The sequence below is a fragment of the Nocardia sp. NPDC057455 genome, from assembly GCF_042802775.1.
Taxonomy (GTDB): Bacteria; Actinomycetota; Actinomycetes; order Mycobacteriales; family Mycobacteriaceae; genus Nocardia.
In genome coordinates this window covers 1-57671 of the sequence record NZ_JBHVDM010000027.1, presented here as the reverse complement: position 1 = coordinate 57671, position 57671 = coordinate 1, and the positions used below count along the sequence as shown (strand labels likewise).

Annotated in this window: 41 protein-coding genes (1 of these 41 running past the window's edge); 21 read left to right on the top strand and 20 right to left on the bottom strand. The window is 68.9% G+C overall.

Annotated elements, in window-relative coordinates; genetic code table 11:
• The 3 genes from ACFU5M_RS13880 to ACFU5M_RS13870 form a co-directional block, all read right to left on the bottom strand.
• The coding region annotated (locus ACFU5M_RS13880) for a non-ribosomal peptide synthase/polyketide synthase (RefSeq protein WP_379048760.1) crosses the window boundary (this coding region is incomplete at its 3' end): on the bottom strand, nucleotides 1–11063 show 11063 of its 35549 nt. The annotated region extends 24486 nt beyond the left edge of the window.
• Nucleotides 11064–11668: 605 nt separating this feature from the next.
• Nucleotides 11669–12436 (bottom strand): precorrin-4 C(11)-methyltransferase, encoded by a 768-nt coding sequence (gene cobM, locus ACFU5M_RS13875; RefSeq protein ID WP_379048758.1) that lies wholly within the window; start codon nucleotides 12434–12436, stop codon nucleotides 11669–11671.
• 560 nt (nucleotides 12437–12996) lie between these two features.
• Nucleotides 12997–13422, bottom strand: a complete 426-nt coding sequence (locus ACFU5M_RS13870; protein WP_280239761.1) for a PPOX class F420-dependent oxidoreductase — start codon at nucleotides 13420–13422, stop codon at nucleotides 12997–12999.
• Between the two features lie 76 nt (nucleotides 13423–13498).
• Between ACFU5M_RS13870 and ACFU5M_RS13865 the strand changes: the two genes are divergently transcribed.
• On the top strand, nucleotides 13499–13975 hold the full coding sequence (locus ACFU5M_RS13865) for a hypothetical protein (RefSeq protein ID WP_379048755.1): 477 nt from the start codon (nucleotides 13499–13501) through the stop codon (nucleotides 13973–13975).
• Nucleotides 13976–14542: 567 nt separating this feature from the next.
• Here the strand turns inward: ACFU5M_RS13865 and ACFU5M_RS13860 are convergent.
• From ACFU5M_RS13860 to ACFU5M_RS13850, 3 genes are all read right to left on the bottom strand, one after another.
• Nucleotides 14543–15733 (bottom strand): FAD-dependent oxidoreductase, encoded by a 1191-nt coding sequence (locus tag ACFU5M_RS13860; protein WP_379048767.1) that lies wholly within the window; start codon nucleotides 15731–15733, stop codon nucleotides 14543–14545.
• Between the two features lies 1 nt (nucleotide 15734).
• Nucleotides 15735–16337: a TetR/AcrR family transcriptional regulator gene (locus tag ACFU5M_RS13855; RefSeq protein WP_379048753.1), complete on the bottom strand. Its 603-nt coding sequence runs from the start codon at nucleotides 16335–16337 to the stop codon at nucleotides 15735–15737.
• An 82-nt stretch (nucleotides 16338–16419) separates the two neighbouring features.
• Complete coding sequence (locus ACFU5M_RS13850; protein WP_379048751.1) at nucleotides 16420–16776, bottom strand: hypothetical protein; 357 nt, start codon at nucleotides 16774–16776, stop codon at nucleotides 16420–16422.
• 171 nt (nucleotides 16777–16947) lie between these two features.
• Here ACFU5M_RS13850 and ACFU5M_RS13845 point away from each other — a divergent pair, with 171 nt between their 5' ends.
• On the top strand, nucleotides 16948–18363 hold the full coding sequence (locus tag ACFU5M_RS13845; RefSeq protein WP_379048749.1) for a helix-turn-helix domain-containing protein: 1416 nt from the start codon (nucleotides 16948–16950) through the stop codon (nucleotides 18361–18363).
• A gap of 114 nt (nucleotides 18364–18477) precedes the next feature.
• Here the strand turns inward: ACFU5M_RS13845 and ACFU5M_RS13840 are convergent, their stop codons facing one another.
• Nucleotides 18478–19404 carry a LysR family transcriptional regulator gene (locus ACFU5M_RS13840; RefSeq protein ID WP_379048747.1) on the bottom strand — a complete coding sequence of 309 codons (927 nt, stop codon included), beginning with the start codon at nucleotides 19402–19404 and terminating at the stop codon, nucleotides 18478–18480.
• A gap of 433 nt (nucleotides 19405–19837) precedes the next feature.
• On the opposite strand from ACFU5M_RS13840, the gene ACFU5M_RS13835 reads away from it, so the two are divergent.
• The 3 genes from ACFU5M_RS13835 (at nucleotide 19838) to ACFU5M_RS13825 (ending at nucleotide 23711) form a co-directional block, all read left to right on the top strand.
• A complete protein-coding gene (locus ACFU5M_RS13835) occupies nucleotides 19838–21322 on the top strand; it encodes a purine-cytosine permease family protein (RefSeq protein WP_379048745.1) in 1485 nt (494 codons plus the stop codon).
• A 260-nt stretch (nucleotides 21323–21582) separates the two neighbouring features.
• Entirely contained in the window at nucleotides 21583–22968 is a 1386-nt protein-coding gene (locus ACFU5M_RS13830) for an MFS transporter (RefSeq protein ID WP_379048743.1), read from the top strand.
• Nucleotides 22965–23711: a 3-hydroxybutyrate dehydrogenase gene (locus ACFU5M_RS13825; RefSeq protein WP_379048741.1), complete on the top strand. Its 747-nt coding sequence runs from the start codon at nucleotides 22965–22967 to the stop codon at nucleotides 23709–23711. The genes ACFU5M_RS13830 and ACFU5M_RS13825 overlap by 4 nt, the downstream gene beginning before the upstream one ends.
• 8 nt (nucleotides 23712–23719) lie before the next feature.
• Here ACFU5M_RS13825 and ACFU5M_RS13820 read toward each other — a convergent pair whose 3' ends face one another.
• Nucleotides 23720–24313 carry a TetR/AcrR family transcriptional regulator gene (locus ACFU5M_RS13820; RefSeq protein ID WP_379048739.1) on the bottom strand — a complete coding sequence of 198 codons (594 nt, stop codon included), beginning with the start codon at nucleotides 24311–24313 and terminating at the stop codon, nucleotides 23720–23722.
• Between the two features lie 93 nt (nucleotides 24314–24406).
• On the opposite strand from ACFU5M_RS13820, the gene ACFU5M_RS13815 reads away from it, so the two are divergent.
• The 7 genes from ACFU5M_RS13815 (at nucleotide 24407) to ACFU5M_RS13785 (ending at nucleotide 32712) form a co-directional block, all read left to right on the top strand.
• Nucleotides 24407–26005: a carboxyl transferase domain-containing protein gene (locus ACFU5M_RS13815; protein WP_379048737.1), complete on the top strand. Its 1599-nt coding sequence runs from the start codon at nucleotides 24407–24409 to the stop codon at nucleotides 26003–26005.
• A 5-nt stretch (nucleotides 26006–26010) separates the two neighbouring features.
• Nucleotides 26011–28056 (top strand): acetyl/propionyl/methylcrotonyl-CoA carboxylase subunit alpha, encoded by a 2046-nt coding sequence (locus ACFU5M_RS13810; protein ID WP_379048765.1) that lies wholly within the window; start codon nucleotides 26011–26013, stop codon nucleotides 28054–28056.
• Nucleotides 28053–29213, top strand: a complete 1161-nt coding sequence (locus ACFU5M_RS13805) for an acyl-CoA dehydrogenase family protein (RefSeq protein ID WP_379048735.1) — start codon at nucleotides 28053–28055, stop codon at nucleotides 29211–29213. The genes ACFU5M_RS13810 and ACFU5M_RS13805 overlap by 4 nt, the downstream gene beginning before the upstream one ends.
• Complete coding sequence (locus ACFU5M_RS13800) at nucleotides 29210–29695, top strand: MaoC family dehydratase (RefSeq protein WP_379048733.1); 486 nt, start codon at nucleotides 29210–29212, stop codon at nucleotides 29693–29695. Before ACFU5M_RS13805 ends, ACFU5M_RS13800 begins: the two co-directional genes overlap by 4 nt.
• A 65-nt stretch (nucleotides 29696–29760) precedes the next feature.
• Nucleotides 29761–29922 (top strand): hypothetical protein, encoded by a 162-nt coding sequence (locus tag ACFU5M_RS13795; protein WP_379048731.1) that lies wholly within the window; start codon nucleotides 29761–29763, stop codon nucleotides 29920–29922.
• Complete coding sequence (locus ACFU5M_RS13790; protein WP_379048730.1) at nucleotides 29919–30731, top strand: HpcH/HpaI aldolase/citrate lyase family protein; 813 nt, start codon at nucleotides 29919–29921, stop codon at nucleotides 30729–30731. Before ACFU5M_RS13795 ends, ACFU5M_RS13790 begins: the two co-directional genes overlap by 4 nt.
• Nucleotides 30732–30762: 31 nt before the next feature.
• Nucleotides 30763–32712, top strand: a complete 1950-nt coding sequence (locus ACFU5M_RS13785; RefSeq protein WP_379048728.1) for an acetoacetate--CoA ligase — start codon at nucleotides 30763–30765, stop codon at nucleotides 32710–32712.
• 304 nt (nucleotides 32713–33016) lie between these two features.
• Here the strand turns inward: ACFU5M_RS13785 and ACFU5M_RS13780 are convergent, their stop codons facing one another.
• Nucleotides 33017–33199, bottom strand: a complete 183-nt coding sequence (locus ACFU5M_RS13780; RefSeq protein ID WP_379048726.1) for a hypothetical protein — start codon at nucleotides 33197–33199, stop codon at nucleotides 33017–33019.
• A gap of 245 nt (nucleotides 33200–33444) precedes the next feature.
• Here ACFU5M_RS13780 and ACFU5M_RS13775 point away from each other — a divergent pair, with 245 nt between their 5' ends.
• From ACFU5M_RS13775 to ACFU5M_RS13760, 4 genes are all read left to right on the top strand, one after another.
• Entirely contained in the window at nucleotides 33445–34782 is a 1338-nt protein-coding gene (locus tag ACFU5M_RS13775) for a cytochrome P450 (protein WP_379048724.1), read from the top strand.
• A 289-nt stretch (nucleotides 34783–35071) separates the two neighbouring features.
• Entirely contained in the window at nucleotides 35072–36313 is a 1242-nt protein-coding gene (locus ACFU5M_RS13770) for a TetR/AcrR family transcriptional regulator (RefSeq protein WP_379048722.1), read from the top strand.
• A 150-nt stretch (nucleotides 36314–36463) separates the two neighbouring features.
• Entirely contained in the window at nucleotides 36464–37705 is a 1242-nt protein-coding gene (locus ACFU5M_RS13765; protein ID WP_379048720.1) for a TetR/AcrR family transcriptional regulator, read from the top strand.
• A 433-nt stretch (nucleotides 37706–38138) separates the two neighbouring features.
• Nucleotides 38139–39011, top strand: a complete 873-nt coding sequence (locus tag ACFU5M_RS13760) for an aldo/keto reductase (RefSeq protein ID WP_379048718.1) — start codon at nucleotides 38139–38141, stop codon at nucleotides 39009–39011.
• A 292-nt stretch (nucleotides 39012–39303) separates the two neighbouring features.
• On the opposite strand, the gene ACFU5M_RS13755 is transcribed toward ACFU5M_RS13760, so the two are convergent.
• Nucleotides 39304–39699 carry a RidA family protein gene (locus ACFU5M_RS13755; RefSeq protein ID WP_379048763.1) on the bottom strand — a complete coding sequence of 132 codons (396 nt, stop codon included), beginning with the start codon at nucleotides 39697–39699 and terminating at the stop codon, nucleotides 39304–39306.
• 100 nt (nucleotides 39700–39799) lie between these two features.
• Between ACFU5M_RS13755 and ACFU5M_RS13750 the strand changes: the two genes are divergently transcribed.
• Complete coding sequence (locus tag ACFU5M_RS13750) at nucleotides 39800–40774, top strand: helix-turn-helix transcriptional regulator (protein WP_379048716.1); 975 nt, start codon at nucleotides 39800–39802, stop codon at nucleotides 40772–40774.
• Between the two features lie 359 nt (nucleotides 40775–41133).
• On the opposite strand, the gene ACFU5M_RS13745 is transcribed toward ACFU5M_RS13750, so the two are convergent.
• Nucleotides 41134–41400, bottom strand: a complete 267-nt coding sequence (locus ACFU5M_RS13745; protein ID WP_379048714.1) for a hypothetical protein — start codon at nucleotides 41398–41400, stop codon at nucleotides 41134–41136.
• 501 nt (nucleotides 41401–41901) lie between these two features.
• On the opposite strand from ACFU5M_RS13745, the gene ACFU5M_RS13740 reads away from it, so the two are divergent.
• Nucleotides 41902–43197, top strand: a complete 1296-nt coding sequence (locus tag ACFU5M_RS13740; protein ID WP_379048712.1) for a helix-turn-helix domain-containing protein — start codon at nucleotides 41902–41904, stop codon at nucleotides 43195–43197.
• A gap of 71 nt (nucleotides 43198–43268) precedes the next feature.
• On the opposite strand, the gene ACFU5M_RS13735 is transcribed toward ACFU5M_RS13740, so the two are convergent.
• The 6 genes from ACFU5M_RS13735 to mftA all read right to left on the bottom strand — a co-directional run bounded on the left by ACFU5M_RS13735 (nucleotide 43269) and on the right by mftA (nucleotide 51586).
• The gene (locus ACFU5M_RS13735) at nucleotides 43269–43487 is read right to left on the bottom strand and encodes an MbtH family protein (RefSeq protein ID WP_379048710.1); all 219 of its coding nucleotides are present in this window, start codon (nucleotides 43485–43487) and stop codon (nucleotides 43269–43271) included.
• 41 nt (nucleotides 43488–43528) lie between these two features.
• Entirely contained in the window at nucleotides 43529–46117 is a 2589-nt protein-coding gene (locus tag ACFU5M_RS13730; protein ID WP_379048708.1) for an amino acid adenylation domain-containing protein, read from the bottom strand.
• A 621-nt stretch (nucleotides 46118–46738) separates the two neighbouring features.
• Nucleotides 46739–48205 (bottom strand): mycofactocin system GMC family oxidoreductase MftG, encoded by a 1467-nt coding sequence (mftG, locus tag ACFU5M_RS13725; RefSeq protein ID WP_379048706.1) that lies wholly within the window; start codon nucleotides 48203–48205, stop codon nucleotides 46739–46741.
• A 98-nt stretch (nucleotides 48206–48303) separates the two neighbouring features.
• Entirely contained in the window at nucleotides 48304–49704 is a 1401-nt protein-coding gene (gene mftF, locus ACFU5M_RS13720; protein ID WP_379048704.1) for a mycofactocin biosynthesis glycosyltransferase MftF, read from the bottom strand.
• A 231-nt stretch (nucleotides 49705–49935) separates the two neighbouring features.
• Nucleotides 49936–51471 (bottom strand): mycofactocin radical SAM maturase, encoded by a 1536-nt coding sequence (gene mftC / locus ACFU5M_RS13715; protein ID WP_379048702.1) that lies wholly within the window; start codon nucleotides 51469–51471, stop codon nucleotides 49936–49938.
• A 16-nt stretch (nucleotides 51472–51487) separates the two neighbouring features.
• Nucleotides 51488–51586, bottom strand: a complete 99-nt coding sequence (gene mftA / locus ACFU5M_RS13710; protein WP_157107015.1) for a mycofactocin precursor MftA — start codon at nucleotides 51584–51586, stop codon at nucleotides 51488–51490.
• Nucleotides 51587–51986: 400 nt separating this feature from the next.
• Between mftA and mftR2 the strand changes: the two genes are divergently transcribed.
• Both mftR2 and ACFU5M_RS13700 read left to right on the top strand, forming a co-directional pair.
• Nucleotides 51987–52625, top strand: coding sequence for a mycofactocin system transcriptional regulator MftR2 (gene mftR2 / locus ACFU5M_RS13705; protein WP_379048700.1), 639 nt, complete (start codon nucleotides 51987–51989; stop codon nucleotides 52623–52625).
• A gap of 61 nt (nucleotides 52626–52686) precedes the next feature.
• Nucleotides 52687–53742 (top strand): 2Fe-2S iron-sulfur cluster-binding protein, encoded by a 1056-nt coding sequence (locus ACFU5M_RS13700; RefSeq protein WP_379048698.1) that lies wholly within the window; start codon nucleotides 52687–52689, stop codon nucleotides 53740–53742.
• A 70-nt stretch (nucleotides 53743–53812) separates the two neighbouring features.
• On the opposite strand, the gene ACFU5M_RS13695 is transcribed toward ACFU5M_RS13700, so the two are convergent.
• From ACFU5M_RS13695 to ACFU5M_RS13685, 3 genes are all read right to left on the bottom strand, one after another.
• Nucleotides 53813–54550 carry a DNA alkylation repair protein gene (locus ACFU5M_RS13695; protein WP_379048696.1) on the bottom strand — a complete coding sequence of 246 codons (738 nt, stop codon included), beginning with the start codon at nucleotides 54548–54550 and terminating at the stop codon, nucleotides 53813–53815.
• Between the two features lie 95 nt (nucleotides 54551–54645).
• A complete protein-coding gene (locus tag ACFU5M_RS13690; RefSeq protein WP_379048694.1) occupies nucleotides 54646–55407 on the bottom strand; it encodes a glutamate racemase in 762 nt (253 codons plus the stop codon).
• 386 nt (nucleotides 55408–55793) lie between these two features.
• A complete protein-coding gene (locus ACFU5M_RS13685; RefSeq protein ID WP_379048692.1) occupies nucleotides 55794–56990 on the bottom strand; it encodes an NAD(P)/FAD-dependent oxidoreductase in 1197 nt (398 codons plus the stop codon).
• A gap of 216 nt (nucleotides 56991–57206) precedes the next feature.
• Here ACFU5M_RS13685 and ACFU5M_RS13680 point away from each other — a divergent pair, with 216 nt between their 5' ends.
• On the top strand, nucleotides 57207–57563 hold the full coding sequence (locus ACFU5M_RS13680; protein ID WP_040870186.1) for an SPW repeat protein: 357 nt from the start codon (nucleotides 57207–57209) through the stop codon (nucleotides 57561–57563).
• Nucleotides 57564–57671 lie beyond the last annotated feature (108 nt).

The window sequence follows — 57671 nt, the reverse complement described above, 5'->3', positions numbered from 1 at the left end:
ACCCCGCGCAGCACGCGCACGAAACGCTCGGCGAACGTACCGGCGAACAGGCCGTCGAACAGATCGGTGGCGTAGACGAGTTCGGCGTCCATCGCCGCCTCGCCGCCGGGGACCTCGCTGAGCGTGAGCTGGAGGTCGAACTTCGCCGTCGGCTGGTCGATGCCCAGTTCGGAGACGGTGAGTCCGGGCAGCTCCAGCGCGGTGCGGCCGAGGTTCTGGAACGACAGCATCACCTGGAACAGCGGGTGGCGCGCCTGCGAGCGGGCCGGGTTGAGCACCTCCACCAACCGCTCGAACGGCACGTCGGCGTGGGCGAACGCCTGTAGGTCGCGCTCGCGGACCCGGCTGAGCAGGTCGGCGAACGACTCGGCGGTGTCCACCTGAGCGCGCAGCACCAGGGTGTTGACGAACATGCCGACCAGATCGTCGAGCGCCTGCTCACCGCGACCGGCGACCGGGATGCCGACGGCGATGTCGTCGGAGCCGCTCAACCGCGCGAGCAGGGCGGCGAAGGCGCTGTGCACCACCATGAACAGCGTGCTGCCGTGCGTCTGCGCGACCCGGTTCAGGTCCTCGATCAACTCGCCGGGCACACGGAACCGGTAGGTGCCCGCGCCGTAGGAGGCGACAGCGGGCCGCGGGCGGCCGGCCAGGCGCAGTTCGTCGGGCAGACCGGCCAGCGCGTCGCGCCAGTAGTCGAGCTGCTCGGAGATCAGCGACGTCGGGTCGTCCTCGGAGCCGAGCGTGTCGCGCTGCCACAGCGCGAAGTCCACGTACTGGACGGCCAGCGGCGGCCAGCCCGGCTGGGCCGCGGAGGTACGCGCCACGTAGGCGGTCATCAGGTCGCGCACCAGCGGCCGCATGGAGAAGCCGTCGGCCGCGATGTGGTGCACCACGACGACGAGCACGTAGTCGTCCGGACCGAGCCGGTAGGCGCGCAGGCGCACCGGCGCCTGGCTGGTCACGTCGAAGCCACGCTCGACGAATTCGTAGAGAACGCCGAGCAATCGGCCCTCGGCCACCTCGACCACGTCCAGCTCGGGAATGGCCCTGGCGGCGTTCAGCACTCGCTGATAGGCGACGCCGTCACGCGACGGGTAGATCGTGCGCAGCGATTCGTGCCGCGCGACCACGTCGGCGATCGCACCGCGCAGCGCGTCCAGATCGAGCGCGCCTTCCAGCCGCACCGCGGCCGGGATGTTGTAGGTGGCGGAGGCTGCGCCCGATGTGGTCGCTGCGCTCCCGATGTCGAAGCGGTTGAGGAACCACATGCGCTGCTGCGCGAGCGACAGCGGCGGGTGCTCGGGACGCACCTGTGCCGTGAGCGCCTGGCGGGCACCGCTTCCGGCGTGCGACTCGACCCGTGCGGCCAGCGTGGCCACGGTCGGGGCCTCGAACAGCACGCGCACGCCGACCTCGGTGTTCAGCGCCGCGCTCAGACGGGCGACCACCTGCGTGGCCACCAGCGAGTTGCCGCCGAGCTCGAAGAAGTCGTCGTCCACGCCGACGCGCGGCACGCCGAGCAGGTCGGCGAAGATCTCCGCCACGATCTCCTCGATCGGCGTCGAGGGCGCGCGGAAGACCCTGGCCTCGAACACCGGCGCGGGCAGCGCCCTGCGATCCAGCTTGCCGGAGGCGTTGACCGGGAACGCGTCCAGCACGACCAGCGCGGCCGGGATCATGTAGCCCGGCAGTGCCGTGGCGAGCGCGGCCTTCACCTCGTCGATGTCGACGGCCACATACGGTTCGCAGACCAGGTAGCCCACCAGCTGATCGCCGGCGTGCGCGTCGGAGCGCAGCACGACCACCGACTGCGCGATCCCCGGCTGCGCCAGCAGCGCGGCCTCGATCTCGCCCAGCTCGATGCGCAGGCCGCGCAGCTTCACCTGGAAGTCGGTGCGGCCCAGATAGTCCAGCTCGCCGCCGGGAGTCCAGGCCACCAAGTCGCCGGTGCGGTACATCCGGTCGCCCGGGGCGCCGTAGGGGTTGGCCACGAACCGGTCGGCGGTCAGGTCGGAGCGACCGAGGTAGCCGAGCGCCAACTGCTCGCCCGCGAGATACAGCTCACCCGCGACACCCGGCGCGACCGGGTGCAGGCGGCTGTCGAGCACGAAGACGCGGGTGTTCCACACCGGGCGTCCGATCGGCACCGACACCGTGTCGGCTTCGGTCGCCTCGTGGTAGGTCACGTCGACGGCGGCCTCGGTCGGGCCGTACAGGTTGTGCAGCCGGGCTCCGGTCAGCTCGCGCAAACGCTGTGCCGTCTGCGCGGGCAGCGCCTCACCGGAGGCGAAGACCTGCCGCAGCCGCGGCACGGGCAGCCCGTCGCCGTTCTCGTTGCCCAGCGTGGAGACGAAGACCGAGAGCATGGACGGCACGAAATGCGCCGTGGTGATCTGCTTGTCGGCGATGATCCGGGACAGGTACACCGGGTCGCGGTGCCCGTCCGGCTTCGCGACCACCAGCCTGGCCCCGGTCTGCAACGGCCAGAAGAACTCCCACACCGACACGTCGAAGGTGGCGGGCGTCTTCTGCAGCACCGCGTCCTCGCGGCCGATCGGGTACTCGTGCTGCATCCACAGCAGCCGGTTGACGATCGCGGCGTGGCTGACCGCCACACCCTTCGGGCGACCGGTGGAACCCGAGGTGAAGATCACGTACGCGATGCTCTCCGGCCGCAGCGGGCGCGTGCGCTCGGCATCGGTGATCGGTGCGCCGCTGGTCGCGGCGAACCCGGGCACGCCCTCGATGCCCTCCACCGACAGCGCGGTCACCTCCGGCTGCGGTTCGAGGCCGAAACCGTCCGCCGACCGGTAGAGGATCATCCGCGGACGCGCCGTCTCGATGATGTAGTTGACCCGGTCGGCGGGCTGATCCGGATCCAGCGGCACATAGGCCGCGCCGGTCTGCACCACCGCGTACATCGCGACGACCAGCTCGGTCGAACGCCGCAGCGCCAGCGCCACCAGCGATCCCGGGCCCACGCCCGCGCCGATGAGCTGCCGGGCGATCCGGTTGGCCCGCTCCTGCAACTGACGGTAGGTCAGCCGCTCGCCTTCGAAGTCCAGCGCGATGGCGTCGGGCGTGGCCGCCGCCTGCGCGTCGAACAGCGAGACCAGCGTCGCGTGCTGGTCCACCGGGTGCCCGGTGTCGTTCCAGTCCACCAGCACCCGCGCGCGTTCCTCGGACGCGAGCAGATCGATATCGCCGACCCGCACATCCGGGTCGGCGGTCACGGCCGCGAGGATGCGGTCCAGACGGCGGGCGAACGCCGCGACGGTCGGCTCGTCGAAAAGATCCAGCGCGTAGGAGAACTCGGCCGACATGCCCGCCGACTCGCCCTGTTCGTCCTGGGTCTCCGAGAGGGTCAGCTGCAGGTCGAATTTGGCCAGCCGGGCGTCGTAGTCGATGCCGTTGACCGAGAGACCGGGCAGCTCCAAGCTCGCCTGCCGGGTGTTCTGGAAGGTCAGCATCACCTGGAACAGCGGGTGCCGCGCCTGCGAACGGGCCGGGTTGAGCACCTCGACCAGCCGCTCGAACGGCACGTCGGCGTGCGCGAACGCGTGCAGGTCGGTTTCGCGGGCGTGGGCGAGCAGGTCGGCGAAGCTCGTCGCGCCGTCCACCTCGGTGCGCAGCACGAGGGTGTTGACGAACATGCCGATCAGGTCGTCCAGCGCGGCCTCGCCGCGACCGGCGACCGGGGTGCCGATCGCGATGTCGCCGGTGCCGCTGGCCCGAGCCAGCAACACCGCCAGGGCGCTGTGCAGCACCATGAACAACGACGCGTTGTGCCTGCGGCCCAGCTCGATCAGGGCGCGCTGGGTCTCGCCGGAGATCACGAACGGATAGGTGCCGCCGCGGTAGGAGGCGACGGCCGGGCGCGGCCGATCCGAGGGCAGCACCAATTCGTCGGGCAGATCGGCCAGTTCGCGCGTCCAGTAGCGAATCTGGTTGGAGATCAGCGAACTGGGGTCGTCCTCGGCGCCGAGCACCTCGCGCTGCCACAGCGCGTAGTCGGCGTACTGCACCGGCAGCGCCGACCACGCGGGCGCCTCCCACGACGTGCGGGCGGCGTAGGCCACCATGACGTCGCGGGCCAGCGGGCCCATCGACCAGCCGTCGGCCGAGATGTGATGCACCACCATGCCGAGCACGTACTCGGTCTCGCTGATCTCGTACAGCCGGGCGTGCAACGGCACTTCGCTGGTCACGTCGAACGCCATCGAGGCCAGCTCGACCAGGTGATCGATCAGGTTGTGCTCGGTCACCGGCACCGGGGTCAGGTCCGGCACGATCTGCGCGGCGTCCAGCACCACCTGCACCGGACCGGTCTTGGTCTCCGGGAACACCGTCCGCAGCGACTCGTGCCGGTCGATCACGTCGATGACCGCGACCTGCAACGCGGCGATGTCCAGATCGCCGGACAACCGGATCGCGACCGGGATGTTGTTGACCGCCGAGGAGGTGTCGAACCGGTTCAAGAACCACATGCGCTGCTGCGCCAGCGACAACGGCACCTGCTCCGGACGCTGCCGGGCGACCAGCGCCTTACGCGCGCCGTCACCGGCGTGCGACTCCACCCGCGCGGCCAGCGCCGCGACGGTGGACGCCTCGAACAGCATGCGCACCGGCACCCTGGTGTCCAGCGCGATGCCCAGACGGGAGGCGACCTGGGTGGCGATCAGCGAGTTGCCGCCCAGTTCGAAGAAGTCGTCGTCCACGCCGACGCGGGAGATGCCGAGCACCTCACCGAAGATCTGCGCGACGATCTCCTCGATCGGCGTGGTCGGAGCGCGGAATTCGCGCACCTCGAACACCGGGGCGGGCAGCGCCTTGCGGTCCAGCTTGCCGGAAGCGTTCAGCGGGAACGCCTCGAGCACCATGATCGCCGAGGGCACCATGTACGCGGGCAGCGTGCGGTGCAGGGCGTTCTTGATGTTGTCGATGTCGACCGGGCCACCGGTGCTGACCACATAAGCGACCAACTGGTCGCCCGCGACGGTGTCCATCACCAGCACGACGGCCTGGTTGACGGCCGGGTGATCCAGCAGGGCGGTCTCGATCTCGCCGAGCTCGATGCGCTGGCCCCGGAACTTCACCTGGAAGTCGGTGCGGCCGATATATTCCAGCACGCCCGCGCTGCCCACCTCGGGATCACGCGGCTGCACCCAGCGCACCATGTCGCCGGTGCGATACAGGCGGGAGCCGGGCGCACCGAACGGGTCGGCGACGAAGCGTTCGGCGGACAGGTCGGGGCGGCCGTGGTAGCCGCGGGCGGTCTGCACGCCGCCGAGGTAAAGCTCGCCGGGCACGCCGACCGGGACCGGCGCGAGGCCGCCGTCCAGCACGTAGGTCTGCGCGTTCCACACCGGGCGGCCGATCGGCACCGTAGTGGGCGCGACCTCGTTGAGGTGCCAGGCGGTGGCGTGCACGGTGAACTCGGTCGGGCCGTACAGGTTGTGCAGCGCGGCGGTGGAGAACTGCCGGAACGCGGTGACGGTCGTGGGCGGCAGCGCCTCACCGGCGACGAGAACCGCGCGCAGCGAAGCGCATTCGGCCGTGGAGGCGGCCCCGGCGAACACCGAGAGCATGGACGGCACGAACGAGGTCATGGTGACCCGGTGGCGTCCGATGATCTCCGACAGGTAGATCGGATCGCGGTGGCCGTCGGGCGCGGCGATCAGCATGCGGGCGCCGACGGCCAGCGTGCCGAACAGCTCCCACACCGACACGTCGAACGTGACCGGCGTCTTCTGCAGGATCACGTCGGCGGGGCCGATCCGGTATTCGCCGGTGATCCAGGCGATCTGGTTGACCACCGACGCGTGGCTGACCGCGACGCCCTTGGGGCGGCCGGTGGAGCCGGAGGTGTAAAGCACGTACGCGGTATTGGTGGCGCGCAGCGGCGCGCGACGCTCGGCGTCGGTGACGGGTCCGTCACCGAATCCGCTCAGGTCCAGCGTGTCCAGCGTCAGCACCGGGATGTCGGCGGCGGTGACGTTGTCGGTCGTGGTGGTGAGCACGCACACCGGCGAAGAGCTGTCGAGCACGTATTCGGTGCGCTCGGCCGGGTGGTCGGGATCGATCGGCACGTAGCCGCCGCCCGCGGTCAGCGTGGCGTAGATCGCCACCAGCATGTCCACCGACCGGCGGATGCCGACCGCGACCAGTGTTTCCGGGCCGACCCCCGCGTCGATCAGCTTGCGTGCCAGGCGATTCACCCGGCCGGCGAACTCGGCGTAGGTCAGCTCGACCGGCGGGCCGAATTGCTCCGCGCCGCGTGAGCCGCCGTCGAACAGCACGGCGGGGTCGTCCGGCCTGCCCCGCACCTGCTCGGAGAACAGCTCGAGCACGGTGGCGGCGGGCACGTCGTGACCGGTGTGGTTCCACTCGGTCAGCACCCGGGCGCGCTCGGCGTCGTCGAGGATCTCGATATCGCGCACGGCGGTTTCCGGCGCGGCGACGGCGGCTTCCAGCACGCGCTGGTAGCGGCGGCCGAACTCGGCGACGGTGGACGCGTCGAACAGGTCGGTGGCGAAGGAGATGACCGCGCCCATGCCGGCGGGCTCGCCGTCCGCGCCGCGCTCCTCGGTGACCGTCCACTGCAGGTCGAACTTGGCGATGTCGACCTCGAGCTCATCGGCGGTGACCGAGAGACCGGGCAGTTCCAGAGTCGCGTGCGACATCTCCTGGAACGACAGCATCACCTGGAACAGCGGGTGGCGCGCCTGCGAGCGGGTCGGGTTGAGCACCTCCACCAGACGCTCGAACGGCACGTCCGCGAACGCGAACGCGGCCAGGTCGGTTTCCCTGGTGCGGCCGAGGAATTCGGCGAACGGCTCGCTGCCGTCCACCTCCGACCGCAGCACGAGGGTGTTGACGAACATGCCGATCAGGTCGTCGAGCGCCTGCTCGCCACGGCCGGCGACCGGCGTGCCGATCGCGATGTCACCGGTGCCGGACAACCGGGCCAGCAGCACGGCCAGCGAGGCGTGCATGACCATGAACAAGCTGACGCCCTGTGCGCGGGCCAGCGCGACCAGACGCCGGTGCAACTCGGCGTCGATGTCGAAGCTCACCCGGCTGCCATGGAAGCTCTGCACCGGCGGGCGCGGCCGGTCCGCGGGCAGGTCCAGCTGATCCGGTAGGCCCGCGAGAGCCCTGCGCCAGTAAGCGATCTCGCGTGCCGCCATGGACGCGGGGTCGGACTCCGCGCCGAGCAGTTCGCGCTGCCAGACGCTGAAGTCCTGGTACTGCACCGGAAGCGGCGCCCAGCTCGGGGCCTCGCCCGCGGTGCGCGAGAGGTAGGCGGCGCCCACGTCGCGGGCCAGCGGGCCGAAGGAGAAGCCGTCGGCTGCGATGTGGTGCACGACGAACGCCACCGCGTAGTCTGCGGCGCCGTTGCCACGGCCGCCGGTGACCGCGAACACCCGCACCCGGATCGGCAGCTCGCGCGAGACGTCGAAGCCGCGCGCGGCGAATTCGGCCAGCGCGCCGTGCAGTTCGGCCTCGTCGATCGGCTGCACCTCGATGCCGAGTTCGACCTCGTCGACCGGAAGCACCTGCTGGTAACCGCCGTCGCCGGACTCGGGGAAGATCGTGCGCAGCGACTGCTGCCGCTGCACCACGTCCAGCAGCGCCGACTGCAGCGCCGCCAGGTCCACCTGGCCGCGCAACCGCACCACGAACGGCAGGTTGTAGGTCGGCACGGTGGGGTCGAACTGGTTGATGAACCACATGCGCTGCTGCGCCAGCGACAAGGGCACCCGCTCGGGAAGCTGCTGGGCTACCAGCGGCGGACGCGATTCGCCCACGGGGGCGGCGTTCTCCGCGCGGGCGGCGATGCCTGCGACGGTCGGGGTCTCGAACAGCGCGCGCACCCCGATCTGGGTGCCGAACGCGGCGCCGATGCGCGCCACCACCTGGGTGGCGACCAGCGAGTTGCCGCCCAGATCGAAGAAGTTGTCGTCGATGCCGATGCGCTCCTGACTGAGCACGTCGGCGAAGATGCCCGCCACGATCTGCTCGGCCTGGGTGCGCGGCGCGCGGAAATCCCCGGCGTCGGCGCTGAACACCGGCTCCGGCAGGGCCTTGCGGTCCAACTTGCCGCTGGTGTTGAGCGGGAAGGCGTCCAGCACCATGATCGATGCGGGCACCATGTAGCTGGGCAGCTTCTCGGCGGCGAACCTGGTCAGCTCCACCGGCTCCACGGTGTGGCCGGGGGCCGGGACGACGTAGGCCACCAACTGCTGACCGGTGGCGGTGTCCACCACCAGCACCACGGCCTGGCTGACCGCGGGATGGGCGAGCAGATCGGTCTCGATCTCGCCCAGCTCGATGCGCTGGCCGCGGAACTTCACCTGGAAGTCGGTGCGCCCGATGTATTCCAGCGTGCCCGCTTCGTTCCAGCGCACCAGGTCACCGGTGCGGTACATCCGCTCACCCGTGCTCGACAACGGGTTGGCGACGAAGCGGTCCGACGTCAGGTCGGGCCTGCCGCGGTAGCCGCGGGCGAGCTGGCGCCCGCCCAAATACAGCTCACCCGGCGCGCCGATCGCGGCCGGACGCAGCCGCGAATCCAGCACGTAGACCTGGACGTTCCACTCCGGGATACCGATCGGCACGGTCACCGTGTCGGCGGCCGTGGCCTCCCAGTAGGTCACCGAGACCGCCGCCTCGGTCGGGCCGTACAGGTTGTGCAGCCCCGCGTCGGTGATCGCGCGGAAACCCGCGGCGGTCTCCGGCGGCAGGGCCTCGCCGATCACGAAAACCGCGCGCAGCGTGGCGCACTGGGCCCGCGTGGCGTGCGCGACGAACACCGTGAGCATGGACGGGACGAAGTCGGTCACGGTGACCCCGTGCCGGGAGATCATCTCCGCCACGTACAGCGGGTCGCGGTGCCCGTCCGGCGACGCGATGACCAGCTTCGCGCCCACCAGCAGCGGCAGGAAGTAGCCCCACAGTGACACGTCGAACGTGGTCGCGGTCTTCTGCAGGTACACATCCGCCGCGCTCAGCCGATACTCGTCGAGCATCCACAGCTGCTGGTTGACGATCGCGTGGTGGGTGACCGCCACGCCCTTGGGGCGACCGGTCGAACCCGAGGTGTAGATGACGTAGGCGGTGTTGTCCGGCCGCAGCGGCGCGAGGCGCTCGGCGTCGGTGACCGGTGCGGGCGAGTACGCCGAGGTGTCCAGGGTGTCGATCTCCACCCGGCGCACCGATTCCGGCAGCTCCAGCTCGTCGGCCGAGTGCGTCAGCACGCACACCGGCGCGGCGCTGTCGAGGATGTAGGCGGTGCGCTCGGCCGGATGATCCGGATCGATCGGCACGTACGCGCCACCGGCCTTCAGCACCGCGTGCATGCCGATCACCAGCTCCAGCGAGCGGCGCATGCCCAGCGCGACCAGCGACTCCGGGCCGACGCCGTCGGCGATCAGGAAGCGGGCCAGCCGGTTGACCCGCGCGTCGAACTCCCGATACGTCAGCGTCGCGGAGCGACTCGATGAGGGGTGGTGGTCGGGCGACGGGTGGGCCAGCGTCGCGCCCTCGAAGTCGAGCGCGATGTTGTCCGGGGTCAGCGCCATCTGCGCGTCCAGCAGCGCCGCGAGCGTGGTCTCCGGGACGTCCTGCTCGGAGTCGTTCCACTCCAGCAGCGTCCGCTCGCGTTCGTCGGCGGTGGCGACCGGAAGGCCCCACACCGTCTCGTCCACCTCGGCGGCGAGGAAGCGGTCGAAGAACTCCAGGAAGCGGCCGTGGTGGCGGCGCGCCTCGTCCTCGGAGTAGAGATTCGGGTTGGTCTCGAAGTCGATGTGCGAGCGGGTGCCCGCGACAGACTGGTAGAAGTTGACGCCCAGATCCTCGATGCTGCCGGTGGACAGCACGCTGAGCTGCCCGACCATCGGGCCCATCACCAGCTCGTCACCGAACAGCATGATGTTGACCCACGGCCCGAAGAACTCGGTGGTCACCACGCCGTCACCGGCCGCGTCACGGCGGATGTCCTCGTGCCGGTAGCGCTGGTGGCGCAGTGCGCCGGACACCTCGACCTGGACCTGCTTGAGCAGCTCCGACACCGTGGTGTCGTGACCCACGTGCAGTCGCAGCGGCACGATGTTCGACGACACACCACCCGAGCGGCGCATCGCCGCTGTGGTGCGCGCGGTCACCGGCAGGCTGAGGATGACGTCCTCGACGCCGTTCCACTGCGCCAGGTAGGCGGCGAAGCCCGCGAGCAGCAGACCGGCGGGCGAGGAATCGTGCCGGGCGACGGCCGCGTCCAGCAGGGTGTTCTGCTCGTCCGACAGCGCCGCGCTCACGATGCCGTTGATCGCGGCGGGCGGGGCGGACCGGCCGGTCAGGCTGGTGCCCTCTTCCAGGCCGGCCACCCGCTGCGCCCAGTACTCCTTGTCGGAGACGAAGCGGGAGCTTTCGCGATAGGCGATCTCCTGCTCGTAAAGGGTGTGCAGGTCGGTCGCCTTGGACGCGGCGGGTTCGGTTCCGCCGACGTAAGCGGTGTAGAGCTCGGCGATGCGATTCAGGTTGGTCATCGCGCCGAAGCCGTCGAGCGCGATGTGGTGGGCGCGGGAGTACCAGTACCAGTGGTCGTCGGCCAGTCGCAGCGCCGCGACCATGATCAGCCGGTCGCTGGTCAGGTCGAGCGGGCGGCTGTATTCGGCGCGCATCCACGCCATCGCCGCGGCGGCCGGATCGGCCTCGCCGCGCAGGTCGACGTAAACGACCTTGTCGTACTCGGCGATGGAGTGATCGATGAACTGCAACGGCTCGCCGTCGCGCTCGACAATCCGGAGGAAGCCCGAACCCAGCTCGTGCGAGGCGTCGATGCTGGCGCGCTCGAGCACATCGACATCCAGCTCACCGTGCAGGTCGACGTATTGCGCGATGGTGACCGGCACCTGCGGGTCCACGTGCTGCGCGTACCAGATGCCCAGCTGAGCGGGAGACAACGGGAACGCACCCGACAAGTCGGGTGCTACCCCAGACCCAGCGTGTGCCCGTTCGCTACCAGTTTCGCCGTTTCCGCCGAAATCCAGCCGGTCCAACCGTAACCTCGCTTCCGGAACACCACGCAAGCGCTCCCCGACCACACCCGGAGGGGGCGCGCACCTATCCGAGCGTGGCGCCTGCGTCTCCAGGTTGAGTTCTCACATCAAATCAGGCAAAAAATGTTCATTTGAACTATCTGTCCAACGTGCCGGGCTTGTTACATGGGCTCGACCGTGCCCAGAACCCACCGACCGGCTCCGCGGGGACCTTCTTTGCGAATCACCGGATCAATCTACCGTCGCCCCCCGCACCCGACCAACCATCGGACATAGCGAGCAAACATCACCGCAGGCAAGAGGGTTGCAGCGAGTTCGCGGGAGACTGTTGCCGTTCTCACACACGTCACTCCTGCGCCACTGGGACACTTACGCCCCGACGTATGGCAGGCGCCTACGGCACTCGCCCGCGATGGATCGTTTGCCGAGCGACCAAGTCAGCAGGCGGGCCGGACGAACGCCGAGCCGAGCGCGTCGCCGATCCGGAGGCACACCCGCCCCTCGACAATCAGACTGCGCACCCGGCCAGCCGCCCACAACGTCGGACCAATGAGCTGAGTCCGGCTGAAACATTCGCCGGTTCTGGAGGCGCACCCGCACCGTTGTCATCCGCGCCGCGCACCGGCGGACCCGCGGACCCGCGTCGGGTCGTAGAGATGGGATTGCGCGCACGACACCGCAGGCGTGAGCGCGCGGCCAACCAGGATCACCGCCGCCTGCCGCAGTCCGGCGGCCTCGACTCGGTCGGCGATGTCGGTGAGGGTGCCGCGCAGGACCAGCTGCTCGGGTTGACTGGCGCGGTAGACGACGGCGACCGGGCAGTCCGGGCCGTAGTCGGCGGCCAGTTCGGCGGCCAAGGCGCGGACGCGGGTAACGGCCAAGTGCAGCACCAGCGTGGCGCCGGTGGCGGCGAAGTTCGCCAGCGCTTCGGACTCGGGCATCGCGGTGGAGCGGGCATGGGTGCGGGTCAGCACGACCGACTGCACCAACTCCGGCACGGTCAGCTCCGTGCCGAGCACCGCCGCCGCCGCCGCGTAAGCGGGCACGCCCGGCGTGACATCCCACGGCACCCCGTGCGCGTCGAGCCTGCGGGTCTGCTCGGTCAGCGCCGAATACAGCGACGGGTCTCCCGAGCACAGGCGGGCCACGTCCTTGCCCTCCGAGGTGGCGCGCACCAGACGCTCGGTGATCTGGTCGAGGTCCAAGTGCTGGGTATCGACCAGCTCGGCGTCCGGCGCGCAGTACGCCAACACACCGGGATCCAGGTAGGTCCCCGCGTACAGGCACACCGGCGACGCGCGGAGCAACTCGACCGCGCGCACCGTCAACAGATCGGCCGCGCCCGGCCCGGCCCCGATGAAGTGCACGGTCATGCGCGTGAGTGTATTGACCGCCGTCCACTGCTTACCGGGCGACCGAGCGCCCCTGCTTGCGGCCCGATCACGGCAGGGCGACAGCGAACCAGCTCCGCACCTGCCGCGGTACAACGACACCCGGCGACCAGCCCCGAAACCTGCGGCCCGATCACAGCGAACCAGCCCGCGCACCAGTAGCCGCACAACGTCGACACCTGGCCGCCAAGCGAATGTGTGCGGCCGGATCGCACCGGCTCGACGGCGAACCGGCCCGAGCACCGGCACAGCGCGACCCTCGCGACTAGCGCCGAAGCCTGCGGCCGACCGCAGCAGGGCCTACGAACCGGCCCGAGCACCGGCAGAACAGCGGGACCCCCCGCGAGGAGCGCCAAGCCTGTGGCCCGAACGCGGCAGGGCCTACGGCGAGCAGCCAGCGCGCCGGTAGCGGTACAACGGCGACATCCGACGGCCGAGTGCCCGATCGTGGCAGGATCTGCGGCGAACCGGCTCGAGCATCAGTAGCGAATACACCTGCGACAACCGCTGCCTGCGAAATGCCCAGGCGGTGATTCGGCTGGTCAGGCGGTTGCGTCGAAGTGGGCGATCACCTTCGTGGGCCGCAGCCGGACCACCAGTTCGCCGGGGACACCGTTGCGCTTGCCGAATTCCTCGGCGCGATCCGCCCCCATGTAGCGGCCGCCGATCTCGGTGGCGGTGCGCAGCAGTTCGTCGGGGTCTTCCGAGAGCGTGACCGAGCCCTGCAACTGAACCGAGGCGTAGGGCGGTCCCTCCAGGTCCACGCACACCGCGATGCGCCCGTCGCGGGCGAACGCCTTGCCCTTCGCGGTCGACTTGCCGGTGTTGAAGACCAGTTCGTCCCCCTCGAGGACGAACCACACCGGACTCACCACCGGCCTGCCGTCGGCGGCGACGAACGCCACCTTGCCGGTACGGGTGCCGTGGGTGAGGAACTCGCGCACTTCGGGATCGGAAAGAGAGGCCATTCGCTCACCCTAAGGCGGTCGCCACAACTGACACCAGCGGTTGTGGATTCGATATGCACATGCATATCATCTACAAATGCGTACTAATTCTACAGACCAAAGACCCATCGACCCGCACGGCGCGGCAGGCGAACACCCGTTTTCCGAGGGCACCGTGCTCATGCCCTGGCAAGCCGGGCCCCGCCACGACAGCGCAGGCCCGGTGTTCGTCAGCGTGACCGACTTCCTGGCCGCCTCCGAAGAAGACGTTCAGGAGATCTACAAGACGGGAATGCGGTTGGGCCGGAACTGGCCCGTGATGCACGGAGCGGTCGGCCTGTGGCTGTGGGCACGGCCGTCGGAGTCGCGCGGCGGCTCGATCTCGGTGTGGGAGACCGAAAAGGACATGCGGCGGTTTGTGCGCTGGCCGGTGCACGCCGACATCATGCGGAAGTGGCGCGGGCGAGTCGGCCTCGCCACCGACTCGTGGCAGGCCGCCCGGTTCGACGCCCAGGAGGTGTGGGCACGGGCGCGTGACACGATCGATTTGCGCCCGCACCCCCAGGCCGGATGACCCATACGGCGGCCGTGTACCGGATCGGCGATCACGTCGAAGACGGGTCCGGGTGCAGGAGTACTCACGTCCCCACAGTCCTGCATACCCGGCACTCTCGACACTCCGGCTGAACAGGGACTTTCTCGCTCGATGCGTGCGTAGGCATTGTCCGGTGCGCTGTCCCACCGACGCTGCGACGTCCTCTACGCCATGCTGTAGACAAAGCAGCCCTACCGGATGCCAGAGACTGTCGCCGCTCGACGGAAGCCACCCGCCGCTGGTGCGCGGCTCGAGGTGGCATGCCGTCGAACTCGGCTATGGATCAGCGCTGCCAGGGCAGGCAGCCCGCGGCGCGCAGGCGAGTGGCCAGGCCGGAGCCGATAGTGGTGCTGGAACCGTTGCCCGCGGTGAGGGCCAGCAGCAGATCGAGGCCGAGTCCGGCGGTTCCTCCTTGCGCGCTGCTCGGCCAGTTCTCCCGCCGGGCAATCGATCTGATCTGTCACGGGCGTCGACCGGTCCGACCCCCGCTGCCAATTGTTGACCGATCGTGCGGAGCGGAAACCCCGGGCTCGTCTGCGCCGGCATTCAGGTGCGAATGTGTTCCGGCCGGACGCCGAGCCCGATGAATCGGCCCACCGCGTGCCGCAACGCGGGCAGCCGCCGGAAGATTCGGAAGATCGGCGGGACATGGGTGGCTGTGTCGTCGTGCAGATTCTTGGGGTAGAGGTCACGCAGAATGGCCAGCTGAAACAGCTGAGTCAGTTTGACGGGCAGTTGGCGGCGGGCTTGCACGCGGGGCGGATCGGCGTCGGTCAGGGTGTGGGCGAGCAGTTTCGGGCCGAGGATGTTCGCTGCCGCGACGGCGTCCTGGATGGCCAGATTGATGCCGACGCCACCCGCCGGTGACATGGCGTGCGCGGCATCACCTATGCAGAGCAGGCCTGGCCGATACCACTTGTCGAGCCGATCCACACGGACCGTGAGCTGATGAACGTCGTCCCAATCGGCGAGTTCGTGGACGCGATCCCGCAATACGGGGGCGAGCGCGGTGATTCTGTCGCGTAGCTCGCCGATGCCGAGCGCGCGCATTTCCTCGTAGGCGTTCGTGGGGATGGTGTACGCCACCTGCCAGTAGTTCCCGCGGTCGATGGCGACCATCGCCCCTTTACCGCCTTGGAAGAATTCGACCCGGTCCGTCGCTCGGCGCGACAGCCGAAACCACAGGACGTCCATCGGTGGCGAGTTCATTTCGGCCCGCAGACCGGCTGCGTCGCGCATCCGCGAGTGGCGGCCATCGGCGGCCACGACGAGATCGGCACGGACTTCGAAGCTTCCGGTGTCGGTGGTCGCCCGCACACCGAGGACTCGATCGTTCTCGATGAGCAGATCGATTGCTTCCGTGCGCTGTAGGAGTCGGAAGCCGGGAAAGGTCGCTGCCTTGGTCGCGAGGAAGTTCAAGAATTCCCATTGCGGCATGAACGCGATGTACGGGCTGCGGACCGGCAGTTTCCGGAAATCCGCGAAGGTCACGGGCGTGCCGCCCACAGCGACGGTGACCCGATCCATGGTGCTGTGCGGGAGGCGGTGGAATTCGTCCAGCCAGCCGAGTTCGTGGATGAGTTCCTGAGTGGACGGATGGATGGTGTCGCCCCGGAAGTCGCGTAGGAAGTCGGCGTGTTTTTCGAGCACGATCACCTCGACACCCTGCCGGGCCAGCAGCGTACCCAGCATCATTCCGGCGGGGCCGCCGCCGACCACGCAGCATTGCACGTTCATGTCATGCACCGGCGATCTCTCCTTCTTCTTCGGACGGTGTGCGTCGAACGAGTCCGTGGAGCACGAGCCCGACCAACTCGGCGACGTCGACCGGGATGCCGGTGCTGCGGCCGACAGCGAGAGTCGCGAACAGAGCGGTCGCTGTCGTATGCGCATCGTGGTCACGCAATTCGCCCGCGGCCACGCGTGAGCGCAGATACTCGGCCATCACGGCTTGTCCTTCCCCGACGAATTCCGCCAGCACCGCCCGCACGTTCTCGTGTGAATGCCCGGCGGCGAAGAACAGTCTGATCAGCTTGGCGTTGGCGGCCAGAACGCCGTCGAACTCGCGCATGACCCGCGGCAGGACCTCGGTCGCCGGCCTGTCTTCCGCTTGCTCCAGCGATTCGCGCAACTGCCGTGAGAACCCGCGCTCCCGCAGCAACGCGGTGACCAGCGCCTCTTTACCGGCGAAATAGTGATATAGCAGGCCCGGCGCCACCCCGGCGGCAGCCGCGATGTCCTTGATCGAAGCGCCGTCGATCCCCTTGACGGCGAACACGTCCAACGCCGCGTCCAGCAAGCGCTCGCGCCGCCACTCCGCCTGTTCTCGTCGACTTCCCACGAGCACTCCATTGATTGAACGATCATTCAACAAAGTGAACGTACCACGCGATCCACGAGAATCGAAGCTCTCCTGACGTCAGTCATCCCCCCGTTCGATCGCCCTTGCGAGGTCCGAGGGGCCATGGGGCGGCGAGGTGCCCCATACCCTGCGATGAAATGTGCCTCGAGTCGAGGGTGATCAGCCCGCACACCGACATGATCGCGTCCGCGCGGTCCTCCAGATGGTCCCGAGACGGGGTGATCACCGCGATCGCGCCGACCCGGCCGATCACGGCGAGCAGCGCCTCGACCGACGCGGGGGCGGTCGGGCCTGCGACCAGCGTTCGTGCCAGATCGAAATTGGACGCCTTCGCCAGCGCGCGAATTTCCATTTCGTGCCTACGCGTGCGGCGGCCGGAGATGTCGCGGCGCAGATATCCGACCACTTTCGGCTTCATGATCACCTCTCGTTCTCGATGGGTGCGCCCGCCGCCGGGGGCTTTCGCCCCCCTTCGCGGCTCACCGCGTCCGGAGTGCCGTGCCGACACGACATCACCCCGGCGGCGCGCGCCCTTCGAGCCTCGAGGAACGGACGGAGCATCGCGACGCTGTCAAGCGCGCGACAGTAGGTGCGCGATATCTGCGGTTGCCCCTCGCCGCCTTCGAATTTGTGCTTAAAGTTCGCGCATCACAGTGGATTTCGGGACAGGGGGCCGAATGTGATCGACAACGAAATGGACGGCGTGTGGACGACGCCGCAATTCCGCAAGTTGCTCGCCGAGGGGCGGCCCGGTCAAGCCCTCGCCCTCGTCCGCAAAGAAATGGGCCTGTCCCAAGCCGACTTCGGCGCACTCCTGCACTGGGATCGCACGCACGCGGGCCGGGTCGAGCGTGGAGAAGTGGGCACCATCTACGACGTCCGCGAATTGGCCCGCGCCGCCGACGTACTGGGTATTCCCCGCTCCGCGCTGCTGCCTCTCTTGCTCGCAACACCCGATCCGGGGACCATCGACTACGGGGGTGGCGAAGGAGTCGATGACGTGGACCGCAGACAATTCGGCCTGGCAGCGACGATAACGGCGGTGGCAGGTGTCGCCACGCCGCCGACCAGGGCGGTAGAACCTCTTCGGGTCGGTACGGGCCATATCACTTATATTCGTGCGCTGACGCAACGCCTGTGGGAGCACGACAACCGTCACGGAGGCGGCGGGGCATTCGACTACGCGACGCGGCAATACGTTTCGGTGCGGCGGCTACTCGACTCCAAGTCGTACGGCCACCGCACAGGTGCCGATTTGCTGAACGCAACGGGATGGCTGTCGAATACCGTCGCCTGGCTCGCTCGCGACAGTAATCGACTGGGCACTGCGCGACGACACTTGACGGAATCGGTCCTGCTCGCCGAACAGTGCGGGGACAACGCATTATTGGCCGCCGCCCTCGGAGACCTCGCGAATCTGGCCGCCTCTTCCCCTGCCTCGTTCGCCGAGCCCGTACGCCTGGCCCGGCGCTCGACCGAACTCGTCAGCAACATACCGTCGGCTCGCATGAACGCGCTGAAGGCCGCTGAAGAGGCAACGGCGTACGCGGCCATCGGCGACGAACAGGAATTCGACCGCGCGATGGCGCGAGTCTGGCGCGAAGCCGATCGCGGTCTGGACAACCCGAACGACCCGGCATGGTTGGAGCACGTCAACGAGGCCGAGCTGCGCGCCCACGAAGCCCGAGGACTCCGCATGCTCGGACACCATGGCCGAGCAGCCGATCTATGCCGCGATACCGTGTCCGACGCTGCCTGTTTCCCCCGCGATGAAGCGTCGTACCGCGCCTATTACGCCGCCGCCCTCACCGGCTTGGGCGACACCACCTCGGCGATCACCGAAGCACACACCGCCATGACCCTTCTGGAAGGCCCCGTCAACTCTCCCCGACTCCTGGCCGAACTACGCCCGGTCCGCGTAGCCGCTACCCGCACCCGCGGAGACGACGCAGAACACTTCCGCCACCGATTCGACGCCCTCGTCCGAAGCGGCCCGACCAGGTGATGACAGGCGCGATCCGCTCTGCGGCATTCGGTCGGGAGTAGATTGTGTGCCCTCGGTCGATCCAGGAGCGTGTGTGATCCGCAGCGTGGAGCGCCGATGTTCGCCCGGCGGAAATCAGCCCCGGTATCCGAGAAGGATGTCGCGCTGGTCGGCGACCATGGCGCGGATGGCGGTGACGACGGCGGCCACTTCCGGGCGGCGCAGGGTTTCGGTACGAGCGACCATCCAGTAGCCGAGGGTGACCGTCACCGAATCGGCGAGGACGCGAACGAGATCCGCGTGACGGTCGGCCATGAAGCAGGGCAGCAGGCCGAGACCCGCCGCGGCTCGCGTCGCCTCGACGTGCACGAAAACATTGGTGGACGTGACGGATTCGCGCATCGCGGGCGCGAAACTGGAGGCCAGGTCGAGGTCGTCGACTTGGAGCATGGAATCGATGAAGTACACCAGCGGGTGTTCGGTCAACTCGTCGATCGTCGCGGGCGTGCCGTGGTCGCGGAGATATTCGCGCGATGCGTAGAGGCCCAGGCAATAGTCGGCCAGGTGGGTGGCGGTGGCGCGGTGCACCTGCGGTTCGCCGACGACGATCTCGAGGTCGCGTCCCGAACGCTGCTGGGACGCACGCCGGGTGGTCGCCACGATCTCCACGGTGATCTTCGGGTGCCGCCGCTGCACTTCCGCGGCCGCGGGCGCGGCGATGTAGGCGCTGAAGCCGTCCGTCGCCGAGATACGGACCACCCCTTCCAGCGATCGGTTCCCGCCCGCGTCGCCCGCGAGGGACTTCACGGCCGACTCCACCGCCTCGGCGGCGGCGAGCGCCTCCCTGCCGAGGTCGGTCAACTCCCAGCCACCGGCTACTCGGGTGAGCACCCGGCCACCGAGGGTGTGTTCCAGCGCGGCGATACGACGGGAGATCGTCGTGTGATTGATGCCGAGTTCCTCGGCCGCCGTGACGAAGCGGCCGGACCGTCCGACCGCGAGCAGAACGAGGAGGTCATCGGCGCTGGGACGTCGGGCAGACCCCGCGGAAGCCGGGCTCATATCCGCATCTTTGCAGAACGGAACCGGCGTCCGCTCCGGCGACTACTCGACATGTGGTGCGGACACCGACTCGGGATCTCCACCGGTCGACGCGCACACGATCGTCGGCACTCTCGAATTGCGCGTCGCAGACAAATACGCCATCGAACAACGGATCGTTGACTAGGTCGCAACATGACCACGAGCCTCGCGCCCAGGCTCGAATCAAGGGGACTTGGCGCGCGAAAAGCCGCATTCCGCTGACTATGAACTGCCCAGTGCCCGGAACGCCGAGAGCCGATGCGTCTCAGTAGATGCCCCGTCAACAATGGTTCCGCTCAGCGATCTACCGTCATACAATGAGCCGTCAACTAACGGCACAATATTCAAGTATACGGAATGGTCGGGACCCAGTGCCCGCAGCGGTCGCGGCCCTCGTCGAATGGATCTGGGCATGGCAATGGCTTCAGCGAAAGCTTTCAAGTGGTCCTTCGAGCGAAAAGGCGCGGAATGGGTCGCCGATGACGAGCGCCGAGGTGCACCGCGCGCCCAGTTCTGGCCTTGGGCAGGCACCAGCTGCAACGTGCTGCTGGTGTCGTTCGGTCCGTACGTCATGGCGCTCGGCCTCGATTGGCACCTGGCGGCGCTGGCGGCGGCGGCTGGTGCGGTTCTGTCCTTCCTGCTGCTCGGCTTGGTGTCACTGGCCGGGCAGCGCGGCGGGGCGGCGACCATGGTGGCCGGCCGCGCGGCGTTCGGATTCCACGGCAACAAGATCCCGACCCTGATCAGTTATCTGGCGTTGGTGGGATGGGAGACCTTCTCGGCGGTCCTGGCGACCCTCGCGGCCCGCACCGTGGCCCATCGGCTCGACCCGGACATGGATACCAGGCCCTTCATGGCCGTCACCCTCTGCGTCGTCGTTCTGGCCAGTACCGTGGTCGGAATCTACGGCTGCCATGTGATCCTGCGGATTCAGAAGTGGTTCGCTTTGGTATTCACCGCCCTGTCGGTGGGCTATGTCGTGCTGACGCTGCCCGAGATCTCGTTCGCGACGCACGGCCGGGCCGGTGTGGGCGCGTTCATGGGCGGGATCATGTTGACCGCCAGCCTGCTCGGCCTGAGCTGGGTCAACTGCGCGGCCGACTACACCCGTTATCTGCCGCGCGAGACCGGCAAACGTGCGCTGGTGGGATGGATCACCTTCGGCGGCACCGCCCCCGCCATCGTGTTGATGGGATTCGGGACATTGCTGGCCACGGGCGACCCCGAGGTCGCGGCCATGGCCGCGACCGACCCGATCAGCGCCTTGTCGGCCCATCTGCCCACCTGGTTCCTGGTGCCGTATCTGATCCTGGCGCTGGTGGGTTTCGTGTCCGGCTCCATCATCGGCCTGTACTCCTCGGGCCTCGCGTTGCAGACCTTGGGCGTGCGGATGCCTCGGCACTACACCGTGCTCATCGACGCGGTCTTGATCGCGGGCGCGGGTGGCTATGTCGTCTTCGCCGCGCCGGGCTTCTTCGCTCCTTTCCAGGCATTCCTGACCACGACCGCGGTGGTGATGGCCGCCTGGTCCGGGATCTTCGTGGTCGACCTGTGGCAGCGACGCCACATCGGCTACGACCGGACGGCCCTGTTCAGCCCGGTCGGCGGCTACGGCAGGGTGAACCGCGCCGGGCTCGGCTGCCTGACCGTCGCGACCATCGTCGGGTTCGGCCTGATCACCTCCCCCGATCCGCACATCGGCCCACTGCTCGGATACCTGTTCACCCCCGCCGCCCGCGCCGGCGGGCTGGGCAGCAGCAACCTCGGCATATTCGTCGCGCTGGTCCTCGCGACCGCGGGCTACGCGGCCCTGCACCGCGTCCGTCCGCCCGCCCGGCCGAACATCACCGAACAGATCGAGAACCGTGAGACGAACCTGATCCAGGCCACGGCGTAAAGGTCTTCGCCGCCGAACCGACCGCCTTCGCCGAGGAGTCGAGCGCGAAGGCGCAGTTCGGATCCGTGCCCATGAACACGTGCCGTCCTCAGCCCGAATGCTGGTGCAGCGCAGCCCGTATCTGCATCTTTGCAGAGCGGAACTGCATTAATGGTCATTGCTAGGCCAATGGTCTGCACCAATACTCAGTGCAGCCAAGCATTGTGGGGGCCATCACATCGTCACTCGGTGTGTGACCCCGGGCACGAAGGAGAAGTGCGATGAGGGAGCACAGCGCCGCAGCGGCACCGGCGGAGGATCCGGGCGCGACGACCAGCGGTCTGCGCCGTGTGGTGGCCGCGTCCATGGCGGGCACGATCGTGGAGTGGTACGAGTTCTTCCTCTACGGCACCGCCGCCACGCTGGTGTTCAGCAAGGTGTTCTTCGCCAAGGACACCAGCGACCTGGACGCCATCCTGGCCGCCTTCGTGACCTACGCGGTCGGCTTCGCGGCGCGTCCACTCGGCGGCGTGGTCTTCGGGCACTTCGGCGACAAGTACGGGCGTAAGAAGCTGTTGCAATTCAGCCTGGTGCTGGTGGGCAGCGCGACGTTCCTGATGGGCTGTTTGCCGACCTTCGGACAGATCGGTTACTGGGCGCCGGCGCTGCTGGTCACCCTGCGTTTCATCCAGGGCTTCGCGGTCGGCGGGGAGTGGGGCGGCGCGGTGCTGCTGGTCGCCGAGCACAGCCCGAGCCGCAGCCGCGGATTCTGGGCGAGCTGGCCGCAGGCGGGCGTGCCCGCGGGCAATCTGCTGGCGACGGTGGTGCTGCTCGTGCTGACCTCCACGCTGTCGGACGAGGCGTTCCTCGGCTGGGGCTGGCGGGTGGCGTTCTGGCTGTCGGCGGTGGTGGTGCTGATCGGCTACTACATCCGCACGAAGATCACCGACGCGCCCATTTTCGTCGCGGCGCAGCGGGAAGCCGAGCAGACGAAGGCGACCTCGCTGAGTGTGGTCGAGGTGCTGCGGCGCTACCCGCGCGGCGTGTTCACCGCGATGGGGCTGCGTTTCGGCGAGAACGTCATGTACTACCTGGTGGTCACGTTCACGATCACCTATCTGAAGGTCGAGGTGCACGCCGACACCCAAGTGATCCTGTGGTGGCTGCTCGCCGCGCACGCGGTGCACTTCGTGGCGATCCCGCTGGTGGGCAACCTATCCGACCGCTTCGGCCGACGACCGGTCTATCTGGTCGGCGCGCTGGCCGCGGGGACCTGGGGCTTCTTCGCCTTCCCGATGATGGACAGCGGTCACAACGTGGTCATCATGTCCGCGATCATCATCGGCCTGATCTTCCACGCCTTCATGTACGCCGGGCAGCCCGCGATCATGGCCGAGATGTTCCCCACCCGGATGCGCTATTCCGGTGTGTCCCTCGGCTATCAGGTGACCTCGATCGTGGCCGGTTCGCTCGCGCCGATCATCGCCGTCCGGCTGCTGAACACCTATCACTCGGCGGTGCCGATCGCCTGGTACCTGGCGGGCGCCGCGGCGGTGAGCGCGATCGCCGTGCTCGCCGCACGCGAGACGAAGGGGCTGACCTTGGAAAGCATCGACCACGCCGACGCCGAGGCCCTCGGCGCGCGGACCGAGGTGACCCTGCGATGAGCGATCTGGCGGGGCGCAGCGCCCTGGTCACCGGCGGCGCGAGCGGCATCGGCGCTGCCTGCGCCCGCGCGCTCGCGGCGCGCGGCGCCACGGTCACGGTGGCCGACGTCGACGATGTCGGCGCGAAGGCGGTGGCCAGGGAACTGGGCGGCAAGTCGTGGGCGGTGGATCTGCTCGACGTCGCGTCGCTGGAAGAGCTGGAACTCGACACCGACATCCTGGTGAACAACGCCGGGGTGCAGCACGTCAGCCCGATCGAGGAGTTCGCGCCGCAGCGTTTCCGCGATCTGCTCACACTGATGGTCGAGGCGCCGTTCCTGCTGGTGCGCGCGGCGCTGCCGCACATGTACCGGCAGGGCTGGGGTCGAGTCGTCAACATCTCCTCGGTGCACGGCCTGCGCGCCTCCGAATACAAGGTCGCCTACGTGACGGCCAAACACGGGCTGGAGGGGCTGTCGAAGGTCACCGCCCTGGAGGGCGGCCCGCACGGCGTGACGAGCAACTGCGTCAACCCGGGCTATGTGCGAACACCGCTGGTGGACAGGCAGATCGCCGACCAGGCCAAGGCGCACGGCGTGCCCGAGCAGGAGGTGGTGGAGAAGATCCTGCTCACCGAGAGCGCGATCAAACGCCTCGTCGAGCCGGAGGAGGTCGCCTCGCTGGTGGGCTGGCTCGCCTCGCCGGAGGCGAGCATGGTCACCGGCGCGGCCTACACGATGGACGGCGGGTGGAGCGCGCGATGAGGGCGCGCTCAGCCGAGTGCGGTCAGCGCCATCCCCCGCAGCACCGGCCGGGCTCGGGCGGCGGTCGCCTCGCTCGCGCTGTGCGGGGTGGAGTTGATCAGCCCGAAGACGGCGTGGGCCTGCACCCGCGCCGTCTCCTCGGGTAGCTCCGGATGCAGTTCGCGCAGCACGCTCACCCAGATCTCCACGTACTGACGCTGGGTGCGGCGGATCTCCCGGCGGGCCGCAGCGGGCACGTTGTCCAAATCGCGGTCCTGGATGCGGATCAGCTCCGGTTCGCCGAGCGCGAAGTCCAGGTGGTGATCGACCAGTCCGGCGAGCGCCTGGTCGGCGGAGTTCGTGCCTGCCACCACCGCCTTGCCGCCGTCGAGCAGGCGCTGACTCACTCCGATCAGCAGCTCGACCAGCAGCGCCTCTTTGTTCGGGAAGTGCCGGTAAACCGCGGGACCGCTGATGCCAACGGCGGCGCCCAGGTCGTCCAGGCGCATGCCGAGGTAGCCGCGATCGGCGATCAACCGCGCTCCGGCTTCCAGCAGTTGCGCCCTGCGTTGCGCCTTCAGTTGCTCGCGACGGGTGGGCGCGACGGATTCGGCACTGGTCACACGCGTTCCTTTCCACCGACCTGGACATCTCGGTTAATCAACACTAACGTGAATTCCAGTTATCGTCGACTAACTGGACGACAGGATGGCGTGATGACCGTTACCGAAGAGGCCGTCGGAAACCGTGCCGCGCACGCGGCGCTGGTCGACGACCTGCGCGCACGGCTCGATGCCGCGGCGCTGGGCGGGCCCGCGAAGGCGCGTGATCGCCACGTCGCGCGGGGCAAATTGCTGCCCCGGCAGCGGGTGGACCAGCTGCTGGACCCGGGAAGCCCGTTCCTCGAGCTCTCCCCGCTGGCCGCGACCGGGATGTACGGCGACGACTCCCCCGGCGCCGGGATCATCACCGGGATCGGACGGGTGTCCGGCCGGGAATGCGTGATCGTGGCCAACGACGCGACGGTCAAGGGCGGCACCTACTACCCCATGACGGTGAAGAAACATCTGCGCGCGCAGGAGATCGCGTCGCAGAACCACTTGCCGTGTGTGTATCTGGTCGACTCCGGCGGCGCGTACCTGCCGCACCAGGACGAAGTGTTCCCCGACCGGGAGCATTTCGGGCGCATCTTCTACAACCAGGCGACCATGAGCGCCAAGGGAATTCCGCAGATCGCCGCGGTACTGGGCTCGTGCACCGCCGGTGGCGCCTACGTGCCCGCGATGAGCGACGAAGCCGTGATCGTGCGCAACCAGGGCACCATCTTCCTCGGCGGCCCACCGCTGGTGAAGGCCGCGACCGGCGAGGTGGTCACGGCCGAGGAACTCGGTGGCGGCGAGCTGCACTCGCGTACCTCCGGCGTCACCGATCACCTGGCCGAGGACGACCAGGACGCGCTGCGCATCGTGCGCCGCATCGTGGCCACCCTCGGACCGCGTACGCCGGTCCCGTGGGACATCCGGCCCGTCATCGCGCCCGCCGCGCCGGAATCCGAGCTCTACGACGTGGTGCCGGTCGATCTGCGCACCCCCTACGACGTGCGCGAGGTGATCCACCGCCTGGTCGACGGGACGTTCGAGGGCGACAGCGGCTTCCACGAGTTCAAGGCCGAATACGGCAAGACGCTGGTCACCGGGTTCGCGCGCATCCACGGGCATCCGGTGGGCATCGTCGCCAACAACGGCGTGCTGTTCGGCGAATCCGCCATGAAGGGCGCGCATTTCATCGAGCTCTGCGACAAGCGCAGCATCCCGTTGTTGTTCCTGCAGAACATCACCGGCTTCATGGTCGGTCGCGACTACGAGGCGGGCGGCATCGCCAAGCACGGCGCGAAGATGGTCACCGCGGTGGCCTGCGCGCGGGTGCCGAAGCTCACCGTCGTCATCGGCGGTTCCTACGGTGCGGGCAACTACTCGATGTGCGGGCGCGCGTATTCGCCACGGTTCCTGTGGATGTGGCCGAACGCCCGCATTTCGGTGATGGGCGGCGAGCAGGCGGCGTCGGTGCTGTCGACCGTGCGCGGTGACCAGCTCGACAGCAGCGGGCAGCCCTGGTCGGCCGAGGACGAGGAAGCGTTCAAGGCCCCGATCCGGGAGCAGTACGAGAGCCAGGGCAACCCCTACTACTCGACCGCCCGGTTGTGGGACGACGGCGTCATCGACCCCGCCGACACCAGGACCGTGCTCGGACTCGCTCTGTCGGTGTGCGCGCAAGCCCCGCTCGAACCCGTTTCCTACGGCGTATTCCGGATGTGATGACGATGCTGAACAAATCCGTCCCCGTCGGGTTCGACACCGTGCTCGTCGCCAATCGCGGCGAGATCGCGGTGCGGGTGATCCGCACCCTGCGCGCGCTGGGCATCCGCTCGGTGGCCGTCTACAGCGACGCCGACGCCGACGCCCGCCACGTCCGCGAAGCCGACACGGCCGTGCGCCTCGGCCCGGCCCCCGCCCGGGAGAGCTACCTCGCCATCGACCGGGTGGTGGCCGCCGCCGTGCGCACCGGCGCGCAAGCGGTCCACCCCGGCTACGGATTCCTCTCGGAGAACGCCGCTTTCGCCGCCGCGCTGGCCGAAGCGGGCATCGTCTTCCTCGGCCCGCCCGCTCGCGCGATCGAGGTGATGGGCGACAAGATCACCGCGAAGAACACCGTGGCCGCGTTCGGCGTCCCGGTGGTGCCCGGCATCGCCACACCCGGTCTGACCGACGACGACCTGATCGCCGCGGCCGCCGACGTCGGCTATCCGGTGCTGGTCAAGCCGTCCGCGGGTGGTGGAGGCAAAGGCATGCGCCGGGTGGACGATCCGGCCCGGCTGCCGGAGGCGCTGCGCAGCGCCCGGCGCGAGTCCGCCGCCGCGTTCGGTGACGACACGCTGTTCCTGGAACGCTTCGTCACCCGTCCGCGCCACATCGAGGTGCAGGTGCTCGCCGACCAGTTCGGCAACGTGCTGCACCTGGGCGAGCGCGAATGCAGCTTGCAGCGCCGCCACCAGAAGGTCATCGAGGAGGCGCCCTCGCCGCTGCTGGACGCGGCCACCAGGGCCAGGATCGGCGCCGCCGCCTGCAACACCGCGCGCAGCGTGGACTACGTTGGCGCGGGCACCGTGGAGTTCATCGTCTCCGCCGACCGCCCCGACGAGTTCTTCTTCATGGAAATGAACACCCGCCTGCAGGTGGAGCACCCGGTCACCGAACTGGTCACCGGCGTCGACCTGGTGGAATGCCAGGTCCGGGTGGCTGCCGGGCAGAAGCTGGCGGTAGCGCAGGACGACATCCGCATGGTCGGGCACGCGATCGAGGCCAGGGTGTACGCCGAGGATCCAGGGCGCGGATTCCTGCCCACCGGCGGCACGGTGCTCGACCTCGACGAGCCGGAGGGTCCCGGTATCCGGGTGGATTCGGGCCTGCGGATCGGCACACACGTCGGCAGCGACTACGACCCGATGCTGTCGAAGGTCATCGCGCATGCCGGTGACCGCACCGCCGCGCTCGCGAAACTCGACCGGGCGCTGGCCGACACCGTGCTGCTCGGTGTCACCAGCAATATCGAATTCCTGCGTTTCCTGCTGGACGACCCGGACGTGGCCGAGGGACGGCTGGACACCGACCTGCTGGACCGGCGGGTCGCCGACTTCCGTCCCGCTTCCGTCGGCGACGACGAGTTCGTCGCCGCCGCTGCCTGGCATTGGCTGCGCCGCTGGCCTGCCACGCCGCGCGATCCCTGGGAGATTCCGTCCGGCTGGCGGATCGGGGCCGACGCGCCGACGCCGATCCGGCTGGCGGGCGGCGAGCGGGTCGAGCACGTCTACCTCTCCGGCACGCCCGGTAACGGCACGGTGCGGGTCGACGACGATGAGAGCCGTTCGCTCAGTGCGTCTTTCGTCGCCTCAGACCGCTGCGCGGGCCTTCTCACGCTCACCTTGGACGGCCTGCGCCGCACCTACCGGGTCGCCGAGCAGGACGGCCTGCTGTGGGTGGCCGGACCGTCCGGCATCGCGGCGCTGCGCGAAGTGGCCGAGGTCAACGTGCGCGGTGGCGACGAACACGTCGGCGACGCCGAGATCCGCTCCCCCATGCCGGGTTCGGTGATCGCGGTACCGGTCGCCGCGGGCGGCGTGGTCGCCGCGGGTGATCCGGTGGTCATCGTGGAGGCGATGAAGATGGAGCATTCGCTCACCGCGCCGGTCGCCGGAACCGTCGAACTACTGGTGGAGCCGGGCGCGCAGGTGCGCTTGGACCAGGTGCTGGCGCGCGTCCTCGCGCAGGCCGAAACGAATCACGACGAACGAGAAGGAATCCCCGCATGACCGACTTCCTGTCCACCGGCACGCTGCCGGAGGAGTACCGGGATCTCGCGCTGACCGTGCGCGACTTCGCGCGGTCGGTGGTCGCTCCGGTGGCGGCCGAGCACGACGCGAACCACACCTTCCCCTACGAGGTGGTCGCGGGGATGGCCGAGATGGGCCTGTTCGGCCTGCCCTTCCCCGAGGAGTACGGCGGCATGGGCGGCGACTACTTCGCGCTGTGCCTGGCGCTCGAGGAGCTGGGCAAGGTCGACCAGAGCGTGGCGATCACGCTGGAGGCGGGGGTGTCGCTGGGCGCGATGCCGATCTACCGCTTCGGCAACGACAAGCAGAAGCAGGAATGGCTGCCGCGGCTGACCAGCGGACGCAACCTCGCCGCGTTCGGGCTCACCGAACCGGGCGCGGGCAGCGACGCGGGCAGCACCAGGACCACCGCGGTCGTCGACGGCGGCGAATGGATCATCAACGGCAGCAAGCAGTTCATCACCAACTCCGGCACCGACATCACCAAGCTCGTCACGGTGACCGCGGTGACCGGGCAGACCGGCGGCAAGAAGGAGATCTCGACCATCCTGGTGCCGACCGACACGCCCGGTTTCGTCGCCGAGCCGGCGTACAACAAGGTCGGCTGGAACGCCTCGGACACCCATCCGCTCAGCTTCACCGACGTGCGCGTGCCCGAGGAGAACCTGCTCGGCGAGCGCGGGCGCGGCTACGCGAACTTCCTGCGCATCCTCGACGAGGGGCGCATCGCCATCGCCGCGCTCTCGGTCGGGGCCGCGCAGGGCTGTGTGGACGAGAGCGTGCGCTATGCCAAGGAACGCGAGGCGTTCGGCCAGGTGATCGGGCGCAACCAGGCCATCGCGTTCAAGATCGCCCGAATGGAAGCGCGGGCGCACGCCGCCCGGACCGCTTACTACGACGCCGCGGCGCTGATGCTGGCGGGCAAATCGTTCAAGAAGCAGGCGTCCATCGCGAAGCTGGTGGCCAGCGAGGCCGCCATGGACAACGCCCGCGACGCGACGCAGATCTTCGGCGGCTACGGGTTCATGAACGAATACGCGGTCGCCCGGCACTATCGCGACAGCAAGATCCTGGAAATCGGCGAAGGGACGACGGAGGTGCAGCTCATGCTGATCGGACGGGAGCTGGGCCTGTGACCCGGCGCGCGGTCGTGCAACGCGGCCTGTGGTTCGAGGAGTTCGACACCGAAGTGGTCTACGAGCACCGCCCCGGCCGCACCATCACCGAGGCGGACAACGTCCTGTTCACCACGCTGACCATGAACACCCAGGCGTTGCACCTGGACGCGGCGTTCAGCGACCGGCAGCCCCCGTTCAACCAGCGGCTGGTGAACTCGATGTTCACCCTGTCCACCCTGATCGGGTTGTCGGTGGCGCAGCTGACCCAGGGCACCATCGTGGCCAACCTCGGTTTCTCCGAGGTCGCGTTCCCCAAGCCGGTGTTCCACGGCGACACCATGTACGCCGAGACCGTGGTCACCGACAAGCGCGAGTCGAAGAGCCGTCCGGGCGAGGGCATCGTGACCTTCGCGCACACCGGGCGTAACCAGCACGGCGATGTCATCGCGACGGCGGTGCGCAAGACGCTGGTGCGCAAAGCACCGGACGGCCCGGAGTGAGCGGCCGGGGCAGGTCGCGGCAGCGCAGGGTCATCACGCAGCACCACGCCCACCACGGACACAGCGTGAGCGATCGAGGCCGGATGCGGCGGCACAGCATCGCGCAGGATCCCGCTCACAACGCACACAGCACGGACGGTCCGGCCCGCGGGTGGGAGCAGAGCCTCGACGACCCGGGCGCCGCCGCCCTGCGCAAGCAGGCGCATGCCCGAAAGGACGCAGTATGAGTTGGCAGATGGCGGGTCCGGCGTGGTTGTTCTGCCCGGCGGATCGCCCGGAACGCTTCGCGAAGGCGGCGGCCGCGGCGGATGTGGTGATCCTCGACCTCGAGGACGGCGTCGCAGCGCACGACAAGGCGGCGGCGCGCGAGGCGTTACTGGACACCCCGCTCGACCCGGAGACCACGGTGGTGCGTATCAACGCGGCGGGCACCGAGGACCACGCACTCGACCTGGCGGCGCTCGCCGGCACCGCCTACCGGCGGCTCATGCTGCCGAAATGTGAGTCGGCCGAACAGATCACGGCGCTGCCGGACCACGAGGTGATCGCGCTGATCGAGTCGCCGCTCGGCGCCCTCGCAGTGGGCCGGGTGATGACCGCGAGCAACGCGATCGGCGTCATGTGGGGTGCGGAGGATCTGGTGGCCGGACTCGGCGGCACCGGCAGCAGGCACGCCGACGGAAGCTATCGCGACGTGGCCCGCCACGTGCGCTCCAGCACGCTGCTGGCCGCCAAGGCGTACGGCAAGTTCGCGCTGGACTCGGTGTATCTGAACATCCGCGATCTGGATGGCCTGCGCGCCGAAGCCGAGGACGCGGTCGCGGTCGGTTTCGACGCCAAGGTGGCGATCCACCCGAGTCAGGTGCCGGTGCTGCGGGACGCCTACGCGCCCTCGGAAGAAGAGGTCACCTGGGCCCGGCGGGTGCTGGAAGAAGCGCCGAAGCACCGCGGAGTCTTCGCCCTCGAGGGCAGGATGGTCGATGGCCCCGTGTTCCGGCACGCCGAACAGATCGTGCGGCGCGCCGACCGCGCCTGAGCGCCGAGTTTCCATAGTCAGGAGGATCGCGATGCAACCGCAATGGGTGCCGACCGAAGAAGACATCGCAAAGGCGACCATCACCGACTTCGCGCGATTCGTCGCCGAGCGCACCGGCGTGCGCGCGGCCGACTATCACGCGCTGTGGCAGTGGTCGGTCCGAGATCTCGCCGGATTCTGGCACGCGCTGTGGGACTATTTCGAGCTCGGCGACATCGCGGGCGAGGTACTGGCGAACGCCGAGATGCCGGGGGCGCATTGGTTTCCCGGCACCCGGTTGAACTATGTGGACCAGGTGATCCGGCAACTGCGCACCGACCGGCCCGCGATCAAGGCGGTCAGCGAGGACGCGCCGGTTCGCGAAGTGTCGTGGGCCGAATTGATCGATCACACCGCCGCTTTCGCGCAGACGCTGCGTTCGCTGGGTGTGCGGCCCGGTGACCGGGTGGCCGGATATCTGCCGAACATCCCCGAGGCGGTAGTCGCATTCCTGGCTACCGCGAGCATCGGCGCGGTCTGGAGCGCCTGCGGGCAGGACTATTCCCCGAAAGCCGCGCTGGACCGGCTCGGGCAGCTCGAGCCCACCGTGCTGGTCACCGCCGACGGCTACCGTTTCGGCGGCAAGGCGCACGACAAGCGCGAGGATATCGCCGCCTTGCGCGCGGGCCTGGACAGCTTGAAGGGCACAGTCGTGGTCCCCCGGCTCGGGCTCGAGGTGCCGGACGCGACCTCGTGGGACGACGCGATCACCAGCACCGAGTCGCTGCCCCCGGTGATCACGACGGAATCGGTGGATTTCGACCATCCGCTGTGGATCGTGTTCTCCTCCGGCACCACCGGCCTGCCCAAGGGCATCGTGCACGGCCATGGCGGCGTGCTGCTCGAACACCTCAAAGCCGTTGCGCTGCAATCGGATATCGGCCCCGAAGACACCTTCTTCTGGTACACCAGCCCGAGCTGGATGATGTGGAACTTCCAGATCGCGGGCCTGCTGGCGGGGGCCACCATCGTCACCTACGACGGCAGCCCGACCGCTCCGGCCCCCGACGCGCTGTGGCGTATCGCCGCCGAGGTCGGCGCCACCGTTCTCGGCGCCAGCCCCGGCTACGTGCTGGCGTGCATCAAGGCGGGCTCGCTGCCGCGCACCGATCATGACCTGTCCGCGCTGCGCACCGTCGGCATCACGGGCTCCTCGCTGCCCACCTCCTCGGCGCTGTGGCTGGGCGAGAACGTCGGCGAGCACGTTCAGGTCTCCTCGATCAGCGGCGGCACCGACGTGGTGTCCGCGTTCATCGGCGGCGTGCCCACCGTGCCCGTGTGGCCGGGCGAGCTGTCGGCGCCCTATCTCGGCGTCGCGCTGGACGCCTACGACCCGGCGGGGCAGCCGGTGCGCGGCGAGGTGGGCGAGCTGGTCGTCACCGCGCCGATGCCGTCGATGCCGGTCGCCTTCTGGCGCGACGAGGACGGAAAGCGTTACCACGACGCGTATTTCGACACATTCCCCGGCGTGTGGCGGCACGGCGACTGGATCACCATCACCGACCGCCACAGCGTGATCGTGCACGGGCGGTCGGACTCCACGCTCAACCGGCACGGCATCCGGATGGGCAGCGCCGACATCTACCAGTCCGTCGAACAGCTCCCGGAGATCGCCGAAGCGCTGGTGATCGGCGCCGAGCAGCCCGACGGCGGGTACTGGATGCCGCTGTTCGTGACGCTCGCGCCCGGCGCGGACCTCACCGACGAGTTGAAAGCGCGCATCAACAGCACCATTCGCACCGAGGTCTCACCCCGCCACGTCCCGGACGAGATCATCCTCGCCCCCGGCATCCCGCACACCCGCACCGGCAAGAAGCTCGAGGTTCCGATCAAAAGACTGTTTCAGGGCGCCGACCCGAGCCGCGTCGTCGAACGCAGCGCGGTGGACAACCCGGACCTGCTCGACTGGTACGGCACGATCCGGCCCGGCTGGCGCGGCTGAGGTCGCCGCGAGTTCGGGCGCGATCGGTGGGTTTCGGCCGGCGACCGCTGCTGACGCGACCTACCTGGTTGAGACTTCCCTTCCGCACGATCCAAACTCGGGGCTGCCGCGTCACCGCCACGATGGGTTCGAAGTCCGCGTCGTAGCGGACCGATACGGCTTCGTGGAACTCGGCGACGGCGGCGATGAGCAGGTCCGCGATGCCGTGGCTCGGTGATGACCCTTGTTGCGATATGGCATTCGCCACCCGGCGGGTGCGTCCGCGGTTCGTCGCGCGTTCCGCTGCGGTGCGGTGGCTTAGGCACTACCTCCGGTAGGCGCGGCCGCCGATCGACGCGGTGAAGACCGCGGGTCGCGCGCCGCGGGAGGCGTTCAGGTTGCGCTTCTCCTGCGGGGTGAGCCGATAGCGCGCCGTGACCCGCCGTACCGCGGCGATCACGGCGCCCAGCACCGGCATGGGGTCTACCGGGCGCAAAGCCAAGGCCATGACGAACTCCTTACCAGAAAGACGCACCGGTACAGGCGAATTCGGTCGAATACGGGCTCCGGAGGACAGCGGCGGCGGGGCACCGGCGCTACACGCTCGGGTCGGCTCTCGGATGAACCAGGGTGCCGAATGGTGAGCCGGTTCCGGATCAGTCCCGGACGGTGACCAGCGGGCATGGACCGGCGTTCGGGTTTCTCCTAGCGTGGAAGCGACAGTCAGTCCGATATCCGCGTGGAGGTGGCATCGTGGCCGCACAGGACGTTCGAGAACGTACCGATCCGGCGGGGTATCCGCCCGGGCCCGCGCTGCCGCCGCTCGTGCAGAGCGTGCTGTTCCAGCGAAACCGGGCCCGCTTCCTCACCGCGATGGCGCGCCGCTACGGAGATGTGTTCACCTTGCGGATTCCACCGTTCGCCGACCGCGTGGTGGTGCACTCCCGCCCCGAGCACATCAAGGAGATCTTCGCGGGCGACCCGCGCGATCTGCACGCCGGCGAGGGCAACCAGATCCTGGGCGCGATCATGGGCCCGCACTCGCTGCTGCTGACCGACGAGGCCGAGCACGCGCGCGCCCGCAGACTGCTCATGCCCGCGTTCAACGGTTCCGCGCTGCGCGGTTACCGGGCGCTGATCATCGAGATCGCGGCGGCGGAGGCCGGGAGTTGGGCGGCCGGATCCACGGTGCGCATGCTGGACCGCATGAACGCGCTGACCCTCGAGGTGATCACGCGGGTGGTCTTCGGCGTCACCGACGAGCGGACCAGGGCCGAGCTCAGCCCTCGATTGAACCGGATCGTCCACCTGAATCCGCTGGTCTTCCTCGGTTTCAAAAGCGAAAGATTGCGCCGGATCGGCCCGTGGCGGAAGTTCGCCGAGAACCTGTCGGCGGTGGACGCTCTGCTCTACGCGGAGATCACCGAACGGCGGCGTGCGACCGATCTGGCCGAGCGCACCGATGTGCTGTCGCGCCTGCTCCAGGTCGGCGCGAGCGACGGCGACGCGCCGCTCACCGATGCCGAACTGCGCGACCAGCTCATCACCCTGCTGCTGGCCGGGCACGAGACCACCGCCTCGGCGCTGTCCTGGGCGCTCTACGAACTGGCCGCCGACCCCGAGATCCAGCGGCAGGCGACGGAGGCCGCGCGCACGGGCGACGAGAAGCACCTCGAGGCGGTGCTCAAGGAAGCCATGCGGTTGCACACCATCATCTCCGGCACCAATCGAAAACTGACCAGGGACATGACGATCGGCGGACGGCGGCTCCCCGCGGGCACCGTGGTCGCCACCTCGATCGTCCTCGCGCACCGGCGTACCGATGCCTACCCCGACGTCGCCGTGTTCCGTCCGGCCCGCTTCCTGGACGGCGAGGTGGCGCCGAACACCTGGCTGCCGTTCGGCGGGGGCGTGCGGCGATGCATCGGCGCGGGATTCTCGCTGCTGGAGGGCGGCACCGTGCTGCGGGAAATCCTCGTCCGTCATGCTCTTTCGCTTCCGGCGGACGGCAGGCCCGAACGCGGCAAGATTCGCAACATCACCACGGTGCCGCGCGGCCGGGCCCGAGTGGTGGTCAGCCCGCGCGGCTGACCTCTATGTGAACCTATATTCTTTTCCAATCAAGCTCTTGTACTGGCAGTATCTTCGTGTAAGTTTATTTGTGTTCGACAACCAGTCCCGGCCGGGCGTGCATGGTGCCCCCGACGTTCAGCCGAGTCCGGTTGTCGGCTTCCGGACGCACCGGCGCGCACATCCCGCCTTTCGCATGCCGGCGCGCACCGGAGAACAGGTACAGCTCCCGGGGGCCGCTCATCCCCGGGAGCCGTATCCCGTGACACGGCGAGCCCGGCCATTCGGCCAGGTCGTTACGATGTTCGTCATGAGTGTCGACAATCGCCGTACGGCGCGGAAGGCGAGCAGCGGCGACTCGGCACCTCGCGAGATCCGGCGCAGGCCGAAGAATCGCCGTGCCCAGATCGCCGCGGCGTCGGCGGCCGCCTTCGGCGCGCTCGGTTACCACGGCGTGAGCATGGACGACATCGCCTCCGGGCTCGGCATCAGCTCCGCCGCGCTGTACCGCCACTATCCGAGCAAGTACGCGCTGTTCCGGGAGGAACTGCTGCGCGTCGGCCGGGCGATGACCGAATCGGTCGAGCTGCCCGAGGACGCGGCAGGCTGGTCCCCCGAACAGCGACTCCGGCACGTGCTCGACGCGTTGATCGCGGTCACCATCGACAACCGCCCCACCGTCACGCTGGTGCGCTGGGAGGTCAGATATCTCGAGCCCGACGACCAGACCACGCTCAACGAGCAGCAGGCCACGGTGCTCGGCGCGCTCGGCAGCCAGCTGGCCGCGCTGCGCCCGGAACTCGCCGAGGATGACGTGCGCGTGCTGCGTGCCGCCCTGCTCAGCACGATCACCAGCATCGCCGACCATCACGCCGCCCTTCCGGTAAAACCTCTTGCCCGCCTGCTGCATTCGGCCTGCTGGTCGGTCGCGCACGCGAAGCTGCCCGCCACTCGGGCGGTCGAACCGGTCGCGGTGGTGGAGATCCCGGACTCGTTCAAACACGAACTGCTGCTGCGCAAAGCGGTCGAGCTGTTCCACGAGCGCGGCTACCCCAACGTCAGCGTGGAGGACATCGCCACCGCCGCAGGGCTTTCGGCCGCCTCGGCGGTGTACCGGTTCTACCGCGGCAAGAGCGACATCCTGGCCGCCGCGTTCCGCCGGGCCGCCGAACGGGTTTCCGGCGCCGTCGGCCCGGCCGTGGCCGCGGCCACCGGTTCCGAGGACGCGCTCAAGGCGTTGATCACGCAGTATGTGGCCGGATCGTTCGCCGAACGCGCGCTCACCTTCGTGTATTACACCGAGTTCCAGCACGTTCCGGTCGAGGAGCGCACGGTGCTGCGCAATATCCAGCGGCTCAGCGTCGAGGAGTGGGCCCGGCTGCTGCGCGAGATGCGACCGGAACTCGCTGCCGCGGAGGCGCGCATCCTGGTGCACGCCGCCTTCGCGGTGGTCGTCGATCTGGGCCGCGCCTTCGGCAACGAGCCGCTGGCCGCGCAGGACCGGGTGCGGCTGCTGATGCAGTCGGTGCTGTTCGGCAGGCCCGCGCGCTAACCGAGTATGTTATCGATAATTCTCGATCGATAGGCCTCATAGTTCGACTATGGAAGCCGGATCGCAGCTTTTTTGTGATCTAACATTCAGTTGTTTCCCCGATAGGGCGGCGTCGCTGTACCGAACGTTGGCTTGGGCTACCATCGCGGCATGGGTGCCCAGGATCGCCACGCTGCGGACAAGGCGGCCGATGGGACACCGGCACGGGTGATCCGGCGCCGACCGCGCGACCGCCGCGCGCAGATCGCGGCCGCGTCGGCCGAGGCATTCGGTGCGCTGGGCTACCACGGCGTCAGCATGGACGACATCGCCTCCCGGCTCGATATCAGCTCCGCGGCGCTGTATCGCCACTATCCGAGCAAGTACGCCCTGTTCCGCGAGGAAGTGCTGCGGCTGGGCACGGTCAGTCAGGAAGCGGCCCGGCTGCCGGATGCCACGGGCCTGCCCGCCGCGCAACGGCTCGAACGCGTGCTCGACGCCCTGATCGGGGCCGCTATCGCCAACCGACGCAGCGCCGCGCTGCTGCGCTGGCAGCGGCGCTACCTGGAGGACGCCGACGCGGCCACCCTGGCCGATCAGCTCGCGGGCGTGAACGCGGCGCTCACGTCGCTGCTCGCCGAGGCCAGACCCGCACTGCCCAAGGCCGACCGCTCCGTGCTCGCCGCCGCGGAGCTGAGCGTGCTCAGCAGCATCGGCGATCACCACGTGTCGATTCCGGTGCGGGCGCTCACCGCGCGGCTGACCGCGGCCTGTTACGCACTCGCCGCGTGTGAGCTGCCCGCGGCCGGTAGCGCCGAGACCGAGAACCTCGCCGTGACCGAGATCCCGCTGACCTTCAAACACGAATTGCTGCTGATGCGCGCGGTCGAGCTGTTCCACCAGCGCGGATACCCGAACGTCAGCGTGGAGGACATCGCGACCGCCGCCGGACTGCCCGCCTCCTCGGCGGTGTACCGGTTCTACCGCGGCAAGGGCGACATCCTCACGGCGGCGTTCCGCCGGGCGGCGGATCGGGTGTCGGCGGCCATCGGGCCCGCCGTCGCCGCCGCCGAGACGCCGGAGCAAGCGCTCGACACCCTGATCGAGCTGTACGTGGCGGGCTCGTTCGCCGAGCGCGAACTCACCTTCGTCTACTACGCCGAGATCAGCAACGTGCCGCCGGAGGAGCGCACCGTGCTGCGCAACATCCAGCGCCTCAACGTCGAGGAGTGGGCCAAACTGCTGGCCTGCGTGCGGCCCGAGCTCTCCGCCGCCGAAGCGCGCCTGCTCGTGCACGCCGCGTTCGCCCTGGTCGTCGACCTGGGTGAGCGTTTCGGATCCACCGACCCGGCATGCTCGCCGCGACGGGTGATCCGCCTGATGCAGGCGATCCTCTTCGACCAACCAACGTGACCCAGACCACGTCACCACCGCCAAACCCACGCCCCGTCGCAATCCCGAAGCACGCGCCGGTTATCCCGCACGAGTGGCACATGGCTGCGGCGTTCCGCGAGTAGGTTCCTCGGTGGTGTGCCACTCGCCGGGTGGGGCCCGCGCCATCCGCTGGGGCGATTCGATGCGCCCGACGTCAGGTGCAGGTCTCGACCTCGGCCCCGGTGAGGGACGGGCGGGGCGGGCGGGGGCCGGGCGGGGCGAGCAGGGGCCGGGCAGGGCGGGCGGGGGCCGGGCGGGGCGGGCGGGGGACCGGTGGGGTGTTTACGCCACCGGCGAACGTCGTGCGGGAATCGACCTCGGGTCAGCGCTGTTGCGGCAGGAGAGCGCGCGCGGACCGGCGCGACGCTCGCAGAGCATTCGCACAGTTTCCGACTTCGGAAGGAACATCCACATGAGCACAGATCTCGACGCGCAGACCGCGGCGGCCTCCGGAACCTTCGCCATCGGCGGCGATCTTCCGGTGCACCGGCTCGGGTACGGCGCGATGCAGTTGACCGGCCCCGGGGTGTGGGGCGACCCGAAGGACCCGGACGAGGCGGTACGCGTTCTGCGCCGCGCGGTCGAGCTCGGCGTCAACTTCATCGACACGGCCGACTCCTACGGCCCGTTCGTCAGTGAGAATCTGATCCGCAAGGCCCTGCACCCCTATCGCGATGACCTCGTAATCGCCACCAAGGCCGGTCTCACGCGGCAGGGGCCCAACGAATGGCGTCCGGTCGGCAGGCCCGAATACCTGCGCCAGCAAGCCGAACTCAGCCTGCGCCACCTGGGCGTCGACCGCATCGACCTGTACCAGCTGCACCGCATCGACCCCCAGGTGCCGTTGGCCGACCAACTGGGCGAACTCGTCGCGCTCCAGCAGGAGGGCAAGATCCGGCACATCGGCCTCTCCCAGGTGACCGTCGAACAGCTGCGTCAGGCACGCGAACTCGCCACCATCGTCTCGGTGCAGAACCTGTACAACCTCGCCAACCGCGCCGACGAAGACGTGCTGAACTACGCCGAGCAGGAGAACATCGCGTTCATCCCGTGGTTCCCCATCGCCACGGGCGAACTCGCCGCCCCCGGCGGTCCCTTGGCGTCCGCCGCCGCCGACCACGGCGCGACCCCCGCCCAGCTCGCTCTGGCCTGGTTGCTGCGCCGCTCCCCGGTGATGCTGCCGATCCCCGGCACCTCCAGCGTCGCGCACGTGGAGGAGAACATCGCCGCCGCACGAATCACGCTGAGCGACGACGAATTCGAGACACTATCGGCTGCCGCCTGACCCGGCCGATCACCGGCCCGGCTGTCCGGCGCGCCGCGCCCGCGTAGGACAACCGGGCCGCGCATCCGACGCGAAAAACCATGCTCACCAGCAGAAAACACCAGGTAAACATAATGATGCCGCAGAGCAACCCGGCGCGACGGCAAATCATGCCCGCCGCCCCGACCCACCCCCGCCGACCCCTCGAATGCACTCGACCACGACCAGGCTCACAGGCTTGAACCTGCACGAGTGGCACACCACCGCGAGGTCTACTCGCGATTCACCGCAGCCATGTGCCACTCGTGACCCATCAGGCGACGGCGGTTGCCTCGAGTTCGACCATTTGGCCGGGGAGGGCCAGTTGTGTCACTCCGAGCATCGTGGTGGTCGGCGCTACCCCGGCGGCGGTTAGCCGCGACGTCAGTACGGGGTAGTGCGGGAACAGGAGATTTACGTCGGTGGTGTAGACGTTGAGCCGGACGAGGTTCGCGAGAGACATGCCGGCCTCGCGGAGCACGGCCTCCAGGTTGTCGAGGCTCAGCGCCACCTGCGCCGCCATGTCACCGTCGTGCTGGGGCTTGCCGTCGTCGCTCATCGCGGTCTGCCCGGAGCAGTACAGAGTCCGGGTGTGCCCGGAGACGAGCTCACCCTGGTTGAACCCCATCTCCGCCGCCCACGTCACCGGGTTGATCGGCGTTCGTTCCATCCCCACTTCAGCTCCAATCGAGTCATCGAGAGTTCGTACGTCCATCAGCCTCCCAACAAATCACGACATCCTCGGTCGTGTATTCCGGTAAGTTTCCGGTATGCGCGCCGACCGGTTGGTCTCGCTGGTGCTGCTGTTGCGTCAGCGCGGTCGGTTGACGGCGGACACGCTCGCCCGCGAGCTGGAGGTATCCACCCGTACCGTGCTGCGCGACATCGAAGCCCTCTCCACGGCGGGCGTCCCGGTCTACGCCGAACGCGGCCGGCACGGCGGTTTCGCGTTGTTACCCGGTTTCCAGACCGAACTCACCGGACTCAACCACGACGAGGCGCTCGCGCTGCTGGTCGCCGGATCACGGCGCGGCGCACAGGTATTCGGCCTCGGTTCGGCGCTCGCTTCGGCCATGCTCAAAGTGGTCGACGCGCTGCCCGAGAGCTTTCGGGCCACCGCGAGCGACGCGGCCAAGCGATTGCTCATCGAGCCGGAGACCGACCTCCTCTCGCGTCGGCTGGTCGCCGAGGAGGTGCCCGACACCATAGTGGCCGAGGTCCGGCGCGCGGTGTTCGCCGGACACAAGCTGCGCATCCGATACGCGGCCGTGGAGCAGACGCCGAAGTGGCGCACGGTGGACCCGATCGGCCTGGTCACCGTCCGCGGCCAGGGCTACTTGCTGGCCACGAGGGCCGGCGCGGACCGCACCTACCGGCTGTCGCGGGTGTCGGCCGCCGAGGAACTTTCCGAACCCGCACAGCGACCGGACCGGGTCGATCTGGACCAGGCTTGGCAGGAACGCAGCACGCGGTTCCGGATCGGCGGCGACCGCGTCACCGTGCTGGTTCGGGTGCACTCGGCGCGGCGGGATGACCTGACCGGCACCGCACTCGCCATCCGCGCCGAAGAAGCCGACGCAGACGGCTGGTTGCGGCTGGAGGCGACCTTCCAAGATTCACGACACGCCGAATGGGCGTTGTGGCAACTCGCGACGGACGCGGAAGCCCTTGCCCCGCAATGGTTGCGCACCACTCTGCGCAACCGCGCCGCAGCAATCGCCGCTCGTTACGAGGAATCTATTTGAGAGTCGTCGCATTCTTCCTGCGCCGCAATGCGATTCGGCCCACTCTTGGTAAGTGCCGAACGACGCGAGCGCAACACGCTGCGCTTCCTGATCGAACTTCTCGCGGGGTCGCGTCCGAGCGCGCCGACTGCCTGGAGTAGATGTTCCCCTCCGACATCGACTCGCATTCGAAAGCGCGCGAAGAAAACCCGAAAAGCCATAACGCGACGCTGCGACGCAGACCGCAAATCCTCGTATCCCCGCCGTACGGGGGATACGAGGACTCCGGCACCGGTCGGGGCTCCCTCGCCGTAGTCCCGGCCGGTGGGTGAACTCCGCTGCCGCGCGGGGCGCAGCGAAGTCGGCGCGCCGAGATTCGGTCAGCGCAGGTATCCGTCGGCCCGACTGTCGGGGACGACGCGGCCGGACGCGACCAGGGTGCGGAAGGCTGCCTGCTTGCGGGGGCAGACGTCCGCGCGGCAAGGGCGGTGGCCCTGCATCACCCGGTGCGCCTGTTCGATGGTGAACGGCTGCTCGGGCGGCCGGTGGGCGTCCTCGGCGCCGCCGTGCGGCAGACACGATCCGACCACGACGATGGCCGCCACCAGCAGCGTGCACGCGCCGAGCACGCTCAGCAGCGGTTCCATGGCGGGTTACCGGCCGGCGGCCTGCCGGGAACAGAACGCCGACGCGGTTAGATACTGACGGCAGCTCGCACCGTGCCCGGCGTGGACGGCACACAGGAACCGCGCGCGGTCATAGGTCAGACCGAGCGGTTCCTGGGTGCAGTCGCGGCTTTGTACCAGCCACAACTCTCTGACGTCCGAGTGCAACACGTCCATCTTGAACCTCCACTTGTGCAGTGCACCCGGCACCGAGAAGGCGCCGCCGGACCGCGCTCGACACGGATGGATCGGGCCGTGTCGGGACCGTGCGCCGGGTTCCGGACAACGGGCGCCCTCGACAGGGTTTGGGCGGACCCCCGATGCCGGGTGCGATTCAACAGTGCGCGTTGCGATTCGGTAGATAACAGACCCGAATGCGGTAATTGCGAGTACTTTCCGTTTGTAGCGGCCTGGAGCGAGGAAGAGAGACCTATGGTGGAGGTCGACTGGACGGGCGAAGCTGTACATGCGCTTCGCACGGCGATGAAGCGAAGCCGTTACGAATTCGCGCGTCTGGTGGGCGTCACACCGCGCACCGTGGTCCTGTGGGAGAACGGCCGGACGACCCGGATGCACGCCGCTAGCCAGCGTCTCCTCGACAGGGTCCTGTCGCAGGTCGATTCCGTCGTCGCCGAACGATTCGAGCGTGCGATCGTGACGGGCCGGACGACCGCCCCCGACTACGAAAGCGCCGATTCGGCGCCCGAAAGGCACACCAAGCTCGGTAGGGAAATCGGGCTCGACAAGGAAGTCGAGGAAGACGACGTGAGAAGGCGAGAACTGCTGGCCTGCATCGGCGCGGGCGTGGCAGGCCAGGCGGCGGACCTGGTGGCGAGCGAACCGGAACGGATGCTGGCAACCCTCGACGCGGGGTCGATCAGCGAACGCCGACTGGCGTTCCTGGAGCAGTCCGCCGAGGTCCTCGGCACGCGCGTGGTCCAGGTGCCGCCGCACGAGCTGCTGCAGACCGGGCTCGAGCAATTCCGGCTGGTCCGTGGCTGCCTCGGCGAACGGCAGCCCACCCATCATCAGGTCCGGCTGGTGCGGACCGCGGGCAGGCTGGCCAACGTTGTCGGCGAGATCCTCTTCAACGAGGGGCATTTCGGCCAGGCGCGGATGTGGTATGCCACCGCGATCCACGCCGCGCAAGACATCGGCGACCGCTATTCGGAGGACATCGCCCTGGCCGGGCTCGCGTATTTGCCGACCTATAGCGATAAGCCGAAGGAAGTTTTGCAGTTACTCGACGGACGATTGCAAGAAAATCCGTCCTACGGCCCGGCCGCCGCGTGGTTGTGGGGAATGGCGGCACGCGCGCACGCCAGTCTCGGCCACGCCGACGAATTCGCGCGGTGTATCGCGCGATCGGCATCGGCATTGGACGACGTGGGGGCGGAGGACCTTTCGGTCGGTATTTTTTCTTTCCGCCCGGAGAAACTCGCCTTTTATCAGGCGATCGGATATTCCCGCCTCGGCCGAGCCGACGAGACCGCCGTGGCGGCCGCCCGCGCGATGGCGCTGTACGACCCATCGGAGACCATGGAACCCGCCCTGGTCCGCTTCGAGCACGCCACGGCGCTGCTGGCCTCCGGTGAGATCGATGAAGCCTGCGCGGTGGCGACCAACGCGATCACGAACGCGCACACCTACGTCGGGCTCACCGTCACCCAGCGCGCCAAGCAGTTCGACTCGGCGCTCGGCGGCCTGCGCACCAGAGCTGTCAGCGACTGGCGCCAGCATGCGCACGCCGTGATCGACTCGGCGCACGCCAAGGCCTGAGCCCCGAGACGAGGCGGGGCGCGCCGGTCGGCAGGGGGGATGTGGACCGGCGCGCCCCGGTATTCAGGTGGTCAGTTCGCCTCGCTGGACATGGCTTCGATGAGCGACTCGGGGCGCATGTCCACCCAGTGCGTCTCCACGTATTCCAGGCAGGACTTGCGGTTGGCGGCGCCGTAGGCGATGGTCCAGCCACCGGGGACGGCGGCGAAGACCGGCCACAGGGAGTGTTCGCCCTCCTTGTTGATCAGGACGTAGAACTTGGCATCGTCGTCTTCGAACGGGTTGGTCATTTCGGCTTTCCTTCTTCCTGGTCGGTCGAGGGTTCGGGGGTCTAGGGACGCTCGGTGTCGGCGAGTGCGACGGTGAGGACGTGGCCGATCCGCGTCAGCGCGGATTTCGAGGTCATCCGCCAGTGCGAAGCGTGCACCGCGTGGTTGTGCACGGTGCCGTCCACGGCCCGCGACCGCGCCCGGGGTGCGCCGCACCTGCGCCTCGAAGGCGGTGAGCAAGGTCTCCGTCGGGTCCTGGACGCCCGCATCGGCCTGCCCGGCCGCGAGGGGCGCGCTTGCCCCTCGTGGTCGAGAAAGGGCAGATCGCGCACCGCGATCCCGGGATGGGCGATGACCGCGGACAGGAAGGCGATCAGCGCGCGGGCGTAGCCGGCGATGGTGGCTTCGTCGAACAGATCCGTGGCGTAGGTGAATTCCGCGCGAACCCCCGCCGGTGCCGAACCTTCCCCGAGTCCGGCGCCGGCGGAGTTCTCGGTGACCGTGAACTGGAGATCCAGCTTGGTCACTCCGGTGTCCAGGGTACTGGTGGCGACCGACAGTTCGGGCAGTTCGAAGGCGATTGCCTCGGCATCGTCGAGCCGGATGACCACGTCCTCGAGCGCCTGCCGCAGGGCGGTGACGTCCACCGCGCCGCGCAAGCGCACCACGAACAGCATGTTGTAGCTCGCGCCGGATCGCTCGAACCGGTTGAGGAACCAGATGCGCTGCTGCGCCGGAGAAAGCGGAACCAGCGGCGGCCGTGGCCGTGCCCGCAGCTGCGCGACCAAGGACGCGCCGCCGGATCCACCGGCCCGCTCGACGAGTGCGGCGCGTTCGGCCACCGTGCAGGCGGCGAACACGTCGCGGACTCCGAGCGGGCAGTTCAGGTCGGCGGCCGACCGGCCGGCGACCTGCGTGGCCACCAGACTGTTTCCGCCGAGTGCGAAGAAGTCGTCGTTGCGACCGACCAGCTTGTTACCGAGCACTTCGGCGAAGACGCGCGCGACCGCCCGCTCCACGGCCGTGGTGGGCGCGCTGTAGCCGATCGAAGCGATGCAGGGAGCGGGTAACGCGCGACGATCCGATTTCCCCGAGGCGGTCACCGGCAGTGTGTCGAGCACCACGTAGGCCGTCGGCACCATATATCCGGGCAGTGCCTCGGCCGCCGCGGCCCGCAGCCGGTCGGTCCGCACCGCACCCGGCTCCGCTGCCACGACGTAGGCCACCAGCTGCTCGCCGACGCCCGCGTCGTCGCGCAGCACGACCACCGCGCGGGCCACCGAGTCCACCCGGCCGAGCACGGCCTCGATCTCGCCGAGCTCGAGGCGCAGGCCGCGCAGCTTCACCCGGAAGTCGGTGCGGCCGAGATACTCCAGTTCCCCGTGCGGCGTCCACCGCACCAGGTCACCGGTGCGATACATCCGGTTCCCCGCCCGCGCGGGCTCATCCGGCCCGCCGAACGGGTCGGCGACCAAGCGCGCCGCGGTCAGTTCCGGTCGCGCGACGTAGCCCCGGGCGAGCTGTACCCCCGACAGATACAGCTCACCCGGCGCCCCGACCGGTACCGGCCGTAGCCGCGAATCGAGGACAGAGAGCCTGGTGTCGAACACCGGCGCGCCGATCGGCACCGAGAGAGTATCGGTGTCGGTGACTTCGTGAAAGGTGACGTCGACCGCTGCTTCGGTCGGACCGTACAGATTGTGCAGGCGAGCGCCGGTCAGCGCGCGCAGCCGCTGGGCGAGCGCGGCGGGCAGCACTTCCCCGGACGCGAACACCGCGCGCAGCGACGTACGGTACGCGACGTGCCGGTCGGCGAGGAAGGCCTCGAGCATGGAGGGCACGAAATGCGCTGTCGCAACTCTGAATTCGTCAATCGCCCGATACAGATAAGCGGGATCGCGGTGCCCGTCCGGCTGGGCGAGCACCAGCGTCGCGCCGATCTGCGGCGGCCAGAAGAATCCCCATACCGACACGTCGAATGTCGCTGGAGTCTTTTGCAGCACAACATCTTCCGTCGATAGTCGATAGGTCCGCCGCATCCACACCAACCGGTTCACGATCGCCCGGTGGGTGACCGCGACGCCCTTGGGCAGACCGGTCGATCCCGAGGTGAAGATCACATACGCCGGATGCTCGGGCCGCAGGGCCGCGACTCGTTCCCGGTCCCACACCGGCGCGGCGGCGACGGCTTGGTCGACTCGGTCCACCCGTAACACCGGTAGGCCGGAGGGCGCGGGCAGCCGGTCGGTGCGCAGGGCTACCGGTGCGCTCGCGTCGGCGCGCGTCCAGGCGTGCGCGGCGGTCACCGGGTCGGCCCGGTCGCGCAGATCGATCAGTGGAATGTCGACCGCGAGCTCGAAGTCGACGCACTGGTACGGGACGCCGCCGGATTCGCCGAGCCGCACCGGCACCGACTCGTATTCGCGCGCCGCCTCGACCGAGACCTCCCGCAACAGAGCGGCATCCAGCTCACCGCGCACGTCCACGTACTGCGCGACGTTGATCGGCACGTCCGGCTCGGGCAGCTGCGCGTACCAGACGCCGAGCTGGGCGGGCGCCAGGGCGAACGGCTCGGGTGCGGCCCCCGACGGCTCCGGCTCGACGGAACGCTGCGGCAACGCGCTGTACCCACCCAACTCCGTATCGTGCACCAGAGCCTCCTACTCGGCGAAACAACGGCTGTCCGACCGCTTTTGAGCAGCACGAACAAGCCGCTACACCCGGCTGCCCAGTCCGGGCGCATGGCGTGACACCACGTGCGATTCGATGATCAGCGCGAGCTATGCGAAAGCCAAAGCGCGGAATCCGGCAGATTTCTACGAGATCGGCGACCAGGTGGCCGCCGCGGCGAGCGTCGCGTCCGCCGGTCTCGCCTAGCGTTCGATCCATCCTCCAACGTCATCGCCGTGGAGCGGACGCCACGGTTATGCCAGCTACATCGCACGGCGGTCATCCGTGCATTGCGAACATTAGGCGCTTCGCTAATAAAAAGGAACTCTTTGCACTAAAAATTTCTGGACAAACGTCCAACACGGTTACCAGCGGCGGGAGTCCGGTACAGCCCTGGGCGCGCGACCGCGTTCGATCGCGACGACGGGTTCACACGCCGATGCTTGTGCAGATTATGAGCCGGAACGTTGCATTCGCGTTGCACCGGCCCCGAGGCGGCGGTCCAGCACCCGGATCTCGGCCTCGATCTGCGCGTACAGCGACGAGTCACGATCGACCGTGGCCCGGTAGGCCGCCCATGCCGCCGCGACAGAGCAACCCGATCATCCGCGACGCTTTTCACCGGCCAGGTGTGCGGCCGCCTTCTCCGCGATCATCATGGTCGTGGCCTGCGGTCCACGGCCCAGTGGCACGGGCACGATGGACAGATCCACCACCGACAACCCGGTTACTCCGTGCACCCGGCACAGCTCGTCCACCACCGCCATCGGATCGTTGTCCCGCCCCATTCGACAGGTGCCGGACAAATGTTGCGACGTGGCGAGATTCGCGCGTAGCCAAGATTCGAGATCCCCGGCCTGCGGAATGGGATCGACCGGCCGCGCGTTCATTCCTCGCAGCAGCCCACCCGCGGTCGCCACCGCGTCGCGCAGCCGGGCGCGATCCGGCTCGGCGGTGAGATAGCGGTAATCGATCAGCGGCGCGGCGCCGGATTCGGCCGACCGCAAGCGGAGCACCCCGGAGGAGCGCGGGCGCATCAGCGTGACGCCGAGCCTGCGTACCCCGGGGGTGAACGACACAGCGTAAGGACGGATTTCGATATCGCCGACTTCGAGCACGGTCTCCAGCGGGACGGCCGGCGGTTCGGCCAGGTCGAGCAGATAGGAGATCCCTACTTCCGGATGGTCGCCGAACCAGGCGCCGACCGGAGCGGGGTGCACCACCGGGATGCCGAGCGGTCGAAGTTGTTGCGGGTCACCGACGCCGGAACGCAGCAGCAGCGCGGCCGACTCGATCGCTCCCGCGCAGAGCACGATGCGGTCGGCCCATTCGATGCCGCTCTCGCCGTCGCGGATCCATTCCACACCCACCGCCCGCGTTCCGTCGAAGCGGATGCGCGTGACCGACGTTTCTCCGGTCACGGTCAGGTTGGAGCGGGACAGAGCGGGCAACAGATAGCCGATCGACGGCCCGATCCGCCTGCCGTGGTCGCGATTGCACGGCACGACGCCGACACCTTCGCCGCTGCCGGGGGCATTGAGATCGGGCACCTCGGTGAACCCGGCGGCGAGGCATGCCTGCGTGAACGCCGCACTGACCGGGGAAGGATCCGAGGTGCGCACCACCGGAATCGGGCCCCGATCACCGTGCCAAGGTCGATCGCCGAAGTCCAGGTCGCGCTCGATCCGGCAGTAGAACGGCAGCACGGACTCGAACGACCAGGTGTCCGAGCCGCCGAGCACCCCGCTCCAGGCATCGAAATCCGCCGCCGTGGCGCGGACGAAATAGCCGCCGTTGATCGCGCCCGAGCCACCGATCACCCTGCCGCGCACGATGGTTCCCGGCACCGGCGGGTCCTCGGCGAGGACGACCTCGTAGCGCCACAGCCACCCCACCTCCGGGCCGATCGGCAGCGTCGTGGCGTCCAGCAATTCGGCGGGCATCGCGTCGGGGCTGGTCCACAGCGGACCGGCCTCGAGCAGTCGCACCGCGTGCGCCGGATCGGCGCTCAACCGTGCCGCGAGGACACACCCGGCGGTACCGCCCCCGACGATGAGCGTGTCGGCCATTCGGACTCCCGTTCAGTGTCTCGGCGCGGTTCGCGGCGCCGGGCGGCTGGGCGAAGGTGCGGGCAAGATTCAGGTCATCGCGGGTAGTCCGGGTCGATTCAGCGCGAGGGCGTGGTGGGTTTCAGCGCTTCCATGCTGCGCGCGCGGAACGCGCCGAGCCACAGGCCGGTGCCGTAGGCGATGTCGTCGAGACGCTTGTAGGCCACGTAGCGCACGGGGTCCAGGCCGCCCGCGTCGCGGTGGGTGAACCAGTCGGCCAGGCCGTCGGCGAGGGCCATGGTGATCGCGATGCGCCGGATGCGCCGCGACAGAACCATCGCCAGCAGCGTGATCGGCCAGTAGTGCCTGCACATCGCCGAGGCCAAGCGCCAGAGCCCGGCGAAGAAACCGCGCGCCAGATAGATCGCGGCGATCCGGGTGGGGTTGTCCAGCTCGGCGAACACGCGGCGCAACCGGGCCAGCGCGGTGATCAGCGTGAGGACGCCGCCGAGCAGTCCCCACTTGGTCAGCGTGGCGAACAGGAACGCCGCCAGCAATGTCCAGGACGGCACCGAGAGCGGCGACACCGTTCCGGCGTGCCGCTCGCCCAGCGGCGCGGCGCCCGTGCCGTAGAACAGCTTTCGGCCGAACCAGGCGCGGAAGCACACCCGGTGGTCGTGCGCCACGTGCGCCGCGGGCTCGTAGCGCAGCCGCCAGCCCGCCCGCTCCAGCCGCCAGCACAGGTCGACGTCTTCGGCGACGTGCATCGACTCGTCGAAGCCGCCCTGTTCCAGCAGCGCCCTGCGCCGCGCCAGCAGCGCCGCGCTCGGCACGTAGGACACCGATCCGCCCGAGCGCACGGCCGCCTCGCGCCTACCCAGGTCGAGCGAGGAGCGCGTGTGTTCGTAGCGCGCCAGCGCATTGGACTCCGCGTCCAGGGCGACGATCCGCGGGGCGACCAACGCCACCCCCGGGTCGCTGAAGTGGCCGAGCATCACCTCCAGCCATCCGCTGCGCGGCACCACGTCGGAGTCCAGGAACGCGACGAAGTCGGTTGTCGCCGCTCGCAAGCCGGCGTTGCGCGCGGCCGCAGGCCCCTGCTTGCGGTCGTGCCGCAGCACGGTCACCCGGCAACGGGTACCACGGTTGCGCGGGATCCGGACCGGCTGGTCGGACCCGTCGTCGACCACGACGACGTTGTGCCCCCGTAACGCGGCGAGCAGCCGGGCCAGGCCTTCGGCGTTGTTGTGCAGCGGGACGATGACGGTGACGTCCTCCGGCGACGGCAGCAGCCGGGGGCGAGGGTTGGCCACTCCGGAGTCGAGCAGCCGTCTGGCAACAACAGCGGACTTCGGGCCGGTCACCTCGAGGTACCCGTCGCCGATCATCTCGGCGGCCTCCGGGGCAAGTCGCAGCAACCTGGCCGGCGAACCGCCGATCAGAACCCGCCCGCCGGAGTATGCGCGTACCCGTGGATCGATTCGCACCCCGAAACCGTCGGGCAGGCGATCATGGCGCATTCCTGGCATGCTAGGCGGAGTTTCACGGCCAGGCATCAACAGTCCGGAAAAAACGGCGGATTTCCGGGCGAAACCGGCCCGCCACCGGAAGCGGCTCGTGCCGCGCCCGATGCCGAGAGTTCGCCAGGAGCCGCTCTCCAGCATTCGGCAACGCGGCGGCTATCGCCCGGTCGAGGACCGGGCGATAGTTGCGCCCACGTCATTAGCACACTTTTGGCAAACCTCATTGCCTCAGGCCAGCGGACTCTCGTCACAGGCCCGCGACGGGCGGCGTTCCGGCGCGAAACCGGCCGGGCGCGTCGCGCTCAACGTCAACGGGACCGGCGCGCTCTTGCGCCCGCCCGCGCGCGGTGCGACCCGGCGGGAGTGGTCGACCGACGAACGCGGGATCATCCGCGCGGTGTCGGCCAGCGCCGCTTCGCCGTAGCCCTGGACGCACTCCGGATCCGGACCGTCGGCGGGCAACCCGGTGAAGAACTTCGCCGCCATACAGCCGCCCCGGCAGGCGTCGTAGTGGCTGCACGACGCGCACGCGCCGCCGCCGCTGGGCTCGCGCAGCTCCCCGAACAGGTCCGAGGACCGCCACACGGCGCCGAAACCGCCGTCGGCCACGACGTTTCCGGCGCGGAACCGATCGTGAATGGCGAACGGGCAGGCATAAACGTCCCCGACCGGGTCGACCAGGCAGACCACCCGGCCCGCGCCGCACATGTTCAGGCCCGGCAGCGTCTGACCGAACGCCGAGAGATGGAAGAACGAGTCACCGGTGAGCACGCCCTCCCCGTTGCGCAGCAACCAGTCGTAGAGCACGCGCTGCTGGTCGGGCGTCGGATGCAGCTCGTCCCACACGTCCGCACCGCGCCCCGACGGCCGCAGCCTGGTCAAACGCAAGGTGGCCCCGTACCTTTCGGCGATGGCGCGGAACTGGTCGAGTTGTCCGATGTTGTGCCTGGTCGCCACCACCGACAGTTTCGCGTCCCGGAAACCCGCCGCGGCGAGGTTCTCCAGCGCGCGAATGGCCATGGCGTAGGAGCCGGGGCCGCGCACGGCGTCGTTGACCTCGGCGTCGGCGCCGTCCAGCGACACCTGCACGTCGACGTAGTCGCTGGCCGCGAGCCGGGCCGCGACCTCGGGCGTGATCCGCACCCCGTTGGTGGAGAACTTCACGCCCACGTGGTGCGCGGTCGCGTAGTCGACCAGCTCCCAGAAGTCCGGACGCACCGTGGGCTCACCGCCGCCGATGTTCACGTAGAACACCTGCATGCGCTCGAACTCGTCGATCAGCGCCTTGCACTGTTCGGTGCTCAGCTCGCGCGGGTCCCGTCGGCCCGAGGAGGACAGGCAGTGCACGCAGGACAGGTTGCAGGCGTAGGTGAGCTCCCAGGTCAAGCAGATCGGCGCGGCCAGGCCGGACTCGAAGCGATCCACCAACCGCACCGCCCCGCCCGACGAGACCATTTCCACCGCCGGGGCCGCCTTCACGACCGGCGGCGGCGCACCTTCCGGCGCACCGATGATCATGTCCGAATCGGCGAGCTGGGTCAGCGCGTCGACGTAGGCGCCCGCACCCGCGTCCGGCACGCCCGCCGCATGCAGGGCGGTGCGGGCCGACGCGTGCTCCGGCAGCGACCGGACGATCTCGACGATCCGCGGACTCTTCAGGAAGGACAGCTTGCGCGTGCCGAAGTGATAGAGCAACGCGCCGAACGGCTCCGGGCGCAACGCCACTCGCGGGTGCAGCTGCCAGCGGGTATCGAGATCGAGCATGATCGTCCGCCGCCCGTCAGTAGACGCCGCACATGCCGTCGATGGATACCTCTTCGATGAGGCTCTCCTCGACCAGCGGCGCCTCTTCGGCCGACCGCGCGGCGGCGGTCTCCATCCGTCCGGTGTTGTCGGTGTCGGCGTGTCCGATGGACCCGTATTCCGGCATGGCTACCTCCGTGAGGACGATCCGTGTGCGAACTGCCCGGTGCAGTTCGTGCTCACACAATAACGTCATCAACTGACAAAAGAACAGGTTTCAGCCAGCGGATCGGCGAGCCCGAGGAATCGGCAGGCCCACGACCCGCTCGACCGGCCCGTTCGGCCGCACGCCGAGTGGAACAGGCGGCGACGAGACCGATACCCCGCGCTCTAGACTGCGGATGGCAAGCAGCTGAACAGAATGTGACGGGCGACACAAGCCCGCAGTGGTAGAGGTGGCATGGGAGTCGGACGAATGCAGGCGAACGGGGGCGGCAGCACCGAGTGGTGTGCGCATCAGGCCTGGAGGCGGAAGCTTGCGTAACCACGGAGGGCCCGCGAGCACTACGAATGGAACGCTGTCGGAATCCGAGATCGTCGAAGCCGCACTGCGGGTGGTGCGCGAGGACGGCGTCGAGAAATTGTCGATGCGGCGATTGTCCCGCGAACTCGGCGTCTCCCCGATGGCGCCCTATTACTACGTCGCCGACAAACGCGAGTTGCTCGACCTCGTCGCCAGCGCGGCACTGACCGGAGTGCGCACGCCACCGACCGAATCGGGGCCGTGGCAGCACCGGCTGCGCGATCTCGTCGACCAGATCGACGAGAAGCTGCGCAAGCATCCCGGCCTCGGCGACATTCTCATCGAGCAGATGCTCGGCAAACAGCTGGACCTGATCGCCGCGATCATGGACATCCTGGACGACGCGGGCTTCGGCGACCGCAACATCCTGGCCGCCTACGCGACCATCCACACCTACCTGTTCGGCCGCAGCCGGGTGAACCCGCGCGACCGCTCCGCGCCCGCCGACGTCACGCTGCCCCCCGTTGTCGAGCGGGCTACGCGGCATATCGGTGACCTGCGCGGACGCTACTCCTACGACTTCGGCATGGAGGTGCTGATCGCCGGGCTGGAGGCCCAGCTTGTCCGCCAGGCGACGCCCGACGTACGATGAAACTGAAACACGTTCTAGTTTTGACGTCGCGGGAAGCCCGTGCCAGGTTCGAGAGGACGACATGACGACTGTCGAGGTTCCACACGGCTCGCGCTCGGTCGTGCTGCGGGTGTCCGCGGTCATCACCGAGACGGCCGATACCCGCTCGCTGGTCTTCGACGTTCCCGACGAGCTGGCCGAGAAATTCCGTTACCAGCCGGGCCAGTTCCTCACCCTGCGCATCCCCAGCGACCGAACCGGCTCGGTGGCGCGGTGCTACTCGCTGGCCAGCTCGCCGCACACCGACGACCGCCCGAAGGTGACCGTCAAGCGGACCGAAGGCGGTTACGGGTCGAACTGGGTGTGCGACAACGTTCGAGCGGGCGACCAGATCGAGGTGCTGCCGCCCTCGGGCGTCTTCACCCCGAAAGACTTGGACGAGGATCTGCTGCTGTTCGGCGCGGGCAGCGGCATCACGCCGGTGATGTCCATCCTGAAGTCGGCGCTGGCCCGCGGCACCGGCCGCATCGTGCTGGTCTACGCCAACCGCGACCACGAGTCGGTGATCTTCGCCGGTGAGCTGCGCGATCTGGCGGATAAGCACCCGCAGCGACTCACCGTGATCCACTGGCTGGAGTATCTGCAGGGTTTGCCGACGGCCGACGCACTGGCCACCCTGGTCGCCCCGTATCGCGGCTACGACGCGTTCATGTGCGGGCCGAAGCCGTTCATGGACCGGGTGCACGACGCGCTCGCACAAGTGGGCGTGCCGCGGGCCCGCACGCACGCCGAAGTGTTCAACTCACTGGCCGGTGACCCGTTCGCCGACCAGGCGCCGGTCGAGGTCTCCGACGAGGAGGCCGCCGACGCGGCGACGGTCGAGGTCGAGTTGGACGGCGAAGTGCACGAGCTGAAATGGCCGCGCAAGCAGACGCTGGTGGACATCATGCTGGCCAAGGGATTGGATGTGCCCTACTCCTGCCAGGAAGGCGAATGCGGTTCGTGCGCCTGCACGGTGCTGGAGGGCAAGGTCGAAATGGACAACGCCGAGATTCTCGACCCGGAGGATATCGAGAACGGCTACATTCTCGGCTGCCAAGCGCATCCGGTGACCGACCACCTGAAGATCCAGTTCTGATCGAGCCGCCATTTCGAACGCAACTTTGCGTTCGCCCGGAACAGCGCTGATAGCCGTCCGATTGCGGTGACTATCGCGCGCGGTATTCGGCGCGGACCTCGGGCGGCAGATGTTCGGTCGCATAGCTCAACGCGGTACGTCCCATGGCCGGTGCGTGCCGGTCGAGGAAGCCGGTCAGCAGGCTCCGGTCGACCCGCTTACCGACCTCGCGCAGCATCCAGCCCACTGCCTTCTGGATCAGATCACGGCGGTCGCCGAGCAGCAGTTCGCTCAGCGCGAAGGTGGTCGACGCGTCGCCCGCCTTGATGAAGGCGAAGGTGGACAGCAGCGCTACCCGCCGCTCCCAGAGCGACTCGACCCGCGCCAGCTCGAACAACAGGTCACGCGGTTTGTCCAGCAGCCACGGGCCGACGATGTTCTCCGCCGACACGTCCACGAGATCCCAGTTGTTCACCCGGCCGCGCCGCACGGCCGCCAGATACAGCTCCACCATGGCGGCGCGCGCGGCGTCGTCGAAGGAGCGCGGCCGCGACGCCGCGGCGAAGCGCGCGTTCAGGATGACCAGCGCGGCGAACCGGTCCTCGTGCACGTCGCTGTCGAGCAGTTTGTCGACCTCGTCCAACGGAAGCGCCGCGAAGCGTTTCGCGACACCACGGTTCACCGGGACCCGGACGCCGAGGAACACGTCACCCTCGCCGTACTCGCCCGGACCGGTCTTGAAGAACCGCTGCAAGTGCGTCGCTTCGGCCGGATTCGCCAGTTCCCGCAAAGCCGCCTGCACGTCGGCCGCGGTCACCGAGTCGCTCATCGAACCACGCTCCTGTTCCGAATGATCTGTGCGCCAGCGGCCGCCGTCAGCGCGGACAGGTCGTCAACGCGGCGAGCGCGATGCCGGACCGCGGTTCATCCCTGCGCGCCCAGTACGCGCCCCGACTCGAAGGCGGCCGCGCTGGCCGGCAGCGCACCGGGGCGGCCGCTGTTGAGCACCCGGATCTCGCCGTCGCCGGTGCTCGGGCGGCCCAGCGCCTCGATGCGCCGAATGGTCTGCGCCGCAACGGCTTGGGCACTGTCGAACAGGCGGACGCCGTTCGGTAGCGCGGCGACGATCGCGTCGGTGACCAGCGGGTAGTGCGTGCAGCCGAGCACCACGCCCTCGACCTCCGGTGGAGTACGCGCGGCGGCGTCGGCGATCGCCGCGTGGGCGGCGGCCAGATCACCACGGTCGATCGCGTCCGCCAACCCGTGGCATGCCACGCCGACCACGTCGGCGTCACCGCCGAATTCAGCGATCAGATCGGCCTGATACCGGCTGGCCGTGGTCGCCGCGGTGGCCCAGACCGCCACCGATCGGCACACGGCCGCCGCGGGCTTGATCGCGGGCACGGTGCCGATCACCGGCACCTCGGGCCCGACGTCGGCGCGCACGTGCTCCAGCGCGGTGACGCTGGCCGTGTTGCAGGGCAGGACGATCACCTCGGCGCCCGACCGGAGTGAGGTCCGCGCGGCGTTCACCACCCGCTCGACCACCCAGTCTTCTGGTTTCGGCCCCCACGGCGCGCCCTCCGGATCCAGTTGCAGCAGCAGATCCACATCCGGCCGCAGCTTGCGCAACCAAGCGGAGGTGGGCAGCAACCCCAGACCCGAGTCGATGAGCGCGACGATCACCGCACCACCGTATTACAGCCCCATGACAGCACCGCAGGGCGTTCGAGCGCGGCGAACGTTCCCACGACAGCGGCGGGCCCACCGCCGGACGACGCGGTGCCGCCGGATCCTGCCCGGATTCGCCCGCCACGCGAAGTCCGGTCCGTGAACTCGACAGAGTGTGTGTCCGCCCGGGCACGAGGGCTGCCGACGACGCGAGTGGTTCGTCCGACCCTGGCACTCATCCGCCGCTGTCGGCCCGGCTCTGGCCAAGGGCATGGTCATCACCGAGGGTTCCGGGGCCGGGATGCGGGCATGATGGCGCAGAACTCGCCGGCGGTCCGCCGTGGTCGAGTCGCGCGGCAGCCGCGTTTAGCCAGAGCCCGGCCTCGCGCCCAGGCGTGAGGTCAGCTGGGCGTCAGCAACTCCGTCACCGGCGCGCCCGCGGCGATCTTGGCGCGCGCCTTCATCACCTGGGCGGTCATGCCCGCGCCGACGACGCCGGTGAGATTGCCGCCCTGGGCGTAGTAGGCGAGGAACTTGCGGCCGTCGTCGGAGGCGATGTGCACCTCGTCGGTCGCGCCGGGGGTGCCGAGGGCCTGGATTTTGACGTCGTACTGATCGCTCCAGAAGTACGGCACGCGCGCGGCCGTGGGTGGTTGCGCCCCCAGCAGCGCGCAGGCGACCAATTTGGCCTGTTCGCCCGCGTTGGTCCAGTGCTCGACGCGTTTGCGCGAGCCGGTGTCGTGCAACCACGCCGCCACATCGCCGACTGCCCACACGCCTGCGACCGAGGTGCGCCCCACCTCGTCGGCCAGCACCCCGCCGCCGGCCGACGGTTCCGCGAGCGCGATCCCCGAATCGCTCAGCCACTCGGTCACCGGCCGCGAGCCGACCCCGATCACGACGAGGTCGGCGGCGATCTCGCTACCGTCGGACAGCCGGGCGCCACGCACCCGCCCTGCCTCGTCGCCGAGCAGCGTGTCCACGCCGATACCGCAGCGCAGATCCACCCCTTCCGCGCGGTGCATCCGCGCCACCAATTCGCCCACTTCGCTGCCGAGCACCGAGGCCAGGGGCGTCGCCTGCGGTTCCACCAGCACGACATCCACCCCCTGCGCCCGGAAACTCGCGGCCAGCTCACAGCCGATGAAGCCCGCACCGACGACGAGCGCCGTGCGGGCGCCGCTGAGGTCGGCGCGCAGGGCGACGGCGTCGGAATGACCGCGTAGCACGTGCACGCCGCCGAGATCGGGCAGGCCGGGAAGGCGGCGCGGGCGCAGGCCGGTGGCGATGATCAGCTGGTCGTAGTCCAGCGTCGTTCCGTCGGCGAGGCGGACGCGGCGCGCGCCGGTGTCGACCCCGACGGCTTCGGTGCCCGAGCGCAGATCGATCTGCTTCTCGGCGAAGAACTCGCTCGGACGCAGCGTGGTGTCGTCGGTCTCGCCGCGGACGAACTGCTTGGACAGCGGCGGCCGGTCGTAGGGCAGCCGCGGCTCGTCACCGAGGAGCACGAGTTCACCGGCGTAGCCCGCCCGGCGCAGTTCCTCCGCGGTGCGCAGGCCCGCGAGGCCTGCTCCGACGATCACGATCGGCGCGGTCATGCGGCCATCCCTTCCTTGGAACCGGCAGCCGATTCCACGGAACCGGCGGTGCGACGAAGCCCACCCTAACCTCTGCTTGGTTCATTCCCCTGTGACGGCCATCACGCGTCAATGGGCGAGCAACAGCCGCGCAATTGTTCCCGTTCCGATATTGATCGGTCGGTCAATCAGGGATATACCGAAGACAGCACATACTCATAGCTCGAGGAGGTACCCATGTTCACCGAGAGCCGCGCGCAGGATTTTCTGGCTGTCGTGCTCGGAGCCTTCGCCGCGCTGTCCCCCCTCTGGGTGGACACCAACGACAACGCCATGTGGTCGCTGATCGTGCTCGGCGTGCTCATCGCTCTCACCGGTCTGGCACAGATGGCCCGCCCCGACATGGCGGCGGCGGACTACGTGATGGGCCTGTGCGGCGCGCTGCTGTTCCTCTCCCCGTGGGTCATGGACTTCACGGAGTACCGCAGCGCATCCTGGACCGCATGGGTAGTCGGCGTGGTGACGGCGGTGGTCGCGGTAGCGGCGCTGCCGACGGTGTCGGGACGTCTGCACGACATGGCTCCGCATCACTGATGCAGATGCCAGGAACCGGGCGGGCGGCGCCGGGGGGCGCGCCCGCGACCCCCCCGCCGACCACCCCCCCGCCGCCGACGAGACCAAAACCAACCCCAACACCACCGC

What these genes read in the sequence shown, in the direction of transcription:
- ACFU5M_RS13685 (WP_379048692.1), bottom strand. Translation starts at nt 56,990, where the DNA reads ATGACCGCGCCGATCGTGATCGTCGGAGCAGGCCTCGCGGGCCTGCGC.
- ACFU5M_RS13830 (WP_379048743.1), top strand. Translation starts at nt 21,583, where the DNA reads ATGAGGGAGCACAGCGCCGCAGCGGCACCGGCGGAGGATCCGGGCGCG.
- ACFU5M_RS13810 (WP_379048765.1), top strand. Translation starts at nt 26,011, where the DNA reads ATGCTGAACAAATCCGTCCCCGTCGGGTTCGACACCGTGCTCGTCGCC.
- ACFU5M_RS13745 (WP_379048714.1), bottom strand. Translation starts at nt 41,400, where the DNA reads ATGGAACCGCTGCTGAGCGTGCTCGGCGCGTGCACGCTGCTGGTGGCG.
- mftC (WP_379048702.1), bottom strand. Translation starts at nt 51,471, where the DNA reads ATGCTCGATCTCGATACCCGCTGGCAGCTGCACCCGCGAGTGGCGTTG.
- mftG (WP_379048706.1), bottom strand. Translation starts at nt 48,205, where the DNA reads ATGGCCGACACGCTCATCGTCGGGGGCGGTACCGCCGGGTGTGTCCTC.
- ACFU5M_RS13785 (WP_379048728.1), top strand. Translation starts at nt 30,763, where the DNA reads ATGCAACCGCAATGGGTGCCGACCGAAGAAGACATCGCAAAGGCGACC.
- ACFU5M_RS13790 (WP_379048730.1), top strand. Translation starts at nt 29,919, where the DNA reads ATGAGTTGGCAGATGGCGGGTCCGGCGTGGTTGTTCTGCCCGGCGGAT.
- ACFU5M_RS13835 (WP_379048745.1), top strand. Translation starts at nt 19,838, where the DNA reads ATGGCAATGGCTTCAGCGAAAGCTTTCAAGTGGTCCTTCGAGCGAAAA.
- ACFU5M_RS13860 (WP_379048767.1), bottom strand. Translation starts at nt 15,733, where the DNA reads ATGAACGTGCAATGCTGCGTGGTCGGCGGCGGCCCCGCCGGAATGATG.
- ACFU5M_RS13780 (WP_379048726.1), bottom strand. Translation starts at nt 33,199, where the DNA reads ATGGCCTTGGCTTTGCGCCCGGTAGACCCCATGCCGGTGCTGGGCGCC.
- ACFU5M_RS13740 (WP_379048712.1), top strand. Translation starts at nt 41,902, where the DNA reads ATGAAGCGAAGCCGTTACGAATTCGCGCGTCTGGTGGGCGTCACACCG.
- ACFU5M_RS13850 (WP_379048751.1), bottom strand. Translation starts at nt 16,776, where the DNA reads ATGAAGCCGAAAGTGGTCGGATATCTGCGCCGCGACATCTCCGGCCGC.
- ACFU5M_RS13865 (WP_379048755.1), top strand. Translation starts at nt 13,499, where the DNA reads ATGCGTACTAATTCTACAGACCAAAGACCCATCGACCCGCACGGCGCG.
- ACFU5M_RS13735 (WP_379048710.1), bottom strand. Translation starts at nt 43,487, where the DNA reads ATGACCAACCCGTTCGAAGACGACGATGCCAAGTTCTACGTCCTGATC.
- cobM (WP_379048758.1), bottom strand. Translation starts at nt 12,436, where the DNA reads ATGACCGTGCACTTCATCGGGGCCGGGCCGGGCGCGGCCGATCTGTTG.
- ACFU5M_RS13840 (WP_379048747.1), bottom strand. Translation starts at nt 19,404, where the DNA reads ATGAGCCCGGCTTCCGCGGGGTCTGCCCGACGTCCCAGCGCCGATGAC.
- ACFU5M_RS13695 (WP_379048696.1), bottom strand. Translation starts at nt 54,550, where the DNA reads ATGAGCGACTCGGTGACCGCGGCCGACGTGCAGGCGGCTTTGCGGGAA.
- ACFU5M_RS13700 (WP_379048698.1), top strand. Translation starts at nt 52,687, where the DNA reads ATGACGACTGTCGAGGTTCCACACGGCTCGCGCTCGGTCGTGCTGCGG.
- ACFU5M_RS13750 (WP_379048716.1), top strand. Translation starts at nt 39,800, where the DNA reads ATGCGCGCCGACCGGTTGGTCTCGCTGGTGCTGCTGTTGCGTCAGCGC.
- ACFU5M_RS13870 (WP_280239761.1), bottom strand. Translation starts at nt 13,422, where the DNA reads ATGGCCTCTCTTTCCGATCCCGAAGTGCGCGAGTTCCTCACCCACGGC.
- mftF (WP_379048704.1), bottom strand. Translation starts at nt 49,704, where the DNA reads ATGCGCCATGATCGCCTGCCCGACGGTTTCGGGGTGCGAATCGATCCA.
- ACFU5M_RS13680 (WP_040870186.1), top strand. Translation starts at nt 57,207, where the DNA reads ATGTTCACCGAGAGCCGCGCGCAGGATTTTCTGGCTGTCGTGCTCGGA.
- ACFU5M_RS13765 (WP_379048720.1), top strand. Translation starts at nt 36,464, where the DNA reads ATGGGTGCCCAGGATCGCCACGCTGCGGACAAGGCGGCCGATGGGACA.
- ACFU5M_RS13825 (WP_379048741.1), top strand. Translation starts at nt 22,965, where the DNA reads ATGAGCGATCTGGCGGGGCGCAGCGCCCTGGTCACCGGCGGCGCGAGC.
- ACFU5M_RS13805 (WP_379048735.1), top strand. Translation starts at nt 28,053, where the DNA reads ATGACCGACTTCCTGTCCACCGGCACGCTGCCGGAGGAGTACCGGGAT.
- ACFU5M_RS13755 (WP_379048763.1), bottom strand. Translation starts at nt 39,699, where the DNA reads ATGGAACGAACGCCGATCAACCCGGTGACGTGGGCGGCGGAGATGGGG.
- ACFU5M_RS13770 (WP_379048722.1), top strand. Translation starts at nt 35,072, where the DNA reads ATGAGTGTCGACAATCGCCGTACGGCGCGGAAGGCGAGCAGCGGCGAC.
- ACFU5M_RS13815 (WP_379048737.1), top strand. Translation starts at nt 24,407, where the DNA reads ATGACCGTTACCGAAGAGGCCGTCGGAAACCGTGCCGCGCACGCGGCG.
- ACFU5M_RS13760 (WP_379048718.1), top strand. Translation starts at nt 38,139, where the DNA reads ATGAGCACAGATCTCGACGCGCAGACCGCGGCGGCCTCCGGAACCTTC.
- mftA (WP_157107015.1), bottom strand. Translation starts at nt 51,586, where the DNA reads ATGGAGACCGCCGCCGCGCGGTCGGCCGAAGAGGCGCCGCTGGTCGAG.